The following is a 56,528-nucleotide window of genomic DNA, read 5'->3' as shown; positions in this document are numbered from 1 at the left end:
AAGAATTTTACAACAGAATCTTGAGCAAGCATGGAGTACCCCAAAAGGCAATTGCTGCACTTGCTCGAAAACTTGCTGCTTTACTTTGGAAACTCAGTATTCCAACTAAGGCAGTATAACGGATCGCGAGGGGCTTTTGGTTGCTTTGACAACGAAATAAAAATGGCGATCCTAAATTGATTTGGTACCGAATCGGTACTTGGTGCCGCTGAGCACGAATAAGAAAAGGAATATCAATTAATTGCACCGCAAGGTGAGGGATGAATGCGGCCTACGAAAACATAAAATCAGAATTAGCGGGGTGCTTGACAACGTGCCGCATAAGAAAAAGTCCCGCTCCATGACATGAAGCGGGACTTTTTCATCGATAATGCCGCACAAAACATTACTACAGCCGCCTCAGTCAATCTGTATGCTGTTGCCATTTTAATTCAGATAAAAAATATTAAGCATCAATATGCTGTAATAGCGGTAAAAAATTAATATCTATTTATTTTTAAGCTCTACAGACGATTATTCAGCTTTACGTTAATAAAAAGCTTTTATATCTTATAGAGATAAATCATTATCCTTAAAAAGGCGCATCCATAAAGGCATCATATCTACGGAGAGAATATGAAAATAAAAGACTGGCTGGAGAATACATTTAATACCATCAAAAAAAAAATAAATACGGTTAGAGAAGTCCAGCCCGGAAATTTCCTTAAAATGGCTAACGAAATTACAGAACTCGCTGAAGCCTGCACTCATATCTGCCATCCGGAAAGTGAAGTCCTTATCCAGATTGAGCGGGTTAAAATAGAAATGGCTCAGCTGATAGAACTGACATCAAAACCCGAATTTAAAAGACTTTCTATACAAAGGCGACTTGAACTTAAAGAAAGCCTGATTCAATCACGTGAGCAGATACTCAACTCTATACAGACGGCCCCTGCCCCGACAAGATTTCTACAATAGAATTGTCTTTTCATTTTTGTTTATTCCTCAAATTTTATCCTAATCTGTATAGTTTTAAAAAATATCTGACAGCAAAACAATTTCAGTTATTGCTGTCATTTTATTTTGAAAAACAGACCAGATATTTTTCGTTTCACTGCAATACAATATGATACTTTAAAAATAAGTATTGCCCCCAACATGCAATTTCTAACTTGAATACGGCATAAAATTTGCTTATTTCCTGACAGAATATTGTCATGTCAAAAATCAGACTTCTGGATAACTTCAACCGGAAATTTCAAAAATGAAAAAAATTATTATCCTGCTTGCATTGTTTCTGGTTTCCTGCACCCATTTTGAGCCCCAACTAGCGACTCAATCAATATATTATGAAGACAGTGCAGTGGAACTATCCAGACTAATGGTTTACACTCGTCCGCAAAAACCGCACTACAAACCACTTTCAGCTCTTTTCTATCCGTATCATGTAACACAGGGTATCCCCAACGGCAGATTCTGGGGTCAACAGATCGGAAAGCTGGTCTGGGAAAACTGGACCGGACTGCAACTTTTTCCTTCAATGGTCTATGATGACAATCTAGCCTACAGAGGGCTTGAAGATGCTCTTTTTACAGCCCGCAACAGAGGTTATGACCTTCTTATTGTCGGCTTCGTTCCATATCTGTACCTCGGTCACACAGTAGACAGCTCTGCTTTGACAATTCAGGTAAAAATATACGAAACACAGCATGGACAGATGCTTTGCTCCTTTGAGCAATCCGGCAGAATAGATAAAAGAATGGATGATGATTTTATAGTTTTCAAACGCACGCATCGTATGCCGGATTCCGCACTTTACAGCATAACTCAGGCTATTTCCGGCAACATGGCTGTTCCGCTGACATCGTGGGCTTTATTCGAGTCCTCTTCTGCCGGTATGACATCCGCATTGACAGCAGCAATGCAGAAAGCCGAGCAGGAGCAGAAAGAGCAGGTCCTTTCATATCAGCAGCAGGAAGAACCGCAACCTAAAGAATTTAAAACACTTGAAAGCGAGAATACCGTTCTCAAACCTGCAGCTCTGCCGCAACCTGAAAAGCAGCCTTCAATCAACCTCGCTATTCAATTTGATAAGAGTGAATCTACAATAGATCCAAAATCTCTTCCTATTTTAAATGAGTTGGGTAAAGCTCTTAACGGGCAAAAATTAAAAGATAAAAAGGTAACTATCACTGGTCATACAGATAGTGATGCCTCTAAAGAATTTAACATGAAGTTGAGTAAGGACCGCGCGGAAGCAGTCAAAAAATATCTTATCGATAACTTTATGATATCGCCGGACCGACTGATTACCCGTGGTGTAGGCTCAACACAGCCGCTGGTACCTGATACATCGGAATACAATAAGCAATTCAACCGCAGGGTTCAAATCACATTATCGTCATAAAAAAAGTGCCGGATCAGCTTCATGATCCGGCACTTTTCAAATCATACCCCACCTGTTAAGGATGTTTTTACCTGAAGCTATGTTTTATGCGGCATTGACATCCCTGCAACAAGTCATATCCTAAGGCTCTGGCTAAAATTTCATGGGGGTTTCGGCTTTCCCCCGAAGTCCATTTATGATACCTCCAAAGTCCACGTTAACCTGCGGGTTAAAATGGACACGGATGAATCAACCGGATTTATTCCGGACTGAATTAATACAATTGCAAACCGGCAACCTGGCCTTTCAAATTTTTTAAACGTTTGAAAAGGCTAGCGAGGAATTTTAAATGATAGGTATTTCAAAACTTTACTGTGATGCAGTCGAATCTTCTGATGTTCTGCGTTATGGCCGTGATTCTGGAAAACTGCCCTCTCACCTGCTGCAGTTCTCTGAAGATAAAAAACCTGTTGTAGTCTGGAACATGACACGCAGATGTAATCTGAAGTGTGTGCATTGTTATGCTCAGGCTGTCGACCCTGACGGAGTTGATGAAATTTCAACACCTCAGGCAAAAACACTTATAGACGACCTTGCACAATTCGGCGCTCCGGTAATGCTCTTCTCCGGTGGAGAACCGCTCGTACGCAAAGACCTCGTGGAACTGGCCCATTATGCTGTCGGTAAAGGTATGAGAGCCGTTATATCAACTAACGGAACTCTGATTACCAAAGAAAAAGCAAAGGAACTTAAAGAAGTAGGACTGTCTTATGTTGGTATCTCCCTTGATGGCGGAGAAGAAACACACGACAAATTCCGCGGAGTTCCCGGTGCTTTTAAAAAAGCCCTTGAAGGCGTTGAAAACTGTAAGGCCGAAGGACTCAAAGTAGGTCTGCGCTTTACAATCAACAAACGCAACTGGGTTGAAGTACCTACCATTTTTCAGATCCTCAAAGATATGGAAGTTCCCCGTGTCTGTTTCTACCACCTTGTCTATTCGGGCCGCGGCTCAGAACTGATTAAGGAAGATCTGGACCATGCAGAAACCCGCAAAGTGGTCAACCTCATCATGGATGAAACAAGAGCCCTTTTCGATGCAGGACATCCCAAAGAAGTTCTTACTGTTGACAACCATGCTGACGGCCCTCTCGTTTATCTGCGCCTGCTTAAAGAAGACCCCAAACGTGCGGAAGAAGTTCTCAAACTTCTACAGTTCAATGAAGGCAACAACTCCGGTCGTGGAATAGGCTGTATTTCATGGGACGGACAGGTTCACGCAGACCAGTTCTGGCGTAACCATACCTTCGGCAATGTTCTCGAACGTCCTTTCTCTGAAATCTGGACTGATGAGAATATTGAGCTGCTGCACAAACTTAAAGATAAAAAACAGTATGTCGGCGGACGCTGCGCCAAGTGTCGCTATCTCAAGATATGCGGCGGTAACTTCCGTGCCCGCGCGGAAGCCTACTATGATGATATCTGGGCTCAGGACCCGGCATGCTACCTGACAGATGAAGAAATCCGCAAGGAAGACTAAGCTTGAAATAAAAACCCCGGCGGAAAAATTCGCCGGGGTTTAATTTTATAACAATAAATCTACCCCCCATACGGAGGCTGCAATGACTTATGACTTTTTCAGAGGACGCAGACTCAGGCGTACCGCCTCCATCCGTGACCTTTTCAGAGAAAATACGATTACCGCTAATGACTTGATGATGCTTTATTTTGTAGCGGAAAATGATGATCCAGAATTTAAAGCTCCAATCAAGTCTATGCCCGGACAGTATCAGCTCAGCCTGAACCAGCTTGAAAAAACTGTTGGCGAAGCTGTTAAGAACGGTCTCAAAAGTCTTATGCTCTTCGGCATTCCGGCTGAAAAAGACCCTGTCGGTTCTCAGGCATACGCTAAAGACGGTATAGTCCAGCAGGCCGTAAAAAGATTAAAGGATAAATGGCCGGACCTTGTAGTAACCACCGATGTCTGCCTGTGTGAATATACTTCGCACGGACATTGCGGTCTCATTAAAGACGGTTTTGTTGATAACGACTCAACACTGGAGCTGCTGGCACAAACAGCCATCTCCCACGTTGAGGCCGGAGCCGATATGGTTGCCCCCTCCGACATGATGGACGGACGTGTTCAGGCTATCAGACAGGGTCTTGACCAGAACGGATTCATCAATACGCCGATAATGTCTTATGCTGTGAAGTACGCTTCCGCATACTACGGACCTTTCCGTGATGCAGCTGAAGGTGCTCCCAAATTCGGAGACCGTAAAACATACCAGATGGATATTGCCAATTCCCGTGAGGGACTTCGTGAAGCAACCGCTGATATGATTGAAGGTGCCGACATCCTGATGGTTAAACCAGCCGGTCCCTATCTTGATATGGTACGTTCACTGCGCGACTCTTTCGATCTGCCCATTGCTGCGTATCAGGTCAGCGGAGAGTACTCTATCATCAAAGCCGCCGGATTAAACGGCTGGATAGACGAGCAGGCTGTTGCAATGGAATCTCTTATCGGCATTAAAAGAGCCGGTGCAGATCTCATTATGAGCTATTTTACCGAAGACGTTCTTAAATTACTTGGATAATATATGAGTGAAAACAAACATCCACACGGTCACCCCGGCGCAAAGCATCCGGGCGGAGGACATCCCGGTGCTCACCCCGGTGTTCACCCCATCCCTCAGAAAAATGCTGACGGTTCCCCTCCGCTACGTCTGATAGCATGGGAAATAACCCGTTCATGTAACCTTGCATGCAAGCATTGCAGGGCTGAAGCACACCCGGAACCCTACCCGGGAGAACTTTCCACAGCAGAAGCTAAAGCACTTATCGATACCTTTCCTGAGACAGGAAATCCGATCATCATCTTCACCGGTGGTGAGCCGCTTATGCGTGATGATGTCTTTGAACTGGTTGAATACGCAAAGTCCAAAGACCTGCGCTGTGTAATGGCTCCCAACGGAACACTGCTGACTGCTGAAAATTCAGTACGTCTTAAAGAAGTCGGCATTGAACGCTGCTCAATTTCAATTGATGCAGCCATTCCCGAACAGCATGACACTTTCCGTGGAGAAAAAGGCGCATTTGAAAAAGCAATGCGCGGAATACAGTATCTTAAAGATGCAGGAATCGAGTTCCAGATCAATACCACTGTAACCCGTAACAACCTGCACATGTTCAAAGATATCTTCCATCTTGCCAAGGATATCGGTGCCTCGGCATGGCACATATTCCTTCTTGTACCGACAGGAAGAGCTGCTGAACTGGGAACAGAAATAATCTCGGCAGATGAATATGAAGAAGTGCTCAACTGGTTCTACGATTTCCAGAAAACTACTGACATGCAGTTGAAAGCTACATGTGCTCCACACTACCACCGTATTTTGCGCCAGAGAGCTAAAGAAGAGGGAATCCCGGTCAACTTCGAGAACTTCGGTCTTGATGCTGTCAGCAGAGGATGCCTTGGTGGTATAGGCTTCTGTTTCATTTCACATACCGGTCAGGTCCAGCCCTGCGGTTATCTGGAGCTTGATTGCGGTAATGTCAGGGAAATACCTTTCCCCAAAATATGGAGCAGCTCACCGCAATTTCTCAACCTCCGTAACCCGGAAGTTTATGATGGCAAGTGCGGCTACTGTGAGTATGAAAAAGTTTGTGGTGGCTGTCGCGCCCGTGCGGCAACAATGGAAGGCGGATATCTGAAACAGGAACCGCTCTGCTCTTATACTCCCAAGAAAAAACCGCGCGTAAAAAATCAGGAGGATTAATGGATTCAGTTGATAAAACCATTCTGGACGTAATCCAATCCGGTTTTCCTATTACCGGCAGACCATACGCCGAAATCGGACGCATTGCCGGTATAAGCGAAGATGAAGCACTGTCCAGAGTCAATAAACTCCGGGAAGACGGTGTAATAAGAAGGATAGGAGCTAACTTCGGCTCACGCGAACTGGGCTGGCGTTCAACATTGTGCGCTGCAAAAGTTCCTGAAGATAAGCTGGATGATTTTGTTGCTGAAGTTAATAAGCATTCGGGTGTAACCCATAACTATCTTCGTGAAAACGAGTTTAACATCTGGTTTACATTTATTGGTCCTGAATGGGATGAAGTTGAAAAAACACTGCAATCCATAACTGATAAGACCGGTATTGAAATCCTGAACATGCCGGCCAGCAAAATGTTAAAAATAAAAGTCGATTTCAATATGGAAAGCGACCAGAGAGAGAAAAACTGATGACTCAGAAAAAAACCATCATTTCTCCGTCATTACTTTCATGCGACTTCAGCAGACTTGCCGATGAGCTTAAAGCACTTGAAGAAGCAGGACTGGAATGGGCTCATCTTGATGTCATGGATGGAATGTTCGTCCCTAATATAACCTTCGGACCTCCGGTAATAAAATCTATGCGCAAAGAGTCGAATCTCTTTTTCGACTGCCACCTTATGATTGAACAGCCGGAGAGGTATATTCAGGAATTTGTTGATGCCGGAGCAGACCTCATCTGCGTTCATGCCGAAGCCACAAATCATCTTGAAAGAGTTGTTTCGGCAATTGCGGATGCAGGTGTTAAACCTGCTGTTGCCCTGAACCCGGCAACACCTCTGGACGAAATTAAATACCTTATCCCGCAGTTATATATGGTACTCATAATGAGTGTTAACCCGGGATTCGGCGGACAGAAATATATTCCATTCTGCACTGAAAAAATCAGCGAGCTGAAATCAATGATTACAGCTCAGAAAGCTGAAACACTCATTCAGGTAGATGGCGGCGTTACCATGGAAAACTGTAGAGAGCTGGTTGAAGCCGGAGCTGATGTTCTGGTTTCAGGTTCTGCTTTTTTCAAGTTTCCCCCTTACGCTGAAAGATATAAAAAATTCATTGAGACCTGTAACGGTTAGCTTTTAAGCTGTTACTCAACAGGACTTAAGCACTGTAAAATAAAAGCCCCGTGCTGTTCAAACAGCACGGGGCTTTTTCTGCTTTTAAAAAATATTTTCTAGATGAAAATAAAAATCTGAATAAGTCCGATAATAAATCCAAGCACTCCACCAAAAATTTCAATAAATCTGAATTCTTTTTTCATTATGGAAAAAAGAATATTTTCCAGCTGTTCCATTGAAAAATTCTCAACTTTTTTCTGAACCAGACACTTGAAGTCCAGTGAATTTTCAAGTTGGGATGATGTGGTCTGAATAAGTTTGGGGAGCATTTCATCAAGTTCTGTTGAGAGCATACCACGAATGGTCTTCATGGTATCATCATTCAGAAACATACTGACCATAGGATGCAGCGTTGTGACCTTTTCTTTGAAAAAGACATCAAGATAATCAAGAACAACCACCTTGTGCTTTTCTATAAAAGATGGATCACAGATGACACTCTTGATATCTTCATGAGATATAAGTTCCTTTTCAATCATTCGGCCAAGGCTCTCGGCAAGCTCATTCTGACGCTTGGGGAAAATGCCCTGAATGACAAACGGCCAGACTTTTATCGGCTTATGCGGATGAAATAACATCTTAACAGCAAGATAGTTGGTAACCCATCCGATAAGAGCACAGATAATAGGAGAAAGAAGAAGCTTAAAAGTCATTTATAGTATATCCTCAACTACATTATTTTCTATTTCACAGTTCCCCTGCAAAACAGGGAGCATATATTTGACCAAATTGAAAAAAAGAGCAAGATGAATTAATGTAGATTAAAATAATAATAAACATATACTATACGGACATATTTACTTATAATAATAAGTATTTTGCTTTTTTTTATTTTCTAACCAAAATAGTTTTGCTTTTGGCTCTTTTAATGTAAGGTCTCTCACACATTTTTACCTAGTCAGCTAATAAAGCTAAACCGTCTGTATGGCAGACAAGCATAAGCCTGACGGAGCTAATCACTTTGAAAAAAAATCAAAATACAATCAAAAAGCAGAATATGCTTACCGGGGAAGATTGTACTCAAATACACTATAAACATCTTTTTATAAGTGCAGCTTCAGCTATTGTTGTGTTGAACGAGGACGGTAGAGTACGCGAAGTAAATGATGCATTCACCCATATCACCGGCTACCATTCAAAAGAAATAGTTGCCCGACCATTGGCACCAATACTTGCTTCCGAAGATGAAGAAAGTTTGCTCGCAATTTCAGAACTTTTCAGTAATCCAGGAGTATGTTCCAGATTCAAGCACCCTTTCAAGTGTAAAGACGGCCGAACAATCTGGATAGAACTTACTGTCAGCTCCTGTATAGAAAGTTCAAAATGCCGCTTAACAATCTGCATTTTCAATGACATCACCTACGATTACGAACAATTTCTCCTAAAAGAAAAAAGAATAAGCGAACTTCAGGAAGTAAAAGAACTACAGGAAGAGAACTCCGCACAGCTTGCGGTGCTTCTGCACGAGCTTGATGAAAAAAATGCGGAACTTGAAACGGAGATTAAAGAAAGGGAAAAGGCTGAAAGACTTTTAAAAGAGAGTGAAGAACGCTTTAAAAGCCTCAGCGTGACCGATCAGCTGACGGGCCTTTACAACAGAAGACAGCTGCATGATGTTTTTGAAAATGAAATAAGCCGCAGCAAACGCTATAATCGGCCTCTGAGCATCATTCTGATGGATGTAGACGACTTCAAAAAGTTTAATGATACCTACGGTCATCTCGCCGGCGATTCTGTTTTAAACCGGCTTGGCCAGATTATCCAGTCCAGCATCAGAGAAACTGATAAAGGATTCCGCTACGGCGGGGAAGAATTTCTGGTGGTTCTCCCTGAAACAAGCGGAACGGATGCGATAATAACCGCAAAACGCATCATGCAGACGATGGAGGAAGAAAAATTCCACCCGAATGCAAACACTACAGTTATCAAAACCTTGAGCGTTGGAATAGCTGAATATATTCCTGAAGAATTTTCGAACAACTTCCTTAAACGTGCTGATGACAACATGTATCATGCCAAAATAAACGGCAAAAATAGAATATCATATCAGCATAATATCATTAGTTAGGCTTTTCCTCACTAACGGCTTTAAGACCAACCAGATCGGCTTCAAGCTTGCTGAAGATATTTTTTATCCCCGAGCTCATTCCCTCCACAAGCTCAGCACTATCCTTTGATTTCAGCTTTATTTTTTCACTGAACGTCCTTGAATATATAATAGGGGTATTTTCATCCTGATTATCTACGAGGAAAAATTGTATTTCCACAACTGCTGCGGGAACATTTCCATGATAATCCCCGTACAGTGAATTCACCAGCCCTTCCAGAACAAGACCTCCGGAAGAAAGGCTTGATGGGGAAACTACATTTTTAAATATACCGGAATCAGAAAACCAGCGGCGCAGGTCGTTAGTCAGCATTTCTGTCGGCGGAACAAAAAATAAATTATAGTAGTCGGCTTCATAGATTGATTTATCCTTACGGTAAACCAGCTCTCTGTCCTGATATTGCGGTGAAATCTGGAACCTGCGAACAACAAGGGTTTCTGTACCGTTGGTATGGCTGTCTTTATTCCTTTCTACAGACATAACAAAATACTTACGATCCAAAGCCGGCCTGTCGAATTTCACGCATCCGGCAGCTATCGCCCCGATAATCAGAAAAGATATGACAATTTTTATACTGATTTTCATTTTATAATCCTCAACATACTAGTTGGAGTTACTTTTCTTCGGAGGATTTCCAAAAAGAACCCCAGAAGGATACTGACGGGCTTCCCCGCTTAGCTCACGCAGATTCTCAACAAGACGGCGAATATTTTCCAGAATTGCTTCGATGTTGCCTTCCTGCCCGGCCATGACAAGATTGATTCTGCTTATGGTCGACTCAAAACGGACCGCAGCGGCCTTAATTTTTTCCGAGGCTTCACTGACATTACTCATAGTCTCAGAAAGATTATTCATGGTACTCTGCCCTTTTGGAGTCTTCATGAAATCTTCAACCCTGCCTGAGACATTCTTCATGCTTCTGGCTGTCGCTTTAAGATCTTTTACAGCCACAACCATATCTTTTGAGCTGTTATCAAGAACATAGCGCAAATTATGCAGTGCTGCCGAAGCATCAGGCAGTATTGTTTCAGCTTCCGGTGCCGCAAGCAGCTTGTTCATTCTGGTTAACAGAATTTCAGCCTGATGCAGTGAGCCTGTCAGATTTTTGCTTATTCCACCGGTATCTGAATTATTGAGAAAATGACTCAGACTCCGTGCAACCTTACGTACATCTTCAATGGCTTCAGCTATTTTAGCATTATTTAAATCTGTGAGAGTGTCACCGACAGATTCTACAGCCGCCTCTACCCGGCTCAGCATACTCGGAGCTGAAGGAATATAAATATATTTCGGTTCCCAATCTATTTTTAGTGGTGGATTTTTATCCGGATCGACATAATCTATCTCCAGAAAAAGCTGACCGGTTAATCCTAAAGAAACAGCCCGGGCTCTCAAACCGTGAGCCACCTCATTTTTAATGCCCTTGAAAACATCCCTTTCTTCCTGAGTATCAAACATACTGTGATCAAGGTCGCCGCGAACATAAACATATCTCAATGAGCTTTTGTCATAAGAAACATAGTTATCCGTAACAAAGCCTATTTCACTTACAGAACCGATTTTAACACCACGAAATTTTATGGGAGATCCAATTTCCAGACCGTTGACGGATTCATTCAGATATGTCTCCATATATATGGGCTGCCTGAAAATCTTACCAGCACCGAGTATGGCAAGGCTGGACAGCAGCAGGACTGTTCCGATCAGTATAAAAAGTCCCAGTCTGAAAGGGTTTGTTTTTCGACTCATATAAGCTCCATTTTAATCAGGACAGGCACTCTGGTCACTCTCCTGAGATATCACGCTGAAAAAAACTTTTTACAATCGGATGGTCAGATTTCTCTCTGAGCTCTCTGGGATCACCCTCGGCAATTATGCCTTTGGTACTTTTATCAAGCATTATGACCCGGTCAGCTATTGAGAAAATTGAAGCAAGTTCATGGGTAACAATAACAAAAGTTACCCCGAGAGACCGTGAAAGACTTCTGATCAGCTCATCAAGTTCAGCTGAAGTTATGGGATCAAGACCTGCAGAAGGCTCATCCAGAAAAAGGATTTTAGGGTCAAGGGCCATAGCTCTGGCTATTGCGCCGCGCTTAAGCATACCACCGGAAAGCTCAGAAGGCATTTTATCAGCAGATCCTTCAAGACCGACCAGTGCAAGTTTGGTACGGGCCACAAAGTTCATTGCTTCAAGGGGCATTGAAGTGAATTCCTCAAGTGGAAGGCAGACATTTTCAAGCAGGCTCATGGAGCCGAAAAGTGCGCCCATCTGATACATCACCCCGATGCGCTGTAAAATATCAAGACGTTTATTTCCGGTTGCAGAACCTATATCGTCACCATCCACAAGGATTTTACCCCCGGCAGGATGATAAAGACCTATCATGTGCTTTAACACGGTGCTTTTCCCGCAACCTGATCCACCGAGAATAATAAATATCTCGCCGCTCCTGACATCAAAAGAAATATTATCTATAACGACAGAATCACCATAAGCACAGGTAAGGTTGGTGACTTTTATCAATGAGTCGGGACTATTCATACTTTATATTCCCGCCAGATAGAACAGTACGGCAAAAAGACCATCCGACACTGCGATGAGGATAATTCCGCTGACAACTGCGCTGGTGGTGGAATCACCAACCGCGCTGGCCCCGCTTCTAGTTACAAGCCCTCTCTGACATCCTATCCCGGCGACCAGAAAGCTGAAAACAACTCCTTTGACCATGCCGCCGATAAAATCAGTCCAGCCGACATTGGCAAAAACCCGGCCGCAATAGGTAGAAAGTGGATAATCCATCGAGAGCATGACGATTGCGCCGCCGACAAGACTCATGAAATTAAAAAAAAGAGTAAGCAGCGGAGCCATGGAAACAGCTGAAAGCACTCTCGGCAGCACAAGAAATCGAACCGGATTCAGCCCCATAGTAGATAAGGCATCCAATTCTTCGTTCACTTTCATCGTGCCTATTTCAGCGGCAAAAGCAGACCCGGTCCTGCCGGCAATGAGAATGGCGGTAACCATTGGTCCAAGTTCCCTGAACATAACCAACCCGAGCATATTCGGGACAAAAATTTCTCCGCCAAAATTCTTGAGGGTTATGGCTGACTGAAATGACATTATCAGGCCCATTAAAAAACCGATCAGCAGTATAATAGGCAGACCGTCAGCACCAACCTTTTCACAGCCAAGCCAGAAGTCCTTCCAGCGAAATCCTCTGCGGCTGAATATTACTTCTTTAAGAGCCAGCATGCATGATCCGATAAATTCTATCTGATCATAAAGATCGCACCCGAATTCATGGGCAGTTACTCCAAGTGCGGAAATCCAACGTGCAAGTCCCTTTTTCTTTTTAACGCCTGAACCATGGAGACCATTTTCATCAGGCTTTAAAATTTCCAGAAAGCTGGCGTATTCAGATTTGAGATTTTCTATATCGACACTTCTTTTTTGCTCAGCTGCTCTTTTGCGAAGCATGAGCAGAAGTGCTGCACCGCTTCCATCCATGTAATTCACGGAAGAACAGTCAATAACTACCGGACCTGCACCGGAAGAAACGGTTTCAGCAGCTTTAAGCCATATTCTGCCGACGCCATCAGCATCCATCCTTCCGGATAAAAAAATTTTATTGCCTTCCGTTTTTAAAGCGGAATCACCTTCAATCATAATATGTTCCAGGTAGTTGATTAAATATATTTATGTATAGCCTTATTACGATCAATCCGTAAAGAAAAGCGAGGACTCATTTTAATAAAAATCAGGCTTCGCAATTTACAGAAGCTGTTCCGATTTAAAAAAATAAAAATATTATCAGCCGAAAAAATCCCTCAAAACTTTGCAGATTTAATTAATTAAAAGGTATCCGACCAGTCGATATTAAAATTATTAACCTTGAATAAATTATAAAAAGGTTGAGCAAAACATATATTCTGTGCTAAATATAACAACATTATATTATATTCAACACACATTAACTCAAAACAGCCTATCTGATTGTGATTTTTTACACAAAGTATAATCAATTATATTTCTAAATTAATAACACCAAAATCTCCCCCATAATGAATAGAGGAATTTTTATGAAACTTAGTTCAAAAATTCTGCTCCCGCAGATCATCGTCACTATCATCTTAGGTTGTGTCAGTATTTTTATACTGAATTCATCATTTAATTCACTGAAGAAAATGCATGTAAAATCAATTGTAAACACAGCATTTTCAACAGTTTCAAATAAAATTTCAGATTCAACAAAATCAGCACAAAGAACAGCAGCGATTTTTGCAGGAAGCCCTGAAGTCAAAAAGGCCTTTGAAATGGCCAACAGCGGAAATATTGATGACGAAAGATCTTCCGAATCTCAACAGGCAAGAGAATACCTGCGCCAGACTCTTGCCCCTGAACTTAAAAATTTTTCGGAAATCAGCGGAGCAAAACTCCGTCTCCATTTCCACCTTTCAAACGGCAGAAGCCTTGTCCGCCTGTGGCGAAAAAAACAGGCTAAAAGAAATGGCCAATGGGTTGATATTTCGGACGACCTGTCCGGATTCAGAAATACTGTTCTGGATGTTAACAGGAGAAAATCACCGGTTGGAGGCATAGAGCTTGGACGGGGAGGATTTGCGATAAGAGGACTTGTCCCTGTTAAAGATGAAAACGGTAACACTCTGGGTTCTGCCGAGGTACTGCACAGTTTTTCGCCGATCCTAAGCAGTGTTGAAGATGCCGGAATCTACGCAATGCTTTTCATGAACAAAGAAATGCTGAGCACTGCAACCTCCCTAAAGGATCAATCAAAATATCCGGTTGTCGGACAAAATTATATCCTTGTAAGCGGGACACAGCATTCAAAATACCTTGATAGAATAACCCAAAAAATTCTGGATGGCAGCCGGGAAGACAAAGTTATTATTGAAGGCAAGGATTCAGCTCTCGCTACAATGCCGATTCTGGATTACCGGGGAAAGCAGATCGGAATCCTAGCCGGATATATAGACCTCAAAAAAATGGCCGACCTGTCTGACACCACTAATCTGGCCTTGTTCGGCTGCGTTGCCCTGATGATTTTCATACCACTTTGTATAGTCTATATCGCCCTGCGAAAAATGGCTATAAATCCTGTAAATCTTATTACCCGCAAAATCAGAGATATCAACGAAGACCGTGCGGACCTCGACAGCAAAATCAGCATCAAATACCGGGACGAAATAGGTGGAATGACCACAGCGTTCAACGATCTTCTGGATAAATTATCACACATGATTCATGAAATGCAGATATATGTTGATGTAGTGAATGCTGTTCCTGATCCTATATTTGTGGTGGATAAAGATTATAACATAAAATTCGCCAACAAAAGCGTTGCTGAATTTGCTGGACTGGAAGAAGCAATGGTCCACAAATCAACCTGCCGCAATATATTTAAAACCGAATTATGCTCCACTGAAAAATGCCCCATAGAAAAATGCCGCAAAAGTGGACACCGGGAGATGACTGAAACAATCAGGTTGAAGGACAGCAATGGTAATGAACTTCACATCCAGCCGGTAGCCAATGTTTTAAAAGATTCTAAAGGTAATATCAGCGGTTATCTGGAAGTTGCCAGAGTGGTGACAGATCTCGTTTTAAAGGAAGATAACATAAACCGGCAGCTTGAAAGAATAAACGAAGTAAATCAATCAACCAGAAAAGCTTCGTCAGACATATTCAACAGCTCTGCTAAACTTGAAAACGAAATCAACTCCGTAAATGATTCCGTAGCTTCGCAGCAGAGACTTATTTCTGAGACTGTCACCGCTTTCAGCCAGATGAATGCAAGTGTGCTTGATGTTGCTGAAAATGCTTCAAAAGCTTCCGATAAATCACTTGAAACCAAAGACAAGGCCGAAGAAGGGGCTGAGATTGTCCTTAAGGCAACAGACGCTATTAATTCAGTTAAGTCACAAACGGAATCACTGGCTGAAATTATGATTCAGCTGGAGGATAAATCCACAAATATAGGCTCTGTTCTAGGGGTAATTAATGATATTGCCGACCAGACCAATCTGCTGGCACTGAATGCGGCAATTGAAGCAGCACGGGCTGGTGAAGCAGGACGAGGTTTTGCAGTTGTTGCAGATGAAGTCCGCAAGCTTGCAGAAAAAACAGTTGAAGCAACAAGAGAAGTAGAAGTTGTTATTGACGGAATTCAGACTCAGGCAAAAGAATCCAAGAAGATGACGGAAGAAGCCGGTGTGCTGGCAGTTAAAGCAGCTGACTTTGCAAATAAATCAGGTTCATCCTTAAGAGATATTGTTTCAATGGCTCAGGACTCGGCAATGAGTGTCAGCAATATTGCCACAGCCTCTGAAGAACAATCCGCAAGTTCGGAAGAAATAAACAGGGCAATGGAAGAGGTTAATGATCTGGCCGGAAAAGTGTCAGAGAGAGTAAATATGACGGTGGAATCACTTAACGAGCTTGTCCATCTTGCTGAAGATCTGGATAAGATTTCCAACAAAGAATAAAAAATAAGGGCCGCGGATTTACCACGGCCCTTATTTTTTTTACAAGCAGCAAAAATTATCAGAACACCGGAATATAAAATTCCCTCAAGAGTTCTGCTGATTGAGTTGTATTTTTATCATTTTCAGAAAATTACCTACAATTTTAGCAGCAACCCCAAAAAGATAATTCAAGCATCGCGAGTCATAATGCTGGTTATGAATATACTCCTGAAACCGATTTACTCTCTTCAAATAGCTATTTTTCTATGTTGGATTGTTCATGAAAGAAATATGAGACTTAATAAAAAAAGGGAGGCCTAAGCCTCCCCAGATTATAACAGTTAATATTTGTTTTAAGAAATCCAGTCATCATCTTCGGCAATAGGAGCAAAACCACGGCGTATGGTATTCTCGCAGACGATACGCGGATCCATAAACTGGAGCAGATAATCTGGTCCACCAGATTTTGAACCAACACCGGACATTTTAAATCCACCGAATGAGTGCCTTTCAACCAAAGCACCGACACTTACTTTATTAAGGTAAAGGTTACCGACCCTGAATTCCCTTGCACCTTTTTCAAGATGCTTGGGACTACGGGAGTAGATTGAACCGGTTAGTCCGAACTTTGTGGAATTAGCTATATCGAGAGCTTCATCGAAATCCTTTGCCCGCATAACAGCCAGCACAGGACCGAATATTTCTTCCTGAGCAATGCGCTGCTCTTTGGTGATATTCTCAACAATGGTCATGGGAACATAGCAGCCTTTTGCTTTAAGCTCGTCTGAGACCTCGCGCTTAACCAAAATTCTGCCTTCCTGTTCCGCAATATCAATATAACTTAGAACATTTTTCTGAGCGGCCTTATCGACAACCGGTCCCATATAGTTATCAGGATTATCTGCTGGTCCGAGTTTAACCGACTTGGCAGCTTCAGTCAGACGATGAACAAAACGATCGTAAATGGAATCCAGCACAATTACACGCGAGCATGCGGAACATTTCTGGCCCTGATATCCGAATGCGGAATAAAGAACTCCGAGTACGGCTTCATCAAGATCAGCATCATCATCGATAATGATGGCGTTTTTACCACCCATTTCAGCGATGACCTTTTTGCACTGCTCCTGACCGGGATGAACCTTTGCTGCCCTCTCCTGTATGCGCAGTCCCACTTCCATGGAACCGGTGAATGCGATTACCGAGATATCAGGACTGTCCACAAGGTGGTCACCCATCACCGAACCACGTCCGGGGATATAGTTGAAGACTCCGTCCGGAATTCCTGCGGCCTTGAACATTTCAACCAGACCGTAACCTATGCAGGAAGAAAGTCCGGAAGGTTTATATACAACCGGGCATCCGCAGACAATGGCGGCTGAAACCATACCGACGCTGATGGCAAACGGGAAGTTCCACGGGGCTATAACTGCGGCAACTCCTTTACCCTGATAAAAATACTGACTCAATTCGCCAGGAGCATTTCCCATACGTCTGGGATCGCCAAGGCGAATCATTTCACGGGCATAATATTCCATGAAGTCGATCGCTTCAGCTACGTCACCGTGAGCCTGCGACCACTGCTTGCCGACTTCAACAACCTGCAAGGCTGAAAGTTCATAAATATTTTCCTTGCAGTATCTGGCGGCATCAAGCAGCACCTGCGCCCTTTCGCGCGGGGAGACATCACGCCACTTGAGGTAGGCATCCTTTGCTCCTGCTATGGCCTGATCAACTTCCGGGATACCGGCCTGACAAACAGTTCCAATAATTTCTGCTGTATCAGCCGGATTATAGGAATCAATTGTATCTTCAGTGGTTACTTCTTTACCGTTGATATAAAGGGGGTACTTTTTGCCAATATTTCCACGAACGGATTCAATGGCCTCGACAAAAGCATCCCTCTCGGACTTGATTGTGAAATCGACCGGGGGGAAATTATTGAAGGGTTCAAGCTCCCCGTTAATTCCCCTGTAACGGGGACGGGTATCAGGCTTAGGCTCAGGACTTTCGGAAATTTCCCTTTCAAGAGTTTTTGCAGGATTTTCCAGAAGGATTTCAATATCCGCTTCATCAGCAAAAGTCTGCTTGAGGAAAGATTCGTTAGCTGTATTTTCAAGAAGGCGTCTGACCAGATAAGCCATGCCCGGAATCAAATCACCATACGGGCAATAGAGGCGCACTCTTTTGGCAACTTTGAGCAGACCTTTACGAACCGGCTCAGCCATTCCGTACAGCACCTGAAATTCATAGCGATCTTCAGGCACACCCATTTCAATAGCCATTTCCATAATAGCGGAAATAGTACGGATGTTATGAGAAGCGCAGGCATAATGGCAGATATCATGATTCTCAAGAATCATTTTTGCAATCTGCTCATAGGCCAGATCGGATTCAGGTTTGCGGGTATGGACGGGGACAGGCCAGTCATTCTGTTTTGCGATAACTGTTTCCGAATCCCAGTATGCACCCTTAACAAGACGGATTGAGATCGGCAGATTAACTTCGCGAGCCCATTCTATCATGCCGGCGACATCATCAGCGGTGCTTTTGAGATATGCCTGAAAGACTATGCCTATGTACTCATATTCAGGATATTTTTTACGCAACCGTTTATACAGTTCTATGGTAGCTTCTTTATATTCAAGGGCTTCCATATCAATGCACATGAAACCATTCATGTCCATAATCTTCTTATAAACAGGTTCGATGCTGTCCACCATTCCCTGAACAGTATCTTCAAATGCAACAGGTTTTGCCTGAGAATAGAAAGCAGAAGGTTTGACCGCTACATTGACTTTTGGAGCATTGCCCCAGTCAAGGTCACCGGAAGCATCAAGAGCAGACCACTTGTCACACTCTTTGTGGATAGCCTCAAGCACTTCCATATAGCCGTCTCTGTAAGCTGAAGCTTCTTCAGCACTGACCGTAGCTTCGCCGAGAAGGTCAAGCACGAAGGCAAAACCGTCTTTACGGAGTTTACGGATTCCTTTTACCGCTTCACTCGCTTTCTGGCCGATAATGAACTGGCGAGCCATTCCTTCAATATTGGAACGGATTGTCTTGTTCAGTACTTTGGCTACAAGGCCGCCCCCGATACCGGTTTTACTGGCTCCCCATTTAAGGACATCGGGAATATTCTCGCTGCCGTCTCCTGCAAAATATTCTTCGATATGCCTTGATAAGGATTCTGAAGTATTGAGGTAAGGCAGAACATCAACAAAACGAAACATCTGGACTTTAAAGTCTTCGTTCTGCATAGCCCAATCCATAACTTTACCAGTCCACCAGCCCTTATTGAAAATAGATGGGGACTCACCTGAAATGGATTTAAAAAATTCTTTACCGCGTTCAATGATTCTGGGGTCCAGCGTTGAAATGTCAACAGTCATACAGCTGTCTGTCCTCCTGTCTGTTTAACAGGTGTTAAATCTGCGCCTTCCCCCTGATTTTCCATTCACACAGCGGTTATTCAACCGTTTCAGTTATAGAAACACGGGGTCGGAGCGAATTTTCCACCTGCGTATTTGATGTTAGACAACCTCTCAGGCATCATCGGCCTCCTCAAGATCAAGAGGAATAGCGCGAGATTCCTTTATGGTATTAAGCACGATAGTTGAGTTGGTATCCCTTACCGACTCTATTCTTCCGATCCGGCCAAGCATCTGGGCCAGTCCTTCCGTATCCTGACACCTGACTTTGATCAGATAACTGTCCTTTCCGGCACAGTAATGTACTTCCAGCACTCCGGGGATTTTGGACAACTCGGCTCCTGTTCCGGTTGCACCCACTCCCTCAATCACATCCACGTAGATAAATGCGGTAAGAGACTGTCCAATAGCTTTGGGATCGACTATCCCCTCATATCCAACCAGTACTTTACGGCGTTCCAGCTTGCGAACTCTCTCAAGAACAGCCGAAGGTGCCATACCTATCTTACGGGCGATATCAGCATTGGAGACTCTACCGTTATCCTGAAGAATCATCAGGATTTTTTTATCTGTTTCGTCGATTTTTCTTTTACTCATTGTCATTGAGAATAAAATTCCATTTTTTTAAGATTGTCAAGCCTATTAGTTGTTTTTTTCTTATTTAAAAGACTTTTGTTCAGTTAAACAACATAAAGCGCGAATAAAAGACTTTAGAAGTCTGCCAGAACCAAATTATGTGTTTGCAATTTATTCCTGCCAACAATCAATCAGATTTTTTTGGAAAACAGGATTCCTTGAGAGCAAAATCCACTTGAAGGATAGCCCCTCAGAATGTGTTTAACTTTTCCGATTAATATAACAATGTCAGTTTCAGAGACAGAATGCAGCCCCAAAAAATCGCTGCCGGATTAGAAATAAGGATTATGAATCAGAGGAATAAATCTTATACAGGCTAGCATGCTTAAAGGCAAACCATCAATATAATCGTTTTAACAATTATTCTTTAAAAATACATTTTTGCAGATTAAAATACACATTAATTGTACAAAAAGCATAATTAACGGATAATTTTCGCTGAATCCATTTTAACACTTGATTTTAAAAAGACACTGTCCCATATTTCCTGCTTCCTTTTATAACTTAAAACCGCTGACAGAAAATAATTGTCTGTGTCTAAATGCCACCCTGGCATAATTTGAACCTGTCCTTTTGAGCAACTTGAACAACCTACCCTTCATAAAAATTTTAAGAGTTTCAAAATGTCTGCTGGATTTCTTCTTTATTTCAAACTTATCGGCTCTGTTTTATTCTGGGGCGGGACATGGATAGCAGGTAAAATACTTGCAGGTCACCTCTCCCCGTACAATGCAGGTTTTCTGCGCTTCTTTTTTGCATCTTTTTTCATGTTTTTCATGGTCAAAAAATTTACAGGCCATTACCCGCGCATAACCAAAAAACAATTCTTTCCCGTGGTTATTTTAGGGGCAACCGGTGTTTTTCTCTACAACATCCTCTTTTTCACCGGGCTTGAAACGGTAGAGGCCGGAAGAGCTTCACTTATTATAGCAGGAACTCCAACGGTAATTGCCATCAGCTCCGCATTATTGTTTAAAGAAAAATTTACTTTTCCCAAAATTCTGGGATTCATAATTTCTCTAACCGGAGTCGCTCTGGTCATCGCCAGAGGCAATCCTCTGGATATTCTGCATCAGGGTATGACCAATGGTGATCTGTGCATACTTGGATGCGTTGTAACCTGGGCCGCTTATTCAATTGCCGGTAAAAAAACCGTAGATATAGTATCCCCGGTTGAGGCGGTGGCATGGTCCTGCTTTATAGGAACAGTGATGCTGCTCCCGTTTGCAATCAGCCATGATCTCTTTTCTCAGGCCGCGTCAGCCGGATTAATAGACTGGGCAAGCCTTCTCTATCTGGCCATAATGGGAACAGGACTGGCTTTCAGCTGGTATTATGAAGCCCTTCAGGTTATCGGAGCTTCAAAAACAGGTATTTTTATCAACCTCGTACCTGTAACCGCAGTTGTGCTGGGATATTTTTGTTTCGGAGAGCTTATGGGCCCCACAGTCATTGCCGGAGGAGCACTGGTTATCGGCGGGGTATGGATAACAAATAGAAACTAATTCAACATGCCTGCAAAATAAAATTTCAGCAAAGTCTGACATTTTTAATGTTATTCAGATATCATCAATAATCCCCGGTAAGTTTACGAAAGTCATTAAACTTGCCGGGGACAGAATCAGAGTATATGAGGATACCCATGATGCAATATGATGATTACGAATATGATGATTCCGAGCAGGACAGCACTCCCAGCAGATCCCAGAAAAAAAGGGAAATGACTGCTCTGCAGAAAGCTGCCGAAAAAATAGTCAAACTGGGGCCTGAGCTTGTCAAAAAATCAGGACTGCCTGAAAAATTTGTCGATGCAGTCCTTGAGACCCAGAAGATAAAAAAGCACGAGGCTCGCAGAAGGCAGATTCAATATCTGGGCAAACTCATGCGTGAGATTGATTCAGAACCAATCCTGCGTTTTATTGAAAACGTTGAACTTGGTAATAAAGATGATGCTAAAAAATTTCAGCAGCTTGAAAAATGGCGTGATGCTCTGGTTGCAGGCGAATTTGAATTAATCAATGAACTTGCCGAAAAATTCCCTTCCATCGACAGGCAGCGCATTCTGCAACTTGCCAGAAATGCCGGGAAAGAAATTGCAGCAGGTAAACCGCCAAAATCGTCCCGCGCTCTTTTCAAGGCTTTGAGGGAACTTGAAGAAACAAACGCTTGACGATTTCATGCCGATGCTTAACTTCACTTTCAAGTGAATCGACTAAGAACAGACTTTTTTACAAGGAGACAGAAAGTGACTTATACTTACAAGGGTGTAGAGCTTGAAGAAAGGACCTGCCCCCATTGCAACAAACCGCTGGAGCCATGGGTTGCCCCGCCTGAAACCGGCTGGGGAGTTATTGTTGTCTGCAACAACAATGAATGCCCTTTCTTTGTAGGTTCCGATAGTGAAATCATCAATAAAAGGGATGATTCAAACCTCGGATGCAGATATGCTGAAAATCCGGACAACAATTATACACCGTTCAATCTGCTTGCATGGTGCGTTTAATAAAAATTCTTAATTTTATTTGAGAATTCAAACCGCTTTCCTTAACCGAAAGCGGTTTTTTTTATTTTCAAAAACTACCCCCATCTTCAACAGTTACCTTTTTATTCAGTAAAAGGCTTTTCCAAACGAAATAATATTCTCAGGGCTTTAAAATTCGAAAAAAGGAAAATCTTTACTTGAAAATACGAATTCATTGACAACAATTCAAGCTGAATTTAATCCTATCAGAATATACTGAGCTGCTGAGAAGACGGCTTCGACCCATTTTTATCTGAACACTATATTCCACATAAGCCGCACCCGAATTTGTTCCCCTGACTTTTGAAGCAGGCACAATTCAATTTTATTAAACAATGTTACCGGGTAAATTACGGTTTGCAATTTAAGCCGTTTTCAGCCTGTTTTTATTGGAGATTGGAGATGCCCCTTCAGGAGTCAAAATACATAGCTGTATTCGCTCTGATTATTGCGGTCTCATTATGGGCCAGTACCTTTGTTGTTCTGAAAATGGCGCTGGTTGTTTTCGACCCCAATGTAATAATATTCGGAAGAATGTTTGTGGCCAGCATCTGCTTTTTATTCCTCATCCCAAGATTTAAAAAAACGCCCATACGCAGACAGGATATAAAATGGCTGTTACTCATGGCCTTTTGCGAACCCTGTATGTATTTTGTATTTGAAAGTCATGCGATGATTTATACCTCAGCCTCACAGGCAGGGATGATTGTTGCCATGCTTCCGCTCATGATGGCTGTCTCGGCAAAATTTTTGCTGGGGGAAGATGTCAGGCCGATGACTATTTTCGGTTTCTGCATTGCCGTGGCCGGCGGGGTGTGGCTTTCTATAGGTGCCGGGTCAACAGAATCTTCACCTGATCCTATGCTGGGAAATTTTCTTGAATTTTTGGCTATGTGCTGTGCTGTCGGCTACATGACTATTCTAAAAAAAATGACTTCGCGGTATTCCTCTGTGCTCATAACTGCGATTCAGGCTTTTGCAGGTACGATATTCTACCTTCCGCTGCTGGCACTGCCGTCAACAAAGTTCCCTGAAAATTTTGAACTCATGCCGACTCTGTCTATTGTCTATCTGGGAATATTCATAACCATCGGCGCATACGGATTATATAATTTCGGAATGAGCAGACTCCCGGCCAACCAGACAACAGCCTTCGTTAACCTGATTCCCGTCATTACAATATTTCTGGGCTGGCTTATTCTTGGGGAAACTTTTTCAATTCAGGAATTCATGGCTGCCGGACTGGTCATGCTCGGAGTCTTTATCAGTCAGGACAGAGGCCGGAAAAAACGTAATCCCCCGACCTCTGAAAAAAATCAGGATTTAATGAATACGGGAAGTTCAGGAAGTTTAACCCCGTCCATCAAAGCTGCTTCGCCAAGCAGTCTGGACACGGCTTCTTCTCCTTCTGAACCAACATCCACGCTGTAGTCGGTAACAAAAGTTTTTATATGCTGGCGGATGACATTATCGTCCATCTCCTGAGCATTCTTCTTGATATAGTCCCATGGAATAGAAGGATCTGAGTGAGCTATCTCTATACTTTCCCGGATTCCATTATTAATCTTTGCTGCAACCTCGGGGCCTAGACTTCTTTTGATAGCTATTGATCCGAGCGGGATGGGCAGGCCGCAATAACCTTCCCACCAGCTGCCAAGATCAGCCAGTTTAAAAAGGCCATAGTCGCCAAAGGTAAAACGCCCTTCATGTATAACAACACCTGCGTCCACACTGCCGTTTTTAACAGCCGGCATAATCTGGTCAAAGACAAGTTCAACTGTTTCGACTTCAATCCCCGCATTTCGGCACATAAGCCTGAAAAGCAGATTAGCCGTGGTATGACGACCGGGTATAGCCACTTTTTTCCCATCAAGGGCTTCAATTTCCAGCTCACTTCTGCCCAGCAGCAGCGGTCCAACTCCGCGGCCCAAAGCTCCTCCGGCCCGGAGCAGAACATAATCGTCCATAATATGAGCAGCCGCATGAGCGGAAACCTTGCAGATATCCATGGTTCCATTACGGGCCCAGCCATTCAGAACTTCAACATCGGCAAGTCTGATATTGAATTTATAGGGAGAGAGGTCTACAAGACCTGTTGCAAGAGCGTAAAAAATGTAAGTGTCATTCGGGCAAGGTGAATAGCTCAACTGAAAAACTGTATCCATAAAAAAACTGCCTCTCTTTTAATGACTTCAAAAGTCAGATTATAATTAACACTGTATAATACAGTTGGAAGAATCCGGGCTGTTTCTTTTAGTCCGGCATAACATTAAGGCTGCTTATGCCTTTTTATCTCTGCTGCCTTCACCCGATTTTTAAATCTTAAATGGATAGGCAGGGATTAAACAAGTTGAAGATTTAGCGTTTTTTAGTCTTTTAAAGAACGAAAATCCAGTGTTGACACTCTAGGCATACGACTTTTATTCACGGCTGAACAAAGGTGAACAAATGATATCCAAAAACTATTTCAAATCTCTGGGACTTGCTGAAATTCTGGAAAAGGTGACCGCTTCTGAGCGTCTTTCCATTGATGACGGCAGAAAACTGTTTGAGTGTCCCGATATTACAGCTGTCGGAGCTTTGGCTTCAATGGTCCGGCACAGGCTTCACAGCGATAAAACCTACTATGTTTTAAACCGTCATATAAACTACACTAATATCTGTGTTAACGGTTGTAAATTCTGTGCATACGCAAGAGAACGCGGAGAAGAAGGAGCTTTTATCTTCACCAAGGAACAAATCCTTGAAAAGCTCAGATCCGCTCCGGTCAAACCCCGTGAAACACATATAGTCGGTGGCTGCCACCCTGATCTTCCCCTTTCCTTTTTTGAGGAAACCCTGACAGCTATCAGCGAAGAATTTCCCGAAGCCCCCATAAAAGCATTCACTGCTGTTGAAATTGCCCACTTCGCAAAGTTGGAAGGTATTTCAACTCTTGAAGTTTTGAAAAGACTTCAAAAATGCGGTCTGGTTATGATGCCGGGTGGTGGCGCTGAAATTTTTGCAGAAGAAACCAGAAATAAAATATGCCCGAAAAAAATCAGTGCAGCTGAATGGCTCAAAGTTCATAGCGAAGCCCACAGCCTTGGAATTACAACAAACTGCACCATGCTTTTCGGCCACATTGAATCAATAGATGAAAGGCTTGATCATCTGGACAGATTAAGAAAGCAGCAGGATGCCAGCAAAGGCTTCACATGCTTCATTCCTCTGCCTTTCCTCACCGAGAACAGCAAACTTGAAATTGAAGATCCGCTGACCGGTCTTGATGAACTTAGAACAATAGCCATAAGCAGACTTATGCTGGACAACATTCCCCATATCAAAGCCTACTGGGTTATGCTCACAGTAAAACAGGCTCAGGTTGCACTTCAGTTCGGGGCTGATGATTTTGACGGAACTGTGGTTGAGGAAAAAATAGGTCACATGGCTGGAGTCAACTCCGAGCAGGCCCTGACCCGAAAAGAGCTTGAAGAAATGATAAGAGGATGTGGTTTTACACCTGTGGAGCGCGATCCCCGCTTCAACCTCATTTCCTGATCAAAATTCAAAGGAATTTTAATATGAACCTTACTCAAAGCCCGGCAAGCATCCATGAAATTGGAGCTAAAATAGAAGCAGGTCAAAGAATTAATTTTGAAGAAGCCACAGAATTGCTGGAAAAGGCTGACCTCTTTGATCTTGGCCGTATGGCCCACAGTGTTCGGCTTAAAAAGCACCCGGAACCATATGTGACTTATGTAGTTGATCGTAATATCAACTATTCAAACATCTGTGTGTGCGGATGCCGTTTTTGCGCTTTTTTTAAAGCCCCGGATCAGGATGGCGGATTCATCCTCACACGGGAAGAGCTTGGACAAAAAATTCAGGAAACTATTGATCTGGGAGGAACCCAGATTCTCATGCAGGGCGGACACCATCCTGACCTGCGTCTTGAATTTTATGAAGACATGCTCCGCTTTATAAAAGATAACTACAAAATACATATACACGCATTTTCTCCGCCCGAGATTGTCCATTTCAGTGGAATAGAAAATATTTCTATAAAGGAAGTCATTGAACGCCTTATGAAGGCCGGCCTTGATTCCATTCCCGGCGGCGGAGCTGAAATTCTTGTGGACGAAGTGCGCTCCAAAATTGCTCCGCGGAAATGTCCTGCAGGACAGTGGCTGGAAGTAATGGAGACAGCGCATAATCTTGGCCTGAGAACAACTGCTACAATGATGTTCGGTCATATCGAAACTCAGGCAGACCGTTTACAGCATCTATTTGCTTTAAGGGAAGTTCAGGATCGTACCGGTGGATTTACAGCTTTTATCCCCTGGACATTCCAGCCTGACCATACAAATATTCCTGATGCCCGTAAGGTCACCAGTGTGGAATATTTACGCATGCTGGCTGTTTCCCGCCTTGTGCTGGATAATTTTGATAATCTTCAGGTCTCATGGGTTACCATGGGCCCAAAAATATCTCAGCTGGCACTCTACTTCGGCGGAAATGATTTCGGTTCAACTATGATTGAAGAAAATGTAGTTAAAGCAGCCGGAATATCTTTCAGATTATCCGAGGATCAAATTCATAGATTAATTACTAAAGCCGGCTTTAAACCAATGCGCAGATTAATGGATTACAGCTATGCGGAAAAGGATGACTAATGGCTGAGAAGATAAGAGTTGGAAGAATAAGTTACCTTAATGTCCTGCCGATATATTATCCTCTTGAATCAGAGATTATGGGGCATAATTTTGAGTTCTTTTACGGACCTCCTGCACATCTTAATAAAATGATGTCTGAGGGTCTTCTGGATATAGCTTCGACATCATCTGTAGAATACCTTCGCCACAGTGAGCAGTATCATCTGCTGCCCGATCTGGCCATTGGAAGCTGCGGACCGGTTCAATCAGTTATTCTGCTCAGCCGTTGTCCAGTTGAAGAACTTTCCGGTAAAAAGATACTGGCCAGTGCCCAGTCGCATACATCAGCAGTTCTCTTAAGACTCCTGCTCTCTAAATATATACCGGTTAATCCATTTTACGAAACGGGTAACGCCACCGCTGTACTTAATTCAGGTGAACGCCCGAACGCAATTCTGGCCATAGGTGATGAAGCCTTAAATCTGAGGCATCACGAAGATTATCCTTATCTTTTAGACCTTGGCGAAGCATGGCGTGAATGGACAACCCTTCCATTTATTTTCGGAGTATGGATAATCCAGAAAGAAAGTGCAGCAAGAAAGCCTGATGAAATGCGTGAAGCTGTCAAAAAATTGATTGAAGCTAAAAAATGGGGTCAGCGAAATATACTTAAAATGGCTGAACTTACGGCTGAAAACAGTTTAATGGATGCTGAGGAGACTAATTCTTATTACAAGGGTCTGGTTTATGACCTCGAAGATAAAGAAATTATGGGTCTTAAAACATTTGGTAATCATCTTGTCGATGTTGGCGAATTAAGCCAGATGCCAAAACTTGATTTCTTCAAAATTTAAAACTCCCCATTCTATATAATGACCAAAAAAAATCCCGAACCTAGGTTCGGGATTTTTTTGTTGTGCTGACTTTTAATCAGAAAGCTTATCTTCAAAAGAATGCTGACGGATATGGTCGATGAAATATCTGACAGCCGGGAAAAACTTACGCCCCTTAAGATGGGCTAAAAAGAAACTGCGATCAAGATTAAGTGGTAAACTTGTCATATGCACAAGTTCTCCAGACTCAATATACGGAGCGGCTGCAAGTTTGGAGGTAACACTGATGCCCAGTCCGGCTTTAACACACTGAACAACGGCCTGAGTGCTTTCCACCCATACAGTGACATTCAAATCACGAATGCTTGCACCAAGCTCGGCAAGAGCAGCTTCAAAAGCTTTACGAGTGCCGGAACCACCCTCACGCATAACCCAGGGTAATTCTGCCAATTGCTGGATATCTTCAAAAGAACGGTAATTACTTACCAGAACCGGAGGAGCAACGACGACAAGTTCATCTCTCATTACCGGAACATATTCTATATTAGGAATATCAAGTCGTGCTCCAACTACACCCAGAATCAATTTACCTGATACAACCTGATCTAAAATATTTTCTGTATCACCAACAGTCAGATGAGCTCTGACATCAGGATATTTTTTGCAGAACTCGTATAAAATTTCCGGCAGAAGATAATGAGAAGGAATAGTGCTGCCACCAATGTTCAGGTCGCCGACAACTTTATCACGCAAAAGATTGATTTCAGATTGAGCCTTATTGATCAGATCATAAATATCACGGGCATTTTTATATAAAACTTCGCCCGCTTGAGTAGGCATAATAGCCCTGCCCAATCTATCGAAAAGCTGAACTCCAAGTTCTTCTTCAAGAGTAGAAATATGTGCGCTAATAGTAGGCTGAGATAAGTAAAGGTCCTTGCCGGCTTTGGAAAAACTTCTTAATTCATAGACCTTACAAAAAGCTTCGAGTCTTCGTAAATCCATTTTAAATTTCTCTTATAGATTTTATCTATACCAGTATAGACAAAAAAGGGTGGACTAAAAGCCCACCCTTTTAGGATATGCTATTTTATGCTTCCTGAGCTTCAGTCACAGGAGCTTCAGCAGTCTCAGTACGCTTGGTAAGTTCGATTATGCACATAGGAGCGCAATCACCCTTACGGGGTTCTGAGAGTTTAATAATACGGGTGTAACCACCACCGCCATTAAAGCGGGGACCGATTTCGTCAAAAAGCTTTTTGACAAGGCTATGACTTTCGAGAGTCTTGTATGCAAGACGTCTGGAATGAAGATCATTACGAAGAGCGAGAGTAATAAGCTTTTCAGCAGATTTTCTGAGCTCTTTTGCCTTCGGTTCAGTGGTACGGATATGTTCATAAGTCAACAGGGAACGAACCATGTTACGCAACATAGCCTTTCTATGTGAATTAGTCCTGTTAAACTTTCTTCCGGACTTGTTATGCCTCATTTTTCTCTTTCCTCTTCAGCCATTCCTGATGCTTTTTATCGAAGTCTTCCAAGACCATTCCAAACTTCAGGTCCATGCTGTCCAGCACTCTGCGAATTTCGTCGAGAGATTTGCGGCCAAAGTTCTTGGTCTTGAGCATTGCCTGCTCAGAACGCTGAACAAGCTCTCCGACAATTCTTATATTAGCGGCCTTGAGGCAGTTGGTCGCGCGAACGGACAACTCAAGTTCATCAATACTTTTGAAGAGATTCGGGTTGAGATCAAGGTCACTTTCCTTGGACTCTTCCTGTTCTGAACCTACTTCATCAAAATTGATAAATACAGTGAGCTGATCTTTGAGAATCTTTGCACTGTAAGCCACTGCATCTTCAGGTGATACGGAACCATCGGTAAAGACTTCAAGAATGAGCTTATCGTAGTTGGTCATCTGGCCGACACGAGCCTGCTCCACACTGTAAGCAACCTTACGAATGGGAGAGAAGCTGGAGTCGAGCTGAATCAGACCAATATCGTTAGAAAGTCCCTCATGCATTTCAGCAGGGACGTATCCCTTGCCCATGCGTATTTCAAGTGTCAGCTTAAACTCCATTTCTTCCGAAAGTGTTGCAATAAGCTGGTCCTTGTTCAGGACTTTAACGTTTTGGTTTTCCTGGATATCAGCTGCGGTGACGGCCCCCTGCTTGTTCACAGAGAGTGTGAGAAACTGAGGTTCATCAGTCGTCATAGCGAACCTGATCTGCTTGATATTCAGTACGACTTCGGTGACGTCTTGCATGACGCCTTCAATAGTGGTGAATTCGTGTTGAACACCTTCAATCCTGACAGCTACAGCGGCAGCACCCTGCATCGAGGAAAGAAGCACTCTGCGCAAAGCGTTACCAATGGTTGTAGCAAATCCACGTTCAAGAGGTTCACATACGAATTTACCGTAAAGAACGTTAGACTTAGGATCGCGTACCAGCTGTTCAGGTTTTACCAGCTCGGACCAGTTGCGTGAATTGATGAGCTTGTCACCGTCTTGAATAAGCATGCACTGTTACCTTTTATTTAGAATACAGCTCGACGATAAGCTGTTCGTTTATGGGGAACTGAATGTCTTCCCTGGTCGGCATAGCTTTAACTTCGCCCTTGAAAGCCGCGCCATCTGCTACAAGCCATTCGGGGCAACCGCGACGAGCGATTACTTCCTGTGCTTCAGTGATAACGGGGATTTTGCGAGCTTCTTCGCGAACTTCAATTACGTCGCCGGGGCTTACCTGCATGGAAGGAACGTTTACACGTATTCCATTGAGCATGAAAATGCCGTGACGGACAAGCTGACGAGCCTGATCGCGTGAGTTTGCGAAACCGAGCCTGTAAATTGTGTTATCAAGACGGCACTCAAGCATTGCGAGCAAGTTGGTACCGGTAACACCTTTCATAGAGTCAGCACGCTGGAAGTATGCACGGAACTGTCCTTCGAGAACACCATACATACGACGAACTTTCTGCTTCTCACGAAGCTGAACAGCGTAATCGCTAAGTTTCTTTCTGGCACGTCCAGCCATACCGGGGGCATAGGGACGACGATCATAAGAACATTTATCAGTATAGCAGCGATCTCCCTTAAGGAAAAGCTTTTCGCCTTCCCTGCGGCAGAGTCTGCATTTTGCTTTAGTATATCTGGCCAAGGTTATTCCTCCTCCGCAACTAAACGCGGCGACGTTTCGGCGGACGACAGCCGTTGTGCGGGATAGGTGTGATGTCGCGAATGAAGTTGACTTTCATGCCAACGTTACTGATGGCGCGCATTGCAGCTTCACGACCGGAACCAGGGCCTTTTACGAAAATACCAACGGTACGCATACCTTGGTCCTGAGCCTTCTTAGCTGCTGTTTCGGCAGCAATCTGAGCAGCGAAGGGTGTGGATTTTCTTGAACCCTTGAACCCAGCGCCACCAGATGTGGCCCAACTTACAACGTTACCTTTCAGATCAGTGAAGGTAATTATAGTATTATTGAAAGTAGACTGTACGTGAGCAAGCCCAACAGGTACATTCTTCTTTTCTCTTTTTTTGCCCGAACGGCGGGGTTTAGCCATACCATTCTCTCCAGATGAGTTATATTTCAATCGGCAGTAAAGACCGGCTAAGCCGGATTACAGACTGCAGATCGCGGTTTACTTTCTTTTTCTGCTCATCACAGAACGACGAGGACCTTTACGAGTCCTTGCGTTGGTGTGTGACCTCTGACCACGACAGGGAAGGCCTCTGCGATGACGAAGACCGCGGTAAGCACCGATATCCATAAGACGCTTAATGGAAGCGTTCTGATCACGGCGAAGGTCACCTTCAACCTTGTAGTTGTCTTCAATTTCCTGTCTAATTGTGTTGACCTGTTCACCACTAAGCTCAGAGGAATTGATTGTCCAATCTATTCCAACGGTATCAAGAATCTTGAGAGCGGTGGTACGGCCGATGCCGTAAATATAAGTCAAAGCAATATCCAAACGCTTGTTGTTAGGCAGGTCTACTCCAGCGATGCGTGCCACAGTTATACCTCTCTATCCTTGACGCTGTTTGTGTCTGGGATCTTCGCAGATAACACGCAGAACACCTTTGCGTCTGATTACTTTGCACTTGGGACAAATCTTTTTAACAGATGGTCTTACTTTCATGACCGTCTCCAAATAATGCAGTTAAATAATGATGAATCAACCGGGAGCTAGCCGGTTGCAGCCTATGAAGGCCCAACTGCCCGGCTAAAAAGGCAGTTGAAAACTTTCCATGCCAGTCTTTCTTTCGTTGCCGCGAAATTTGAACGAGTGTTTATACAAGAGTTTTTTTTAAAGTGCAAGCTCTTATAAAACAAAAAATATTTATGAGATGCTCAGAATGTCAGCACCGTCACTTGTAACAGCAACAGTATGTTCAAAATGAGCAGCAAGTTTGCGGTCTTTGGTTACTGCCGTCCAATTGTCAGGCAGCACTTCAACTTCATAAGAGCCCTGAGTAACCATAGGCTCAATGGCAAGAGCCATACCGGTGCGTAAAGTCACACCAGGCAGACCTGCCGGAACAAAATTAGGTATTTCAGGCTTTTCGTGCAAGTTACGACCGATGCCATGACCGACATATCTTCTTACAATACCAAAACCAAAGGATTCAGCATAGTCCTGAATGGCTTTTGATACATCATAAAGATTATTACCGGCTTTAACCTGTTCTATTCCTTTCATTAAAGAATCACGGGTGACGTCAAGGAGCTGCTGGGTTTCAGGAGCGACCTTTCCAACAGGATAAGTTCTCGCTGAATCGCCATTGAAGCCTTTATAAACAACGCCCATGTCAATACTGACAATGTCACCTTCATTCAAGATTCTTTTTTCAGAAGGAAAACCATGTACAATCTCTTCATTTACTGAACAGCAAAGAGCAAATGGAAATCCTTGATATCCTTTAAAACCAGGTTGTACCCCGAAATCTTCACATGCTTTAACAGCAACATTTTCAAGGTCCATAGTCGAAATGCCGGGCTTAATAGTTTCGCCCAGCATATCAAGGATTACAGAAACAAGACGATTGGCCTCACGCATGAGGCCAATCTCTTTATCATTTTTGAGGTAAATTCCTCTATATTTTTTCAAGGCTAGTGCCTTCCCTTAAGTTTGCTTCCCTTACCCATTAATCCTTCATACTGACGGGAAATCAGATAGGACTCAATCTTGCCCATGAAGTCCATGGCGACTCCTACCACAATCAAAAGCGCAGTACCACCAAAATAAAACGGTACATTAAACTGTTTGATAAGCAGGATAGGGATAACGCAAATCGCGGCGACATAAAATGCACCCCAAAGAGTAATTCTGGTCAAGACCTTGTCAATATACTCTCTGGTTTTTACACCGGGGCGTATTCCTGGGATAAAACCGCCCTGCTTCTGAATATTTTCTGAAATTCCTTTAGGATCAAACATGATCGCTGTGTAGAAATAACAGAAGAAAATAATCAGTGCGATAAAAACTATATTATAAATTATGGAGTCAGGAGTAAAGTAAGACGATACCTTTTTAAGCCACTCAACATTAGAAAAAGTGGCCAATGTAGCAGGAAACATCAGAATACTGGATGCAAAAATGGGAGGAATAACACCTGCGGTGTTGATTCTAAGAGGCAGATGTGTTGTCTGGCCCCCAAACATTTTTCGTCCCATCATACGCTTGGCGTAATGAATTGGTATTCTGCGCTGTCCCCTTTCCATATAAACGATGAAAGCAAGAATAGCGATCATCACCGCTGCGACAAGAAGCAAAATGAAAAGTGAGATTTCACCAGCTTTCATGAGTCTTACGGTATTGAAAATTGCTGAAGGCAACTTAGCGACAATACCTGCGAAAATGATCATAGAGATACCGTTTCCGATACCGCGGTCGGTCATTTGTTCACCGAGCCACATAAGGAAAATGGTACCTGCAGTCAAAGTCAATATGGTTATGCCGCGAAATGCCCAACCTGCATGCAGGACAACAGAAGCACCTGTAGGGCTGGACATACTTTCCAAACCTACAGCTATTCCGAATCCCTGCACTAAAGTAATAAGGACAGTTCCGTAGCGGGTGTACTGGGTGATTTTCTTGCGTCCCTGCGCACCTTCTTCATTGCTTAGTCTTTTAAGCTCAGGACTTACAACAGTGAGAAGTTGAATAATGATTGACGCAGAGATATAGGGCATGATGCCCAGCGCGAAAATGGACAGGTTACGCAACCCGCCGCCTGAAAACATGTCAAAAAGGCCGAAGAGCGTGTTAGACACGCTCTCAAAAAAATCGGCCAATGCTGAACTGTCTACTCCCGGAACCGGGATATGAATCCCGATCCGGTAGACAGCCAGAAGAAGAAAAGTCCAAAGGAGCTTTTTCTTCAGTTCAGGCAGACGGGCAATATTATCTACTCCAGACAATGCCACAATTATCCTTCCAGAGCTTTAGCCGTACCACCGGCCTTGGTGATTTTATCGGTTGCGGATGCACTGAAACGATGAGCTTCAATGGTTACCGCTGCGTTTACTTCACCCATACCGAGAACCTTAACGAGTGCGCCTCTTTTACAAAGGCCGCGTTCGTAAATCTCATCAATGGAAATCTCGGTTTTACCTTCGAAGGCTTCAACAATCATTCCAACATTAAGAGCAACATACTCTTCGCGGAAAGGATTCTTGAATCCACGCTTAGGAAGACGACGGGCAATAGGCATCTGACCACCTTCAAAGTAGGCGGGAACACCACCACCGGAGCGGGCGTTCTGACCTTTATGTCCACGGCCGGCTGTTTTACCCCAGCCGGAGCCGCTGCCGCGACCTATGCGTTTACGGTTTTTGCGTTCCTCGGGGAACGGATATAATTCATGCAGCCTCATGATTCAGTTACCTCCACAAGGTGCTCTACCTTTTTGATCATACCGCGAACTGCCGGTGTGTCTTCAAAGGATTTCTCCTGTCTGATTTTATGCAGACCGAGAGCAGCGATTGTTTTCCTCTGAGAGGGATTATGACCGTATCTGCTGCGTACGAGTTTAACTTTAAGCACTATGGTCCCCCTCCTACTTTCTGGGAGTCACAACTGTCTTTCCACGGAGCTGGGAAACTTCATCAGCACTGCGGAGGGATGCGAGTCCGGCCACAGTGGCGCGAAGTACGTTGTGAGGGTTGTTGGTACCGATAGCCTTGGTAAGAATATCGTGAACGCCGATTACTTCCATTACAGCACGCACAGGACCACCGGCGATAATTCCGGTACCTTTAGATGCGGGCTTCAACATGACGCGTCCGGCTCCGAAACGGCCAAGTACTTCGTAAGGAAGAGTTCCGTCAAGAAGAGGTACACTGATCATACTTTTTCTTGCAGCTTCAGAAGCTTTACGAATAGCTTCGGGAACTTCATTTGCCTTACCAAGTCCATAACCGACTTGTCCTTTACCGTCGCCTACGACAACGAGAGCACTGAAGGAAAACCTTCTACCGCCTTTAACAACTTTTGCTACTCTATTGAGGTAAACGATTTTTTCAATCAGACCCAGTTCATTCTGTTCCATGGATAATCCCATTAGCTTAGAATTTCAGGCCACCCTCACGAGCGGCGTCTGCAAGGGCCTTGACCCTGCCGTGATAGATATATCCGTTACGGTCAAAGACTACCTTTTCTACGTTAAGGCCTTTGGCCTTTTCAGCTATATCTTTACCTACGGCGATTGCTCCGTCGCAAGTGAGCTTAACATCTTTGAGGGATGCTGTAGAAGAAGCGGTAATAGTCTTTCCAAGCACGTCATCTACAAGCTGAGCGTAAATGTGCTTGTTGGAACGGAAAACGACGAGACGCGGACGATCTCCAGTACCACTGATTTTTTTGCGGATACGGATTTTTTTGCGGCGTCTGGCCTGGTCTTTAGTCATTTTCATGGCTCTATCCTATTTCTTACCGGACTTACCGGCTTTACGTCTGATCTGTTCGTCGACGTACTTGATACCCTTACCCTTATAAGGTTCGGGCGGACGTACCCTGCGCATGGTCGCGGCGACTTCACCTACGAGCTGCTTGTCAACGCCGCTGATAGACAGTTTACCACCATCTACCTTGGCATCAATGCCATCAGGCAGAGGGAAGTTCACAGGATGGGAGAAACCGACGTTCAGAACGACGTTTTTTCCCTGGACAGATATTTTATATCCAACACCTATGGCCTCAAGTGACTTAGTAAATCCCTTTGTAACACCTTCAATGCAGTTAGCAAGAAGGGTACGGCGGAGACCGTGCTGAGCACGTTCCTGACGGGTATCACCAGTACGGCCAACCTCGACAACTCCATCAGCCACTGTGTAAGTGACCATTGAGTTGACGGGAGTGGAGATAGACCCCAGAGGGCCTTTAACGGTTACGTTATCAGCACCGACTTTAACTTCCACTCCTGAAGGTATTTGTATGGCTTTATTTCCAATTCTGGACATTTTTAAAACCTCACTACCAAATTTCGCACAAGAGCTCACCGCCGACATTTTCAGCCTTAGCTTTAATGCCGTCAAGAACGCCCTTGGAAGTGGAAAGGATGCAGATACCGAGTCCGTTGAGGACACTAGGTATTTCGTCAACACCAACAAATTTACGGCGTCCGGGAGTGCTGATTTTCTTCATGCCGTTAATGAGCGGCTTGCCATCAGCATATTTCAAAGTGCAGAGGATTTCACCGTTATCTTCAGCGATATCAGTGATGAATCCGTCTTCTTTAAGAATCCCGGCGATAGCCATTTTTATTTTAGAACCCGGAATGCGTACTTCTTTGTGGGAAGCATTCTGTGCATTACGAATGCGGGTCAGCATATCGGCGATTGGATCGACAACAGGCATTTTAAAACTCCTTGATTACCAGCTGGCTTTACGCACGCCGGGCAGTTCACCCGCAAGGGCTTTTTCTCTAAAGCAGATACGGCAAAGACCGTATTTTCTAAGAAAAGCCTTGGGACGTCCGCAGATGGGGCATCTGTTATATGCGCGAACCTTAAATTTAGGTTTGCGTGAAGCCTTGACCTTTAACGCTGTCCTGGCCACAACGACTCCTCCTTATTTCTTGAAGGGCATTCCAAGAAGCTCGAGGAGCATCTTGCCTTCTTTATCTGTTTTAGCGGAGGTGACTATTGTCACGTTCAGCCCTTTAGGCACTTCAACTTCGTCTACGGTGATTTCAGGGAATATGGTAATATCCTTGATACCGAGAGTGAAGTTACCGCGTCCGTCAAAGCCCTTGTCCGGGATGCCGCGAAAGTCGCGAACACGCGGGAGAGCAAAGCTCATAAGCTTGTCAAGGAAGTCCCACATGAAATCTCTGTGAAGAGAAACACGGCTGCCTACAGGCATACCTTCACGCAGTTTGAATGCTGCGATGGACTTCTTTGCACGAGTGACGACTGCTTTCTGACCTGCTATTGCAGTCAGTTCAGCTACAACGCCGTCTATGAGCTTTGCGTTCTGGCTAGCTTCGCCGAACCCGATATTGAGGGAAACCGACTTTATGCAAGGGATTTCCATCGAGCTCTTGTACCCGAATTCCTTCTGAAGGGCCGGGCTGACCTTGTCCGTATATATTTTTTCGAGACGTGTCATCGCAAAACCCTAGTCGATGATTTCGTTACATTTTTTACAAAAACGGATATTCTTTCCGTCTTCGGTCTCACGAACTCCAACGCGGGTTGCTTTTGTGCACGAAGGGCACACAACCTGAATGTTGGAGATATGGAGAGGGGCTTCTTTCTCAACGATACCGCCGGGCTGATTTGCATAGGGATTCGGCTTTGTGTGCCGTGAAACCATGTTCACCTGCTCCACCAGGACTACGTCCTTCTTGCGGTTTATCTTGAGAACCTTGCCGATCTTCCCCTTATCCTTGCCGGCGATGACCATGACTTTGTCATCAACATGTATTTTGTTCATGCCGTTTAACCTACTATTGATAAGGTTTTAAAGAACCTCTGGTGCCAGAGAAACGATTTTCATGAAGCTTTTAAGCCTCAGTTCTCTAGCTACGGGACCGAAAATACGAGTCCCTACAGGTTCTAAAGAGTTATTCAGAAGAACGGCAGAGTTATTGTCGAACTTGATGTAAGTGCCGTCGGGACGTCCAATTTCTTTAGTGGTACGTACAACAACAGCTTTCATCACGGCGCCCTTCTTCACTTTGGAATGGGGCATCGCTTCCTTGACGGAAACTACTATAATGTCTCCGACTGTGGCATAGCGCCTCTTGGAACCACCAAGTACCTTGATACAAGATACTTTTTTGGCACCAGAGTTGTCGGCCACGTCGAGGTTGGATTCTACCTGAATCATGGCTATACCCCTTTAAACTGCTTTTTCCAGTATTTTATCCAGATGCCACCTTTTCCGACGGCTCAGGGGGCGGAATTCGACAATCTGCACCTTATCGCCGATCTTGCAGTCATTGGCAGGATCGTGAGCCATAAACTTAGTACGGCGACGGATGTATTTCTTGTACAGGGGATGCTTGACCAGAGTCTCAACGAGAACGACAATTGTCTTGTCGGCCTTGTCGCTGACAACTTTGCCGATCAGCATACGCCTGTTTCCATTTATATTAAGCTCTGCCATGGCTTATGCTCCCAGTTGCTTTTCGCGCTGAATGGTCTGGATTCTTGCGATGCTTTTTTTAACAACGCAAATCCTCTGAGTGTTTTCAAGCTGCGCAGTTGCGTGCTGAAAACGGAGATTGAAAAGCTCTTTTCTGAATTCATCAAGCTTTTCACTCAGCTGCGTGGTATCAAGTTCACGAAGTTCTGATGCTTTCATTTACAAAGCCTCCTTAACCACTATCTGAGTTTTAACAGACAGCTTATGAGAAGCACGAGTCAAAGCTTCTTTGGCAAGAGCGAGATCAACGCCCTTAACTTCGTAGAGGATGCGACCGGGTTTAATCGGGGCAACCCAACCTACAGGAGCACCTTTACCTTTACCCTGTCTGACTTCAGCAGGTTTAGCAGTAATGGGCATATCAGGGAAAACCCTGATGAAAACCTGACCGCCACGCTTGATGTGTCTCATGATGGCGATACGAGCAGCTTCAATCTGGTTGCTGCTCAGTTTTCCGTGCTCAAGAGCCTTGATAGCGATATCACCAAAAGCAATGGTTGAACCACGAAGAGCTTTACCCTTCAGGCGACCTTTTTGCCTTTTACGGAATTTAACTTTTTTCGGTGCGAGCATTACTGTTCCACCTCATGATCAAGAATTTCGCCTTTGAAAATCCAGACCTTAACGCCGATAACACCATAAGTGGTGCTGGCGCGTGCTACACCGTAATCGATGTCTGCACGAAGAGTCTGAAGAGGAACACGACCTTCGCGGTACCATTCGGTACGTGCGATTTCTGCTCCGGCAAGACGTCCGCCGCAGGAAACCTTAATGCCTTCTGCGCCGAATTTCATTGCGAGACCGACAGTGCGCTTCATGGCACGACGGAATGCAACACGGCGTTCCAGCTGCTGAGCGATGCTTTCTGCTACGAGCTGAGCATCGGTTTCAGGACGACGAATCTCACTTACTTCAAGGGAGAATTCTTTGTCGAATTTTTTGCGAAGTTCGTCGCGAAGCTTTTCAATCTCTACACCCTTACGTCCGATAACAATACCGGGACGTGCAGTGTGTACGATCAGACGGATCTTACCACCGGCGCGTTCGATTTCAATCTTAGCAACGCCTGCATGGAAGATTTTCTTTTTGACGTACTTACGAATTTTATCATCTTCAAAGACAAAAGCCGGATAGTCTTTACTCGAGTACCACCTTGAAACCCAGTTCTTGGTGTAACCGAGTCTAAAACCATATGGATGTACTTTCTGACCCATGACACTACCCTACATTTCTTTTACTACGACGGTTATATGGCTCGTACGTTTACGTATTCTGTAAGCACGACCCATAGCCCTGGGCTGAATTCTCTTCCATGTAGGACCTTCGTTAATAATAACGTTGTCTACGAGAAGAGCGTCAACATCCACTCCGGGCATCTGCTCTGCATTGGATACGGCAGAATAAAGCACTTTGTTGAGCATTTCAGCGCCCTTTTTAGGGGTGAACTTTAAGATGTTCATCGCTTCCTCAACAGGCTTCCCTTTGATGTTTTCCGCTACCAAACGTACCTTCCTTGCGGAGATACGCATATATTTTGCAACAGCTTTAGCTTCCATTGCTTAGCACCTTCTAGCGTTTGGCCTTGCTTTTTTTGTCTGCTACGTGACCATAATAGGTACGAGTCGGGGAAAATTCACCCAGCTTGTGTCCTACCATGTTCTCAGTAACAAAGACAGGAATAAACTTACGGCCATTATGTACTGCGAAGGTCAGTCCTACCATTTCAGGAATGATAGTGGAACGGCGTGACCAGGTCTGGATAACTTTACGGTCTCCGGAATCCTGAGCCTTGACGACCTTTTTCAGCAGATGATCATCGATAAACGGGCCTTTTTTCAGTGATCTTGGCATTACAGTCTCCTACTTCTGCCCGCGGCGTTTAACAATGAGCTTGGAAGAAGGTTTCTTCTTTTTGCGGGTCTTGTATCCCTTCGCAGGCATACCCCACGGAGAGACAGGGTGCCTACCACCGGCGCTACGACCTTCACCACCGCCAAGCGGATGATCGATCGGGTTCATAGCAACACCTCTGACTTTAGGTCTACGACCGAGCCAGCGGTTACGTCCAGCTTTACCGATGGTAATATTTTCATGGTGGATGTTTCCAACCTGTCCAACGGTAGCACAGCAGGTTGCGAGAACCTTGCGTACTTCGCCTGAGGGCATACGCAAAAGGGCATATTTGCCTTCTTTAGCGACCAGCTGGGCGTATGTACCGGCTGCACGGCAGAACTGTCCGCCATTGCCGGGATGCAATTCAATATTGTGAATGATCGTACCAACAGGGATGTTCTTGAGAACAAGAGCATTACCGGGCTTGATATCAGCTCCTTCACCAGAAAGGATCTTGTCGCCTACATTGAGGCCGACAGGAGCAAGGATATAACGCTTTTCACCATCTGCGTAATTAAGCAGTGCGATGCGTGCGCTTCTGTTGGGATCATATTCTATAGCTGAAACAGTAGCGGGGATATCAAGCTTATTACGCTTGAAGTCAACAAAACGATAAAGACGCTTGTTGCCGCCGCCACGACGACGGGATGTTACCCGGCCGTTGCTGTTCCTACCTGCCTTTTTAGTCAAGCCCTTTGAAAGAGCTTTTTCCGGTGCAGACTTTGAAATCTCCTCAAAAGTGGAGACGGTCTGGAACCGGCGACCTGCAGAAGTCGGTTTCAGTTTACGAATAGCCATCTCTTACACTCCCTCGAAGAATTCAATTTTATCTCCGGACTGCAATTTGACATAAGCCTTTTTGTAGCCGGATACTTTGCCGACAACGCGGCCGTACTTCTTGCGAAGAGCGGACTGCTTACGCACAATGCGGACTGCCTCGACTTTAACATCAAAAGCAGCTTCAACAGCTTTTTTGACTTCAGTCTTATTGGCATCGGGAAGCACGTAAAAGGCGATCTGGTTAGATGCCTCTTTGATGTCGGTGGCCTTTTCCGAAATGACCGGTTTGATAAGAATCTGAGTATAGTCCATGACTATTTCAACCTCTCCTGCAGATCCTGTGCTGCATTTTCAACGATCACAAGCTGACGATGGCTGAGAATGTCATAAACATTCAGCTGGTCGGCAGAGATCATTTTGATGCCAGGAATATTCCTCGCAGAAAGGAGGAGTTTATTATCAGCATCCTTGACAATAATCAAGGCCTTCTTGAGACCGAGAGCGTCTACGACTTCTGCGAAGAGCTTGGTCTTAGCTTCTGGAAGGTCGATACCTTTCAAAACCATAAGGCTTTCGTCATTGAGTCTGGATGTAAGGGCCATCTTGAGTGCAAGACGACGAACCTTCTTATTTACCTTGAAGGAGTAGTCACGGGGCTGTGGACCGAATACGATTCCACCGCCGCGCCACAGAGGAGAACGGGTTGATCCTGAACGAGCACGACCAGTTCCTTTCTGACGCCATGGCTTGGCACCGCCGCCTCTTTTCAAGCTACGATTTTTTGTAGCATGAGTGCCGCTTCTTTTTGAAGCGAGCTGAGCACGGACTACCAGGTGCATGATCTCGGGCTTAACGGGAACCTCGAAGATTTCCGAAGCGAGATCCATGCTCCCTACTTCCTTTTTCGTTTGATCATATATAGTAATGGTAGCCATTTTATTTCCCTCTAGCTGGTCTTGCGAATCATCACCAGTCCGTTCTTCGGTCCGGGAACCTGTCCCTTAACCACGAGAACATTCTCGTCTGCACGAACATCGACAATTTCAATATTGGAAATGGTGACTCGCTCATTGCCCATCTGACCGGGCATTTTTTTGCCCTTGAAGACCTTACCGGGGAATGTGGCGTGGCCGATTGAACCAGGAGAACGATGGATTTTTTCAGCACCGTGAGATGCACGTGAACCTTTAAAGTTCCAACGCTTCATAACACCCTGAAAGCCTTTACCTTTGGAGGTACCGGTAACTTTTACCTTGTCTCCTGCGGCAAAAACATCAACAGTGATTTCCTGGCCAAGTTCATATTCAGAAACAGAGTCAAGGGGAAATTCACGCAGTTGGCGGAAGAATCCCTTGCCAGCCTTTTCCTGATGGCCTTTGGCGGGCTTATTAACTTTACGCTCTGGTATAGCATCAAAACCGATCTGGACGGCGTTGTAGCCTTCCTTCTCTTCGGTTTTAATCTGCATTACAGGGCAGGGTCCGGCTTCAATAACTGTAACAGGAACAATAGTTCCGTCATCAGCGAAGATACGGGTCATGCCGAGTTTTTTACCGAGTATACCGATTGTTTTAGACATTAGACCCTCCCTAGAGCTTAATTTCGACGTCAACGCCGGCGGGAAGGCTGAGCTTTCCAAGGGCGTCTACGGTCTGCTGGGTGGGTTCAAGGATATCAAGCAAACGCTTGTGAGTCCTCTGCTCAAACTGCTCACGGGACTTTTTATCAACGTGAACGGAACGCTGAATAGTTGTCCTATGGATGTGAGTAGGGAGCGGAATGGGACCGGCGATAGCTGCACCAGTATTGCGGGCAGTATCCACAATTTCGGTCACAGCTTTATCAAGGATACGATAGTCGTAAGCCTTGAGCTTGATTCTGATACGATCACTAGTCATCGAAACCATAACGAATAACTCCTAACTAAATTCGGAGACGGCCGTGCAACGTACAAAGATGTGAGGTTATCTTTTAGGCCTGGTATGGTCGTTCAGCCAGCATAGCCGAACCTTATACCTGGTCTCCGTGGTTTCATGTCGAAAGGCAAAAAAATAGCCTCCCGAACACTATGGGGTCCGGGAGGCTTACCTTTAATAATCGAGGTATGTCAAGAAGAATTGTTGATTAAATAATAATTCTTCTAATTTTTCTTAATGAGTTCTTCTGCAATTGAGTTCGGAACAGGCTCGTAATGGTCGAACTGCATTGTAAAAGTTGCGCGTCCCTGAGTCTTGGAACGAAGGTCGGTTGCGTAACCGAACATTTCGCTAAGAGGAACATCAGCCTTTACAACCTGAGCGTTAGCTCTTGAGTCCATGCTGCCTACTCTGCCGCGACGACCGTTAAGGTCACCCATTACATCACCGAGATACTCTTCGGGAGTAACAACTTCTACTGCCATGACAGGCTCAAGAAGCTGAGGACTAGCCTTTTTAACAGCATCTTTAAGAGCCATTGAACCGGCAATGTAGAATGCCTGCTCAGAGGAGTCAACTTCGTGGTAAGAACCAAATGTAAGAGTAGCTTTGATACCAACGAGCTGGTAACCGGCAATAACACCATTTTTCATAGCGTCGCCGATACCACGTTCAACGGCAGGAATGTATTCCTTGGGAATTACGCCACCCTTGATTTCATCAGCAAATTCAAATTCTTCTTCACTGGGCTCAATTGAGATAACAACGTGACCATACTGACCACGACCACCGGACTGCTTAGCGTATTTAAGATCTGTATCAACTTTCTTGGTGATAGATTCACGGTAAGCAACGCGGGGAGCACCAACATTAGCGTTAACATTGAACTCACGAAGCAGACGATCAACAATGATTTCCAGATGGAGCTCGCCCATACCGGCAATAAGAGTCTGACCTGTTTCTTCATCAGTTTTAACACGGAATGAAGGGTCTTCTTTAGCAAGCTTAACGAGACTCTGGCTGAGCAGATCACGGTCGGCTTTTGTCTTAGGCTCAATGGCAACTTCGATAACCGGATCAGGAATATCAAGTGACTCAAGAACAACAGGTGATTTGAGTTCACAAAGAGTGTCACCGGTTGAAACAGTCTTAAGACCAACTGCTGCAACGATGTCACCAGCGTATGCTTCCTTGATTTCCTCACGCTTATCAGCATGCATTTTAAGCAGACGACCAATTCTTTCCTTTTTACCTGTAGCTCCGTTCATTACAGTGTCACCACTGATAATCTTACCGGAATAGATACGCAGGAAGGTAAGATGACCTACAAAGGGGTCAGTCATCAACTTGAATGCGAGTGCGCCAAGAGGTTTGTCATCATCACAAGGACATTTAACTTCTTCGTCGTTATCAGGATTGATACCAACAATAGCTTTAACATCCATGGGAGAAGGCAGAAAATCAACAACTGCATCAAGAAGGGGCTGAACACCTTTGTTCTTGAAAGCGGTTCCGCAAAGAACCGGGCAGATTGTCAGATTATTGGTTGCAGTACGAATACCTTCTGTAATTTCTTCAACGGTAATTTCTTCACCGCCGAGATACTTATCAAGAAGTTCTTCGTTTTCTTCTGCAATGGCTTCAATGAGTTCGAGGTGCATGGCTTCATACTGTTCCTGGAACTCAGCCGGAATATCAACTTTTTCGTATTCCTTTCCTGTTACATCAGTGTCGTAGATGAAGGCTTTACCTGTAACCAGGTCAACAACACCTTCAAATTCGTCTTCAGCTCCGATAGGAATCTGAAGAGCAACAGGCTTTGCGCCAAGACGGTCACGGATCATATCCACGCAACGGAAGAAGTCCGCACCGATACGGTCCATTTTGTTGACGAAGGCTATACGGGGAACTTTATACCTGTCAGCCTGGCGCCATACTGTTTCGGACTGAGGTTCAACACCTGAAACAGCGTCGAATACAGCAACTGCACCGTCAAGAACACGAAGAGCACGCTCAACTTCCATGGTGAAGTCAACGTGGCCGGGTGTATCAATGATGTTGATACGGTGTTCACGCCAAAAGCAGGTTGTAGCAGCACTTGTAATTGTAATACCGCGTTCCTGCTCCTGAACCATCCAGTCCATGGTGGCTTCACCATCATGAACTTCACCGATTTTGTGAGATACACCAGTATAATATAAGATACGCTCAGTGGTAGTAGTTTTACCCGCATCAATGTGGGCCATAATACCAATGTTGCGCTGTTTTTCTCTGGGGACCGATCTAGGCACTGTAAACTCCGATTACCACCGATAGTGGGCGAATGCTTTGTTGGCGTCTGCCATACGATGGGTATCTTCCTTTTTCTTAACGGCGCCGCCGCGTTTGTTGAACGCGTCAAGAAGTTCACCGCTAAGGCGGGCAACCATGCCCTTTTCACCTCTAGTACGAGCGTAGTTGATGACCCACCTGATAGCGAGTGAAGTCTGACGCTCGGGACGAACTTCAACCGGAACCTGATAAGTAGCACCACCAACACGGCGTGACTTTACTTCTACCTGAGGCTTTACGTTTTCAACTGCCTTTTCGAAAGCTTTAATTGGATCTTCCTGAGTTTTTTCAGCCAGAAATTCCAGAGCTTCATAAAAAATTGCTTCGGAAGTACTCTTTTTACCGCTGTACATGAGTCTGTTCATGAACTTGGTAGCGAGCTGACTTCCATATACCGGATCCGGAAGAACCGGTCTTTTGGGTATTGGACCTTTACGAGGCATATCTATACTCCTTCTTAAATGCTATTTAGGACGCTTTGCGCCGTACTTGGAACGGCCCTTACGACGATCTGCAACACCGGCAGTATCGAGAGAACCGCGGACAATGTGATAACGAACACCAGGTAAGTCCTTTACACGACCACCGCGGATCAGAACAACTGAGTGTTCCTGAAGGTTATGGCCTTCACCGCCGATGTATGCAGTAACTTCGATGCTGTTAGTCAGACGCACACGAGCGACCTTACGCAGAGCGGAGTTAGGTTTCTTAGGGGTTGTGGTGTATACTCTTGTGCATACTCCACGACGCTGGGGGCAAGCCTGAAGCGCAGGAGTCTTCTTGCGCTTGATCTGCTGCTCACGCCCTTTTCTTATAAGCTGATTTATGGTTGGCATGAACCCTCCAAATTTTTATCGTTTTGCAAAGAACGACGCAGTTAGACTAAATTTTGAGAATTTGTCAAGTAACAAATTTCAAAACAGTCCTTATATGTGACAGGCGGGAGACGTTTTACATCTCCCCCTGTGCTAAAATTCTGTGTCGTTTGCGCTATTACATCATTCGTTAACCAGCAGTGGTTCTTCTTGAAGTTCTTCAAGGAACTTGTCATCGCGCTCGGGCTGATCCGGTACGATGATGCCGGTTTTTGCATATGCACGGAAACCTGTTCCTGCCGGAATAAGTCGTCCGACAATAACATTTTCTTTAAGTCCTCTGAGGTAGTCCTTTTTACCGCTAAGTGAAGATTCTGTAAGAACCTTAGTGGTTTCCTGGAAGGAAGCCGCGGAAATAAAGGATTCAGTGGACAATGAAGCCTGAGTGATACCAAGAACGAGAGTCTGTGCAACTGCAGGTTTAAGTCCCTTGGCACTGGCTTCAGCATTTGTTTCCGCGAAGCGTTGCTTGTCCACCTGTTCGCCAACAAGGAAGTGAGTCTCACCGGGATCAACGATGGAAACCTTCTTGAGCATCTGACGGACAATTACTTCTATATGCTTGTCGTTGATACCAACGCCCTGGAAACGGTAAACATCCTGAATTTCTTCCACGAGGAAACGGGCAAGGTATTTTTCACCCTTAACTCTTAGGATATCGTGAAGTTCAGGCAGACCTTCTGTCAACAGATCACCGCACTCAACGAAGTCTCCTTCCTGAGCGGTAATGTGACGACCTTTCGGTATAAGGTACTCTTTAGTGTCACCGAATTCCGGGGTAACAATGATTTTGCGCTTGCCTTTGGATTCGGGTCCATAGGAGACCACACCGTCGATCTCCGTTATGATTCCAAGTTCCTTCGGTTTGCGCACTTCAAACAGCTCAGCAACTCGGGGAAGACCACCAACAATGTCCTTGGTCTTCGAAGTTTCGCGGAGCTTACGTGCGATAACGTCACCGGCATTAACGCTGTTACCGTCTCTAACCATCAGAATAGCTCCGACAGGAAGGGGATAAATCGCTTTGAGTGCCGTACCAGGCCGCATCAAAGGTTCACCGTCTTCACCGCAAATGGAGATAGAAGGTTTAAAGTTGGTACTGCGATATTCAGTAATAGTGAACGTAGTCTGGTTTGTAGCTTCGTCAACACGTTCCTGATAGGTCTTGCCTTCGACTAAGTCGGTAAACTTGACCGTACCGGTTACGTCAGTGATGAAGGGCTCTGCGAGGGGATCCCATTCTGCAATGGTAGTTCCCTTTGTTACAGCCTGCCCGTCATCGAGGTACAGTTTTGCGCCGGAGGGAAGAACATATTTTTCACGTTCTCTACCCTGCTCGTCCACAATTCCGACCTGGCAACTCTTACCCAATACCATCAGGTGACCGTCGGAGTTGCGCACAGTGCGCATACGGCTCAGCACAATTGTTCCAGTGTGCTGTGCCTCTAAGGATGACTGCTCGATTTCGCGGCTTGCAGTACCACCAATATGGAAGGTACGCATGGTCAGCTGGGTTCCGGGTTCACCGATGGACTGTGCAGCAATAATACCGACAGTCTCCCCAACGTTGACCAGATGACCGCGAGCGAGATCACGTCCATAACAGCAGGCACAAACACCATGTTTACTACGGCAGCTCAATGGTGAGCGGATAGTCATGGAGTTTATACCATTCTGATCGATGAGTTCAGCATATTTTTCATCGATAAGTGTATTTTCAGGTACGATTACCTCGCCAGTGTCTTCTTTGACAATGGCATGCATGGTAACACGACCGAGAACTCTGTCAGCGAGTTTTTCCTTGATTTCGCCACCCTTGATGTAGTGGGTAATTTCAAGACCGTCTACGGTTCCGCAATCATACTCACTGACGGTTACATCCTGAACAACGTCAACAAGACGACGTGTAAGATAACCGGAGTTTGCAGTTTTAAGCGCGGTATCCGCAAGACCTTTACGAGCACCGTGAGTAGAAATGAAGTACTGAAGAACCGACAGACCTTCACGGAAAGATGAAGTAATCGGAGTTTCAATAATTTCACCTGAAGGCTTGGCCATCAGACCACGCATACCCGCGAGCTGACGCATCTGGTCCTGGTTACCTCTTGATCCTGAATGAGCCATCATGAAGATAGAGTTAAAACTGGTGTTAATCTCTTTCTTACCGGTCTTAGGATCAACAAGAATATCCTGTGAAATTTCTTTGGTCATTTCAGATGAGATATCATTGGTGACTTTGGTCCAGACGTCGACAACCTTATTGTACTTTTCAGTACGGGTAATAATACCTTCACGGTACTGTGCTTCAATATCTTCAACCTCATTTTGAGCATCCTCAAGAAGCTGTGCTTTCTTGCTTGGAATATTGAGGTCTTTAACACCGATGGTAACACCGGCGCGAGTGGAATATTCATAACCAAGGTCTTTAAGCTTGTCACAAAGAATAACTGAAGCTTTAGTTCCTGCAGTACGGTAGGCTGTAGCAACCAGCTTGGCGATATTCTTTTTGGTCATAACCTTGTTGACATGCTCGAAACCGAGTTCCGGAGGAAGAAGTTCGCCAACGATAACACGCCCGCAGGTAGTATCAACGAGTTCTCCGCCGATACGAACTTTAATACGAGCATGAAGGTGGACAACACCTGCATCGTTTGCTGCGATAACTTCCCAGGGAGCGGTAAAGACCATTCCTTCACCCTGAACAAAAGAACGCTCAACAGTCAGGTAGTACAAACCGAGAACAATATCCTGACTCGGGTTGATAATTGGCTGACCGTTCGCAGGTGAAAGGATGTTGTTGGTACTCATCATCAGAACACGGCATTCTATCTGAGCTTCCACTGAAAGCGGAACATGAACTGCCATCTGGTCACCATCGAAGTCAGCGTTGTAGGCCGAGCAGACGAGGGGGTGCAGCTGAAGAGCCTTACCTTCGATCAGAATAGGTTCAAAGGACTGAATACCGAGCCTGTGCAGTGTAGGAGCACGGTTGAGCATGATAGGATACTCGCGAACAACATTATCGAGAATATCCCATACGACTAAATCTTCACGCTCGACCATTTTTTTAGCGCTTTTGATTGTTGTGGCAATCTCACGACGCTCAAGCTCTGCATAGATAAATGGTTTGAAAAGCTCCAGAGCCATTTTCTTGGGCAGACCGCACTGATGAAGTTTCAGTTTCGGTCCACAGGTAATAACGGAACGACCAGAATAGTCGACACGTTTACCAAGAAGGTTCTGACGGAAACGTCCCTGCTTACCCTTGATCATATCAGAGAGTGATTTCAGGGGACGACCGTTAGTTCCGGTGATAGCTCTGCCGCGACGACCGTTGTCGAAAAGTGCGTCAACAGATTCCTGGAGCATTCTTTTTTCGTTCCTGATAATAATATCAGGAGCACCCAGCTCCATAAGTCTTTTAAGTCTGTTGTTTCTGTTGATAACCCTACGGTAGAGATCGTTAAGATCGGAAGTTGCGAAACGACCGCCATCAAGAGGGACCAAAGGACGCAATTCAGGCGGGATAACCGGAATAACTTCCATAATCATCCATTCGCATTTATTGCCTGAATCGATAAAAGCTTCAACAATTTTAAGACGTTTGGTAAGCTTTTTCTTTTTGGTCTGTGAACGGGTTGAAATAGATTCCTCACGCAGCTCATGCCTGAGGGTTTCCATATCAATTGCTTCAAGCAATGTACGGATAGTTTCAGCACCCATTCCAACTTTTATGGCATCTTCGCCGTAATGATCTACAACCTGAAAATACTGATCCTCGGAAATAATCTGGTGCATCTTGAGAGGTGTTTCACCAGGATCGAGAACAATATATGAATCAAAATAAAGAACCTTTTCAAGATCGGACATTGTTATATCAAGCAGAGTACCGATCTTGGAAGGTAATGTTTTAAGAAACCAGATGTGTGCAACAGGAGCAGCAAGCTCAATATGGCCCATGCGTTCACGGCGGACTTTTGAAGCAATAACTTCAACTCCGCACTTCTCACAAACAATGCCACGATGCTTCATGCGTTTATACTTACCGCAGTTGCACTCATAGTCTTTAACAGGACCGAAAATTTTGGCGCAGAAAAGACCGTCCCTTTCAGGTTTGAAGGTCCTGTAGTTGATGGTCTCGGGCTTTTTCACCTCACCGAAAGACCATTCCCTGATCGTTTCGGGCGCTGCGATTGAAATCTGAAGTCCTTTCAGACCCTGGTCAGGAGTGGCTCCGCCAGGCGCTCCGCGCATAGTGAACAGTTCATCCAGACTCATGTATGTACCTCACACTTGATAAGGTTATAAGATCGCGGGGCATTGCGCCCCGCGTTCATTACTTATTGGATGCTTCATCCTTCTCGTCTGTATCACGGAGAAGACGTACATCAAGACCGAGAGACATAAGCTCTTTAACGAGAACGTTAAAGGACTCAGGCAGTCCTGCTTCGAGGAAGTTATCCCCTTTGACAATCTTTTCATACATCTTGACACGTCCGGTGACGTCATCAGATTTGACTGTCAGGAATTCCTGCAACAGATAAGCGGCACCGTAAGCTTCAAGTGCCCAGACTTCCATTTCTCCAAGACGCTGACCACCGAACTGAGCTTTACCTCCAAGAGGCTGCTGAGTGACCAGTGAGTAAGGACCGGTTGAACGGGCATGTATTTTCTCATCAACAAGGTGATGAAGTTTGAGATAATACATAATCCCTACAGTAACCCTGTTTGCAAAAGGATCACCGGTTCTTCCGTCATAGAGCTGAACTTTACCATCATCAGGCAGTCCTGCTCTTTCAAGAAGTCCCCATATCTCTTCTTCAGAAGCACCATCGAAAACAGGTGTCTTGGTAATGATTCCATCGCGGGAACTGCGGATGGCATCTACAAGTTCATCATCATCAAGGCTGTCGATCAGCTCGGTGATATCATCACAATCGAAAATGCGCTTGATATCATCTCTGAGCACCTGAGTTGCCGCACCTTCATCAAGCATACGGGCAAATCTGTGACCAATTTCAAAAGCAGCCCATCCGAGATGAACTTCCATAATCTGGCCGATGTTCATACGAGAAGGAACACCAAGCGGATTCAGAACGATATCCATGGGAGTTCCGTCTGCGAAGAACGGCATATCCTGTTCAGGCAGAATGTTGGAAACAACACCCTTGTTACCGTGACGACCGGCCATTTTATCACCTACGGAAAGTTTACGCTTAACAGCTATGTAAACTTTAACCATTTTGATGACACCCGGAGGCAGATCATCGCCTTCGGTAACCTTCTCACGTTTTACATCGTATATGCTTTTGATAACCTTGATCTGCTTGTCATATTCGGCAAGCAGCATTTTCACGGCTTCATTAGTATCTTTGTCGGTAAAAAGTCCGCCAAGTTTCTTAAGCGGTACATCAGCAAGCATTTCTTCAGTCAGAGTATGTCCTGCTTCTGCAATGACTTCACCCTTTCTGCGACCCATAAGAGTCTGTGAAATCTGCTTGTTGGCGGCGACAGCAGCAACCTTTACTCTGACCTTTTTGGTCAGTGCGCTGATATGCTTGCCTTCTTTCATATCAAGTTTGGCAAGTTCATAATCTTCAATTGCTTTAGTTCTGTCGTCCTTTTCACCAGAACGGCGGTTAAAGACTTTTACGTCAACGATAGTACCTTCGATTCCCGGTGGAACCTTGAGGGAAGTATTTTTAACGTCACGAGCCTTATCGCCGAATATAGCTCTGAGGAGTTTTTCCTCAGGAGTCAGCTGAGTTTCACCCTTAGGAGTGATTTTGCCGACCAGTATATCGTCAGCTGAAATCTTGGCACCGAGGCGGATGATACCGCATTCGTCAAGATTGCTGAGCATATCCTCGCTGACATTAGGTATGTCGCGGGTTATTTCTTCGGGTCCGAGTTTGGTGTCTCTAGCCACCAATTCGAATTCTTCAATATGAATTGAAGTATAGATATCTTCTTTAACAACTCTTTCTGAAATCAGAATGGAGTCCTCAAAGTTATATCCGCACCATGGCATGAAAGCTACGAGCAGGTTTTTACCAAGCGCAAGCTCACCATCCTTGATACCGGGACCATCTGCCAGAACATCACCCTTTTTAACTCTGGTGCCTGCACCAAGAGTCGGGCGCTGTCCGTAACAGGAGTTCTGGTTGGACTTATGCCATTTCTGAAGCTGATAATGTCTTACGCCACCGGTCTGAGGATAAATATCTCCATCGTAAGTTACAATGAGACGTTCGGCATCAACAAAATCAATAACACCATCGGCTTCAGCAAGGAGACAACTACCTGAATCCTGAGCAACGTTTGCTTCCATACCAGTACCAACCAGAGCCTGGGTGGTTTTGAGCAATGGAACAGCCTGACGTTGCATGTTTGATCCCATAAGTGCGCGGTTAGCGTCATCGTGTTCGAGGAACGGAATCAAAGCAGCGGAGACAGATACAGTCTGACTCGGACTGATATCCATGAGTGTAACTTCTTCAGCAGGCCACATGGAAACATCACCATTAAGGCGGGATGTTACAAGCGGATTGCTGAATTTATTTCCAGCATCAACAGGAGCGTTTGCCTGAGCAACAACATGTCCTGCTTCCTTGGTTGCATCGAAATACTGAATTTCATCAGTCAGAGTAGATTCTTTAATAACTCTGTAAGGTGTTTCGATAAAACCGAAGTCGTTTACTTTAGCATAGGTTGTCAGCGAAACAATCAGACCGATGTTCGGTCCTTCAGGTGTTTCAATAGGACAAATTCTACCATAGTGGGAAACATGAACGTCACGGACTTCAAATCCTGCACGTTCACGAGTAAGACCACCGGGTCCAAGTGCTGACAGTCTGCGTTTATGAGTTACTTCGGAAAGCGGGTTGGTCTGGTCCATAAACTGGGAAAGCTGAGAAGTTCCGAAGAACTCTTTAAGCACAGCTGCTACCGGTTTAGGATTGATCAGATCATGCGGCATGAGAGTCGCAACTTCCTGAAGGCTCATTCTTTCCTTGATTGCACGTTCCATGCGGACAAGACCGATACGGTACTGGTTTTCCACCAGTTCACCAACCGGACGAACACGCCTGTTTCCAAGGTGGTCAATATCATCAGCAGGACCATGTGAATCCTTGAGTCTGCTCAGAAGAAGAACAGCCTGAAGAATATCTTCATTGGTCAGTGTGCGCAGTTCAAGGGGAGTTTCAACGCCAAGTCTGGCATTGAGTTTATAGCGTCCGACACTTGAAAGGTCGTAGTAATCAGAGCTCCTGAAAAGATTCTCGAAAAAGTTTGCAGCAATTTCGGGAGTCGGAGGAGAGCTGGGACGCAATCTGCGATATATTTCAATCTGAGCGGATTCAACATCAGTGCTCTTATCAAGCACAAGTGTATCACGTATAGCTGAAGAAACTTCACTACCCTGAGTATGGAGAATCTTAAGATCCTTTATTCCAAGCTCAAGAATACGCTCAAGTATATTTTCGGTAATTTCATCAGAAGCTTCAGCGAGAACTTCACCTGTATCAGGATCAGTAATGTCACATGAAGCAAACTGGCCTACGAGACTTTTAGGATCTACATCTATATATTCGACACCGCCGCGAACAAGTTTGCGCCAACCGAATTTGGTTATGGGCTTATCGCGTTTGATGACAACAGTTCCGTCATCAAGTGTCAGATCAACGTATGCGGTTTCCTTGCGAAAATGGTTTTCAACCACTTTACGGCGCACTATATGGCGGTCGATCTGATATTCTTCGATATCGTAGAAGTAATCAAGAATGTCCTGCTTGCTAAGGCCCATAGCCTTAAGCAATACAGTTGCAGGCATTTTACGGCGTCTATCAATACGCACATAAAGGATATCCTTGTGGTCGTAGTCGAAATCGAGCCACGAACCGCGCATAGGAATAATCCTGCAGCTATACAGAACTTTTTTACTTGAGTGTGTCTTACCGGAATCATGTTCAAAAATGATACCCGGAGAACGCTGTAACTGGTTAACTATGACACGTTCGGTACCATTGACAATAAAAGTGCCCTGCTCACTCATAAGAGGAACTGTACCGAAATAAATGTCCTGTTCTTTGATGTCTCGAACAGTTCTGCTTTCAGACTCTTCATCAACATCAAAGACTACGAGACGAACCTTGATGCGTATCGGGGCTTCATAGGTGAGACCCTTGGAGATGCACTCCTCGATATCATATTTAGGTTCGCCGATCTCGTAGCTGACATACTCAAGACTTGCGGTCTTATTAAAATCTTCGATGGGAAAGACCGAGCGGAATACACCTTCAAGTCCTACATCAGCCCTGCTAGCAGGAGCTACGTCTTGCTGAAGAAATTTAAGGTAGGAGTCTACCTGCAGTTCAAGCAGGTGGGGAATCGGAAGAGTAACACTGATCTTTCCAAAAGTTTTTCTGAGCTGACCCATCGTATCCTCATCAAGTGAGAAGGTTAGGGTTGGGAAGAAGCAGTTTGACGTCAAACTGACTTTACAGTCTACACGTCAAAATGGACAAGATAAACAGGAATCGGCAGAAATTATGCCGTAATATGAAATTTTTCTTGCCTGCTTAGCATAAGCGCTGTGCTCATGGGGCCTTGAGTCGATCTAGACTTAATAATTTATTTGATTATTTTGTCAATATAAGAACAGCGAGAAGAGCGCAGCCCCTTATTCAGGGGCTTGCGCTCCTCCTACTAAGCATTTATCAGTGCGATATTACTTAAGTTCTGCTTCTGCACCGGCTTCCTGAAGCTGTTTCAATGCTTCTTCTGCTTCTTCTTTAGCAACTGCTTCTTTGATAGCTGCGGGAGCTTCATCAACTTTAGCTTTTGCTTCTTTAAGTCCCAGACCGGTGATTGCGCGTACTGCTTTAATAACAGCAATCTTGTTGCCGCCAGCACCCTTCAAGATAACATCGAATTCAGTCTTTTCTTCAGCTGCTGCTCCGCCGTCTGCTGCGGGAGCTGCTGCTACTGCTGCAACAGGAGCTGCAGCGGAAACGCCGAATTTTTCTTCAAGTTCTTTGATGAACTCAGAGAGTTCGAGAACAGTCATATTAGAAATGAATTCTACTACTTGATCTTTAGTGATATCTGCCATGAGATTTTTCCTCCAGGGAATACTTTGATTGCCTAAACTGGCTTAAGCTGCTTCTTTCTGGTCCTTAACAGCTGTAAGGACATTAAGAAGACCACGAGGTACGTTAGCGAGCAAGCTAACAAAATTGGTGGGCACAGCATTCATTGTGCCAAGAGCCTTGCCGAGGAGTTCTTCCTTACTCGGAAGTTTCGAGAGGGCTGTAACTCCTTCAGTGTCAAGATATTTACCCTCAAGGCTAGCGAAACGTACAGAGAACTTATCGTTGCTCTTTGCGAATTCGCTGACTGTTTTTGCTGCGGCTACAGGATCGTCGTAGCCAAGTGCAACAGCACAGGTTTCCTTGAATTTATCGGCCAGTTCACTGTGATCAGTGCTATCAAAAGCCAACCGGGCCAGGGTGTTCTTGACTACTTGGTAATCGACACCGTTTTTACGAAGGTTGTCACGAAGAATTGTAATGTCTTCTACAGTAACACCTTTGAAATCGGTAACGATGGCAATGCTCGCCCTACCAGCCTTTTCTTTAAGCTGCTCAATAATCTGGGCTTTTTCTTGCCTGTTCACCTTAACACTCCTAATGATTTGACCCGGAAAGCAAGTCAAAGTATTTGTCTCGACAGGAAATTAAGAGGACAATCCTCACCTGTTTTCTTCAACTCTACTTCCCGTGTATTTATACATCAAAACCGCCGTTAGGCGGCATATGATGATTTAGGACTCTACAAATTTCCTTGCTGCAACAGGATCAACTCTAAAACCGGGGCCCATAGTGGTAGCTACAGCAACACTCTGCATGTAAGTACCTTTTGCACCGGAAGGTTTCAATCTGTTTACAGTATCAAGAAGGGATCTAAAGTTTTCAATGAGCTTTTCAGCACCAAAGGAAACTTTACCAATGGGTGCATGAAGAACACCGGCTTTATCAACCCTGAATTCTACACGACCTGCTTTGAGTTCGTTTACAGCACCGGCTACATCCATGGTGACTGTA

62 protein-coding genes (1 of these 62 only partly in view) are annotated in these 56,528 nt (G+C 44.6%); 16 read left to right on the top strand and 46 right to left on the bottom strand.

The window, feature by feature from the left end:
* Positions 1-615: 615 nt before the first annotated feature.
* The 7 genes from G496_RS0110365 to rpe all read left to right on the top strand — a co-directional run bounded on the left by G496_RS0110365 (position 616) and on the right by rpe (position 7,279).
* On the top strand, positions 616-957 hold the full coding sequence (locus G496_RS0110365) for a hypothetical protein (protein ID WP_051294973.1): 342 nt from the start codon (positions 616-618) through the stop codon (positions 955-957).
* Positions 958-1,243: 286 nt separating this feature from the next.
* The gene (locus G496_RS0110360; RefSeq protein ID WP_027179233.1) at positions 1,244-2,386 is read left to right on the top strand and encodes an OmpA family protein; all 1,143 of its coding nucleotides are present in this window, start codon (positions 1,244-1,246) and stop codon (positions 2,384-2,386) included.
* Positions 2,387-2,714: 328 nt separating this feature from the next.
* Positions 2,715-3,902 carry a 12,18-didecarboxysiroheme deacetylase gene (gene ahbC / locus G496_RS0110355; protein ID WP_027179232.1) on the top strand — a complete coding sequence of 396 codons (1,188 nt, stop codon included), beginning with the start codon at positions 2,715-2,717 and terminating at the stop codon, positions 3,900-3,902.
* Positions 3,903-3,984: 82 nt separating this feature from the next.
* Positions 3,985-4,962, top strand: coding sequence for a porphobilinogen synthase (gene hemB / locus G496_RS0110350; RefSeq protein WP_027179231.1), 978 nt, complete (start codon positions 3,985-3,987; stop codon positions 4,960-4,962).
* A gap of 3 nt (positions 4,963-4,965) precedes the next feature.
* Positions 4,966-6,144 carry a heme b synthase gene (gene ahbD, locus G496_RS0110345; RefSeq protein ID WP_027179230.1) on the top strand — a complete coding sequence of 393 codons (1,179 nt, stop codon included), beginning with the start codon at positions 4,966-4,968 and terminating at the stop codon, positions 6,142-6,144.
* Positions 6,144-6,611, top strand: coding sequence for a siroheme decarboxylase subunit alpha (gene ahbA / locus G496_RS0110340; RefSeq protein ID WP_027179229.1), 468 nt, complete (start codon positions 6,144-6,146; stop codon positions 6,609-6,611). Before ahbD ends, ahbA begins: the two co-directional genes overlap by 1 nt.
* Positions 6,611-7,279 (top strand): ribulose-phosphate 3-epimerase, encoded by a 669-nt coding sequence (gene rpe / locus G496_RS0110335; RefSeq protein ID WP_027179228.1) that lies wholly within the window; start codon positions 6,611-6,613, stop codon positions 7,277-7,279. Before ahbA ends, rpe begins: the two co-directional genes overlap by 1 nt.
* Before the next feature lie 98 nt (positions 7,280-7,377).
* Here the strand turns inward: rpe and G496_RS0110330 are convergent, their stop codons facing one another.
* Positions 7,378-7,974 (bottom strand): DUF445 domain-containing protein, encoded by a 597-nt coding sequence (locus tag G496_RS0110330; RefSeq protein WP_027179227.1) that lies wholly within the window; start codon positions 7,972-7,974, stop codon positions 7,378-7,380.
* A gap of 308 nt (positions 7,975-8,282) precedes the next feature.
* Here G496_RS0110330 and G496_RS0110325 point away from each other — a divergent pair, with 308 nt between their 5' ends.
* Positions 8,283-9,389: a sensor domain-containing diguanylate cyclase gene (locus G496_RS0110325; protein ID WP_245577897.1), complete on the top strand. Its 1,107-nt coding sequence runs from the start codon at positions 8,283-8,285 to the stop codon at positions 9,387-9,389.
* On the opposite strand, the gene G496_RS20570 is transcribed toward G496_RS0110325, so the two are convergent.
* From G496_RS20570 to G496_RS0110305, 4 genes are read right to left on the bottom strand one after another with little or no spacing between them, the layout of a single operon-like run.
* Positions 9,382-10,014 carry an ABC-type transport auxiliary lipoprotein family protein gene (locus G496_RS20570; protein WP_051294972.1) on the bottom strand — a complete coding sequence of 211 codons (633 nt, stop codon included), beginning with the start codon at positions 10,012-10,014 and terminating at the stop codon, positions 9,382-9,384. The two genes, G496_RS0110325 and G496_RS20570, sit on opposite strands and share 8 nt — an antisense overlap.
* An 18-nt stretch (positions 10,015-10,032) precedes the next feature.
* A complete protein-coding gene (locus G496_RS0110315) occupies positions 10,033-11,178 on the bottom strand; it encodes an MlaD family protein (RefSeq protein WP_027179225.1) in 1,146 nt (381 codons plus the stop codon).
* Positions 11,179-11,212: 34 nt separating this feature from the next.
* Complete coding sequence (locus G496_RS0110310; protein ID WP_027179224.1) at positions 11,213-11,974, bottom strand: ABC transporter ATP-binding protein; 762 nt, start codon at positions 11,972-11,974, stop codon at positions 11,213-11,215.
* A gap of 3 nt (positions 11,975-11,977) precedes the next feature.
* Positions 11,978-13,099 (bottom strand): ABC transporter permease, encoded by a 1,122-nt coding sequence (locus G496_RS0110305; protein WP_051294971.1) that lies wholly within the window; start codon positions 13,097-13,099, stop codon positions 11,978-11,980.
* A 413-nt stretch (positions 13,100-13,512) separates the two neighbouring features.
* On the opposite strand from G496_RS0110305, the gene G496_RS0110300 reads away from it, so the two are divergent.
* Positions 13,513-15,936 (top strand): methyl-accepting chemotaxis protein, encoded by a 2,424-nt coding sequence (locus G496_RS0110300; RefSeq protein ID WP_027179222.1) that lies wholly within the window; start codon positions 13,513-13,515, stop codon positions 15,934-15,936.
* Positions 15,937-16,268: 332 nt separating this feature from the next.
* Here G496_RS0110300 and pruA read toward each other — a convergent pair whose 3' ends face one another.
* On the bottom strand, positions 16,269-19,307 hold the full coding sequence (gene pruA / locus G496_RS0110290) for an L-glutamate gamma-semialdehyde dehydrogenase (RefSeq protein WP_027179221.1): 3,039 nt from the start codon (positions 19,305-19,307) through the stop codon (positions 16,269-16,271).
* Between the two features lie 153 nt (positions 19,308-19,460).
* Positions 19,461-19,943, bottom strand: a complete 483-nt coding sequence (locus tag G496_RS0110285) for an Lrp/AsnC family transcriptional regulator (protein WP_027179220.1) — start codon at positions 19,941-19,943, stop codon at positions 19,461-19,463.
* 662 nt (positions 19,944-20,605) lie between these two features.
* Between G496_RS0110285 and G496_RS0110280 the strand changes: the two genes are divergently transcribed.
* From G496_RS0110280 to G496_RS20890, 4 genes are all read left to right on the top strand, one after another.
* Complete coding sequence (locus G496_RS0110280) at positions 20,606-21,487, top strand: DMT family transporter (RefSeq protein ID WP_027179219.1); 882 nt, start codon at positions 20,606-20,608, stop codon at positions 21,485-21,487.
* A gap of 137 nt (positions 21,488-21,624) precedes the next feature.
* Positions 21,625-22,152, top strand: a complete 528-nt coding sequence (gene yjgA, locus G496_RS0110275; protein WP_027179218.1) for a ribosome biogenesis factor YjgA — start codon at positions 21,625-21,627, stop codon at positions 22,150-22,152.
* Between the two features lie 75 nt (positions 22,153-22,227).
* Positions 22,228-22,485: a hypothetical protein gene (locus G496_RS0110270; protein WP_027179217.1), complete on the top strand. Its 258-nt coding sequence runs from the start codon at positions 22,228-22,230 to the stop codon at positions 22,483-22,485.
* 420 nt (positions 22,486-22,905) lie between these two features.
* On the top strand, positions 22,906-23,934 hold the full coding sequence (locus G496_RS20890) for a DMT family transporter (protein WP_084407537.1): 1,029 nt from the start codon (positions 22,906-22,908) through the stop codon (positions 23,932-23,934).
* Here the strand turns inward: G496_RS20890 and G496_RS0110255 are convergent.
* Entirely contained in the window at positions 23,820-24,668 is an 849-nt protein-coding gene (locus G496_RS0110255; protein WP_027179215.1) for a 1,4-dihydroxy-6-naphtoate synthase, read from the bottom strand. The genes G496_RS20890 and G496_RS0110255 overlap by 115 nt on opposite strands.
* A 283-nt stretch (positions 24,669-24,951) precedes the next feature.
* On the opposite strand from G496_RS0110255, the gene mqnE reads away from it, so the two are divergent.
* From mqnE to G496_RS0110240, 3 genes are read left to right on the top strand one after another with little or no spacing between them, the layout of a single operon-like run.
* Positions 24,952-26,043, top strand: coding sequence for an aminofutalosine synthase MqnE (mqnE, locus tag G496_RS0110250; protein WP_027179214.1), 1,092 nt, complete (start codon positions 24,952-24,954; stop codon positions 26,041-26,043).
* A 23-nt stretch (positions 26,044-26,066) separates the two neighbouring features.
* Entirely contained in the window at positions 26,067-27,158 is a 1,092-nt protein-coding gene (mqnC, locus tag G496_RS0110245; RefSeq protein WP_034632990.1) for a cyclic dehypoxanthinyl futalosine synthase, read from the top strand.
* Entirely contained in the window at positions 27,158-27,991 is an 834-nt protein-coding gene (locus G496_RS0110240; RefSeq protein WP_027179212.1) for a menaquinone biosynthesis protein, read from the top strand. The genes mqnC and G496_RS0110240 overlap by 1 nt, the downstream gene beginning before the upstream one ends.
* 72 nt (positions 27,992-28,063) lie before the next feature.
* Here G496_RS0110240 and G496_RS0110235 read toward each other — a convergent pair whose 3' ends face one another.
* The 38 genes from G496_RS0110235 to rplA form a co-directional block, all read right to left on the bottom strand.
* The gene (locus G496_RS0110235) at positions 28,064-28,975 is read right to left on the bottom strand and encodes a selenium metabolism-associated LysR family transcriptional regulator (protein ID WP_027179211.1); all 912 of its coding nucleotides are present in this window, start codon (positions 28,973-28,975) and stop codon (positions 28,064-28,066) included.
* A gap of 85 nt (positions 28,976-29,060) precedes the next feature.
* A complete protein-coding gene (gene rplQ / locus G496_RS0110230) occupies positions 29,061-29,459 on the bottom strand; it encodes a 50S ribosomal protein L17 (protein ID WP_027179210.1) in 399 nt (132 codons plus the stop codon).
* Positions 29,449-30,489: a DNA-directed RNA polymerase subunit alpha gene (locus G496_RS0110225; protein ID WP_027179209.1), complete on the bottom strand. Its 1,041-nt coding sequence runs from the start codon at positions 30,487-30,489 to the stop codon at positions 29,449-29,451. Before G496_RS0110225 ends, rplQ begins: the two co-directional genes overlap by 11 nt.
* Positions 30,490-30,502: 13 nt before the next feature.
* Positions 30,503-31,129, bottom strand: coding sequence for a 30S ribosomal protein S4 (rpsD, locus tag G496_RS0110220; RefSeq protein WP_027179208.1), 627 nt, complete (start codon positions 31,127-31,129; stop codon positions 30,503-30,505).
* A 19-nt stretch (positions 31,130-31,148) separates the two neighbouring features.
* Entirely contained in the window at positions 31,149-31,538 is a 390-nt protein-coding gene (rpsK, locus tag G496_RS0110215) for a 30S ribosomal protein S11 (RefSeq protein WP_027179207.1), read from the bottom strand.
* A gap of 78 nt (positions 31,539-31,616) precedes the next feature.
* Positions 31,617-31,988: a 30S ribosomal protein S13 gene (gene rpsM, locus G496_RS0110210; RefSeq protein ID WP_027179206.1), complete on the bottom strand. Its 372-nt coding sequence runs from the start codon at positions 31,986-31,988 to the stop codon at positions 31,617-31,619.
* A gap of 12 nt (positions 31,989-32,000) precedes the next feature.
* Positions 32,001-32,114 carry a 50S ribosomal protein L36 gene (rpmJ, locus tag G496_RS0110205; protein WP_027179205.1) on the bottom strand — a complete coding sequence of 38 codons (114 nt, stop codon included), beginning with the start codon at positions 32,112-32,114 and terminating at the stop codon, positions 32,001-32,003.
* A 201-nt stretch (positions 32,115-32,315) separates the two neighbouring features.
* Entirely contained in the window at positions 32,316-33,083 is a 768-nt protein-coding gene (gene map / locus G496_RS0110200; protein WP_027179204.1) for a type I methionyl aminopeptidase, read from the bottom strand.
* 2 nt (positions 33,084-33,085) lie between these two features.
* Positions 33,086-34,402: a preprotein translocase subunit SecY gene (gene secY, locus G496_RS0110195; RefSeq protein WP_027179203.1), complete on the bottom strand. Its 1,317-nt coding sequence runs from the start codon at positions 34,400-34,402 to the stop codon at positions 33,086-33,088.
* Between the two features lie 2 nt (positions 34,403-34,404).
* Positions 34,405-34,851, bottom strand: coding sequence for a 50S ribosomal protein L15 (gene rplO / locus G496_RS0110190; protein WP_027179202.1), 447 nt, complete (start codon positions 34,849-34,851; stop codon positions 34,405-34,407).
* Positions 34,848-35,021, bottom strand: a complete 174-nt coding sequence (gene rpmD, locus G496_RS0110185) for a 50S ribosomal protein L30 (protein ID WP_027179201.1) — start codon at positions 35,019-35,021, stop codon at positions 34,848-34,850. The genes rplO and rpmD overlap by 4 nt, the downstream gene beginning before the upstream one ends.
* Positions 35,022-35,034: 13 nt before the next feature.
* The gene (rpsE, locus tag G496_RS0110180; protein ID WP_084407536.1) at positions 35,035-35,526 is read right to left on the bottom strand and encodes a 30S ribosomal protein S5; all 492 of its coding nucleotides are present in this window, start codon (positions 35,524-35,526) and stop codon (positions 35,035-35,037) included.
* A 16-nt stretch (positions 35,527-35,542) separates the two neighbouring features.
* Entirely contained in the window at positions 35,543-35,890 is a 348-nt protein-coding gene (gene rplR, locus G496_RS0110175; RefSeq protein ID WP_034632987.1) for a 50S ribosomal protein L18, read from the bottom strand.
* 9 nt (positions 35,891-35,899) lie between these two features.
* Complete coding sequence (gene rplF, locus G496_RS0110170; protein WP_027179198.1) at positions 35,900-36,436, bottom strand: 50S ribosomal protein L6; 537 nt, start codon at positions 36,434-36,436, stop codon at positions 35,900-35,902.
* Between the two features lie 13 nt (positions 36,437-36,449).
* On the bottom strand, positions 36,450-36,833 hold the full coding sequence (gene rpsH, locus G496_RS0110165) for a 30S ribosomal protein S8 (protein WP_027179197.1): 384 nt from the start codon (positions 36,831-36,833) through the stop codon (positions 36,450-36,452).
* Positions 36,834-36,848: 15 nt separating this feature from the next.
* Positions 36,849-37,034, bottom strand: a complete 186-nt coding sequence (locus tag G496_RS0110160; protein WP_027179196.1) for a type Z 30S ribosomal protein S14 — start codon at positions 37,032-37,034, stop codon at positions 36,849-36,851.
* A gap of 12 nt (positions 37,035-37,046) precedes the next feature.
* On the bottom strand, positions 37,047-37,586 hold the full coding sequence (gene rplE, locus G496_RS0110155; protein WP_027179195.1) for a 50S ribosomal protein L5: 540 nt from the start codon (positions 37,584-37,586) through the stop codon (positions 37,047-37,049).
* Between the two features lie 9 nt (positions 37,587-37,595).
* Positions 37,596-37,913, bottom strand: a complete 318-nt coding sequence (gene rplX / locus G496_RS0110150) for a 50S ribosomal protein L24 (protein WP_027179194.1) — start codon at positions 37,911-37,913, stop codon at positions 37,596-37,598.
* Between the two features lie 27 nt (positions 37,914-37,940).
* The gene (rplN, locus tag G496_RS0110145; RefSeq protein WP_027179193.1) at positions 37,941-38,309 is read right to left on the bottom strand and encodes a 50S ribosomal protein L14; all 369 of its coding nucleotides are present in this window, start codon (positions 38,307-38,309) and stop codon (positions 37,941-37,943) included.
* Between the two features lie 12 nt (positions 38,310-38,321).
* The gene (gene rpsQ, locus G496_RS0110140) at positions 38,322-38,588 is read right to left on the bottom strand and encodes a 30S ribosomal protein S17 (protein ID WP_027179192.1); all 267 of its coding nucleotides are present in this window, start codon (positions 38,586-38,588) and stop codon (positions 38,322-38,324) included.
* Positions 38,589-38,591: 3 nt separating this feature from the next.
* Positions 38,592-38,786, bottom strand: a complete 195-nt coding sequence (gene rpmC, locus G496_RS0110135) for a 50S ribosomal protein L29 (protein WP_027179191.1) — start codon at positions 38,784-38,786, stop codon at positions 38,592-38,594.
* A complete protein-coding gene (rplP, locus tag G496_RS0110130) occupies positions 38,787-39,200 on the bottom strand; it encodes a 50S ribosomal protein L16 (RefSeq protein ID WP_027179190.1) in 414 nt (137 codons plus the stop codon). It lies immediately after the preceding gene.
* Positions 39,200-39,841, bottom strand: coding sequence for a 30S ribosomal protein S3 (gene rpsC, locus G496_RS0110125; protein ID WP_027179189.1), 642 nt, complete (start codon positions 39,839-39,841; stop codon positions 39,200-39,202). The genes rplP and rpsC overlap by 1 nt, the downstream gene beginning before the upstream one ends.
* A gap of 9 nt (positions 39,842-39,850) precedes the next feature.
* Positions 39,851-40,183 carry a 50S ribosomal protein L22 gene (gene rplV, locus G496_RS0110120; RefSeq protein WP_027179188.1) on the bottom strand — a complete coding sequence of 111 codons (333 nt, stop codon included), beginning with the start codon at positions 40,181-40,183 and terminating at the stop codon, positions 39,851-39,853.
* Between the two features lie 13 nt (positions 40,184-40,196).
* Positions 40,197-40,478: a 30S ribosomal protein S19 gene (gene rpsS, locus G496_RS0110115; RefSeq protein ID WP_027179187.1), complete on the bottom strand. Its 282-nt coding sequence runs from the start codon at positions 40,476-40,478 to the stop codon at positions 40,197-40,199.
* 9 nt (positions 40,479-40,487) lie between these two features.
* On the bottom strand, positions 40,488-41,318 hold the full coding sequence (gene rplB, locus G496_RS0110110; protein WP_027179186.1) for a 50S ribosomal protein L2: 831 nt from the start codon (positions 41,316-41,318) through the stop codon (positions 40,488-40,490).
* Between the two features lie 3 nt (positions 41,319-41,321).
* A complete protein-coding gene (rplW, locus tag G496_RS0110105; protein ID WP_027179185.1) occupies positions 41,322-41,612 on the bottom strand; it encodes a 50S ribosomal protein L23 in 291 nt (96 codons plus the stop codon).
* A 2-nt stretch (positions 41,613-41,614) separates the two neighbouring features.
* A complete protein-coding gene (gene rplD, locus G496_RS0110100; protein WP_027179184.1) occupies positions 41,615-42,235 on the bottom strand; it encodes a 50S ribosomal protein L4 in 621 nt (206 codons plus the stop codon).
* An 11-nt stretch (positions 42,236-42,246) separates the two neighbouring features.
* Positions 42,247-42,879, bottom strand: coding sequence for a 50S ribosomal protein L3 (rplC, locus tag G496_RS0110095; RefSeq protein WP_027179183.1), 633 nt, complete (start codon positions 42,877-42,879; stop codon positions 42,247-42,249).
* Between the two features lie 10 nt (positions 42,880-42,889).
* Positions 42,890-43,207 (bottom strand): 30S ribosomal protein S10, encoded by a 318-nt coding sequence (rpsJ, locus tag G496_RS0110090; protein WP_027179182.1) that lies wholly within the window; start codon positions 43,205-43,207, stop codon positions 42,890-42,892.
* Positions 43,208-43,440: 233 nt separating this feature from the next.
* Positions 43,441-45,507 carry an elongation factor G gene (gene fusA, locus G496_RS0110085; RefSeq protein ID WP_027179181.1) on the bottom strand — a complete coding sequence of 689 codons (2,067 nt, stop codon included), beginning with the start codon at positions 45,505-45,507 and terminating at the stop codon, positions 43,441-43,443.
* A 12-nt stretch (positions 45,508-45,519) separates the two neighbouring features.
* Positions 45,520-45,990, bottom strand: coding sequence for a 30S ribosomal protein S7 (rpsG, locus tag G496_RS0110080; protein ID WP_027179180.1), 471 nt, complete (start codon positions 45,988-45,990; stop codon positions 45,520-45,522).
* 21 nt (positions 45,991-46,011) lie between these two features.
* A complete protein-coding gene (gene rpsL / locus G496_RS0110075; protein WP_027179179.1) occupies positions 46,012-46,383 on the bottom strand; it encodes a 30S ribosomal protein S12 in 372 nt (123 codons plus the stop codon).
* A 162-nt stretch (positions 46,384-46,545) separates the two neighbouring features.
* A complete protein-coding gene (gene rpoC / locus G496_RS0110070) occupies positions 46,546-50,676 on the bottom strand; it encodes a DNA-directed RNA polymerase subunit beta' (protein WP_425411672.1) in 4,131 nt (1,376 codons plus the stop codon).
* A gap of 82 nt (positions 50,677-50,758) precedes the next feature.
* The gene (gene rpoB, locus G496_RS0110065; RefSeq protein ID WP_027179177.1) at positions 50,759-54,862 is read right to left on the bottom strand and encodes a DNA-directed RNA polymerase subunit beta; all 4,104 of its coding nucleotides are present in this window, start codon (positions 54,860-54,862) and stop codon (positions 50,759-50,761) included.
* 291 nt (positions 54,863-55,153) lie between these two features.
* The gene (gene rplL / locus G496_RS0110060; RefSeq protein ID WP_027179176.1) at positions 55,154-55,537 is read right to left on the bottom strand and encodes a 50S ribosomal protein L7/L12; all 384 of its coding nucleotides are present in this window, start codon (positions 55,535-55,537) and stop codon (positions 55,154-55,156) included.
* Between the two features lie 42 nt (positions 55,538-55,579).
* Complete coding sequence (gene rplJ, locus G496_RS0110055) at positions 55,580-56,101, bottom strand: 50S ribosomal protein L10 (RefSeq protein ID WP_027179175.1); 522 nt, start codon at positions 56,099-56,101, stop codon at positions 55,580-55,582.
* A gap of 147 nt (positions 56,102-56,248) precedes the next feature.
* Positions 56,249-56,528, bottom strand: the 3' portion of a protein-coding gene (gene rplA, locus G496_RS0110050; protein WP_027179174.1) for a 50S ribosomal protein L1. The gene runs 425 nt beyond the window's last position; the window shows 280 of its 705 coding nt (coding positions 426-705); its start codon lies beyond the right edge, outside the window — the gene reads right to left on this strand; it ends in the stop codon at positions 56,249-56,251.

This window comes from Maridesulfovibrio bastinii DSM 16055 (assembly GCF_000429985.1).
Lineage (GTDB): Bacteria > Desulfobacterota > Desulfovibrionia > Desulfovibrionales > Desulfovibrionaceae > Maridesulfovibrio > Maridesulfovibrio bastinii.
Note: the sequence above shows the minus strand (reverse complement) of the source record. Positions and strands in the feature narration are given on the sequence as shown.

Excerpts from the sequence above, each read along its gene's own strand:
- G496_RS0110280 (WP_027179219.1), top strand. The coding sequence starts at position 20,606 with ATGTCTGCTGGATTTCTTCTTTATTTCAAACTTATCGGCTCTGTTTTA.
- G496_RS0110310 (WP_027179224.1), bottom strand. The coding sequence starts at position 11,974 with ATGAATAGTCCCGACTCATTGATAAAAGTCACCAACCTTACCTGTGCT.
- G496_RS0110285 (WP_027179220.1), bottom strand. The coding sequence starts at position 19,943 with ATGAGTAAAAGAAAAATCGACGAAACAGATAAAAAAATCCTGATGATT.
- rpsQ (WP_027179192.1), bottom strand. The coding sequence starts at position 38,588 with ATGGCAGAGCTTAATATAAATGGAAACAGGCGTATGCTGATCGGCAAA.
- yjgA (WP_027179218.1), top strand. The coding sequence starts at position 21,625 with ATGATGCAATATGATGATTACGAATATGATGATTCCGAGCAGGACAGC.
- rplQ (WP_027179210.1), bottom strand. The coding sequence starts at position 29,459 with ATGAGGCATAACAAGTCCGGAAGAAAGTTTAACAGGACTAATTCACAT.
- G496_RS0110255 (WP_027179215.1), bottom strand. The coding sequence starts at position 24,668 with ATGGATACAGTTTTTCAGTTGAGCTATTCACCTTGCCCGAATGACACT.
- rpsH (WP_027179197.1), bottom strand. The coding sequence starts at position 36,833 with ATGCCTGTTGTCGATCCAATCGCCGATATGCTGACCCGCATTCGTAAT.
- hemB (WP_027179231.1), top strand. The coding sequence starts at position 3,985 with ATGACTTATGACTTTTTCAGAGGACGCAGACTCAGGCGTACCGCCTCC.
- rplL (WP_027179176.1), bottom strand. The coding sequence starts at position 55,537 with ATGGCAGATATCACTAAAGATCAAGTAGTAGAATTCATTTCTAATATG.
- G496_RS0110360 (WP_027179233.1), top strand. The coding sequence starts at position 1,244 with ATGAAAAAAATTATTATCCTGCTTGCATTGTTTCTGGTTTCCTGCACC.
- rplW (WP_027179185.1), bottom strand. The coding sequence starts at position 41,612 with ATGGACTATACTCAGATTCTTATCAAACCGGTCATTTCGGAAAAGGCC.
- rpsL (WP_027179179.1), bottom strand. The coding sequence starts at position 46,383 with ATGCCAACCATAAATCAGCTTATAAGAAAAGGGCGTGAGCAGCAGATC.
- rplB (WP_027179186.1), bottom strand. The coding sequence starts at position 41,318 with ATGGCTATTCGTAAACTGAAACCGACTTCTGCAGGTCGCCGGTTCCAG.
- G496_RS0110225 (WP_027179209.1), bottom strand. The coding sequence starts at position 30,489 with ATGCTTATTCAAGACGGTGACAAGCTCATCAATTCACGCAACTGGTCC.
- ahbC (WP_027179232.1), top strand. The coding sequence starts at position 2,715 with ATGATAGGTATTTCAAAACTTTACTGTGATGCAGTCGAATCTTCTGAT.
- G496_RS0110240 (WP_027179212.1), top strand. The coding sequence starts at position 27,158 with ATGGCTGAGAAGATAAGAGTTGGAAGAATAAGTTACCTTAATGTCCTG.
- rpmC (WP_027179191.1), bottom strand. The coding sequence starts at position 38,786 with ATGAAAGCATCAGAACTTCGTGAACTTGATACCACGCAGCTGAGTGAA.
- G496_RS0110365 (WP_051294973.1), top strand. The coding sequence starts at position 616 with ATGAAAATAAAAGACTGGCTGGAGAATACATTTAATACCATCAAAAAA.
- rpsJ (WP_027179182.1), bottom strand. The coding sequence starts at position 43,207 with ATGGTTTCGATGACTAGTGATCGTATCAGAATCAAGCTCAAGGCTTAC.
- pruA (WP_027179221.1), bottom strand. The coding sequence starts at position 19,307 with ATGACTGTTGACATTTCAACGCTGGACCCCAGAATCATTGAACGCGGT.
- mqnE (WP_027179214.1), top strand. The coding sequence starts at position 24,952 with ATGATATCCAAAAACTATTTCAAATCTCTGGGACTTGCTGAAATTCTG.
- G496_RS0110315 (WP_027179225.1), bottom strand. The coding sequence starts at position 11,178 with ATGAGTCGAAAAACAAACCCTTTCAGACTGGGACTTTTTATACTGATC.
- ahbD (WP_027179230.1), top strand. The coding sequence starts at position 4,966 with ATGAGTGAAAACAAACATCCACACGGTCACCCCGGCGCAAAGCATCCG.
- rplF (WP_027179198.1), bottom strand. The coding sequence starts at position 36,436 with ATGTCCAGAATTGGAAATAAAGCCATACAAATACCTTCAGGAGTGGAA.
- rplD (WP_027179184.1), bottom strand. The coding sequence starts at position 42,235 with ATGGCTACCATTACTATATATGATCAAACGAAAAAGGAAGTAGGGAGC.
- rpoB (WP_027179177.1), bottom strand. The coding sequence starts at position 54,862 with ATGGGTCAGCTCAGAAAAACTTTTGGAAAGATCAGTGTTACTCTTCCG.
- ahbA (WP_027179229.1), top strand. The coding sequence starts at position 6,144 with ATGGATTCAGTTGATAAAACCATTCTGGACGTAATCCAATCCGGTTTT.
- rpsK (WP_027179207.1), bottom strand. The coding sequence starts at position 31,538 with ATGGCTAAACCCCGCCGTTCGGGCAAAAAAAGAGAAAAGAAGAATGTA.
- rpsG (WP_027179180.1), bottom strand. The coding sequence starts at position 45,990 with ATGCCTCGTAAAGGTCCAATACCCAAAAGACCGGTTCTTCCGGATCCG.
- rpsE (WP_084407536.1), bottom strand. The coding sequence starts at position 35,526 with ATGGAACAGAATGAACTGGGTCTGATTGAAAAAATCGTTTACCTCAAT.
- G496_RS0110330 (WP_027179227.1), bottom strand. The coding sequence starts at position 7,974 with ATGACTTTTAAGCTTCTTCTTTCTCCTATTATCTGTGCTCTTATCGGA.
- rpsC (WP_027179189.1), bottom strand. The coding sequence starts at position 39,841 with ATGGGTCAGAAAGTACATCCATATGGTTTTAGACTCGGTTACACCAAG.
- rpsS (WP_027179187.1), bottom strand. The coding sequence starts at position 40,478 with ATGCCAAGATCACTGAAAAAAGGCCCGTTTATCGATGATCATCTGCTG.
- rplO (WP_027179202.1), bottom strand. The coding sequence starts at position 34,851 with ATGAGGCTGCATGAATTATATCCGTTCCCCGAGGAACGCAAAAACCGT.
- G496_RS0110305 (WP_051294971.1), bottom strand. The coding sequence starts at position 13,099 with ATGATTGAAGGTGATTCCGCTTTAAAAACGGAAGGCAATAAAATTTTT.
- rpe (WP_027179228.1), top strand. The coding sequence starts at position 6,611 with ATGACTCAGAAAAAAACCATCATTTCTCCGTCATTACTTTCATGCGAC.
- rpmJ (WP_027179205.1), bottom strand. The coding sequence starts at position 32,114 with ATGAAAGTAAGACCATCTGTTAAAAAGATTTGTCCCAAGTGCAAAGTA.
- rplV (WP_027179188.1), bottom strand. The coding sequence starts at position 40,183 with ATGGAAGCTAAAGCTGTTGCAAAATATATGCGTATCTCCGCAAGGAAG.
- rplN (WP_027179193.1), bottom strand. The coding sequence starts at position 38,309 with ATGATTCAGGTAGAATCCAACCTCGACGTGGCCGACAACTCTGGTGCC.
- rplC (WP_027179183.1), bottom strand. The coding sequence starts at position 42,879 with ATGTCTAAAACAATCGGTATACTCGGTAAAAAACTCGGCATGACCCGT.
- rplP (WP_027179190.1), bottom strand. The coding sequence starts at position 39,200 with ATGCTCGCACCGAAAAAAGTTAAATTCCGTAAAAGGCAAAAAGGTCGC.
- rplX (WP_027179194.1), bottom strand. The coding sequence starts at position 37,913 with ATGAACAAAATACATGTTGATGACAAAGTCATGGTCATCGCCGGCAAG.
- mqnC (WP_034632990.1), top strand. The coding sequence starts at position 26,067 with ATGAACCTTACTCAAAGCCCGGCAAGCATCCATGAAATTGGAGCTAAA.
- rplE (WP_027179195.1), bottom strand. The coding sequence starts at position 37,586 with ATGACACGTCTCGAAAAAATATATACGGACAAGGTCAGCCCGGCCCTT.
- rpoC (WP_425411672.1), bottom strand. The coding sequence starts at position 50,676 with ATGCGCGGAGCGCCTGGCGGAGCCACTCCTGACCAGGGTCTGAAAGGA.
- G496_RS20570 (WP_051294972.1), bottom strand. The coding sequence starts at position 10,014 with ATGAAAATCAGTATAAAAATTGTCATATCTTTTCTGATTATCGGGGCG.
- rplR (WP_034632987.1), bottom strand. The coding sequence starts at position 35,890 with ATGAAAATGACTAAAGACCAGGCCAGACGCCGCAAAAAAATCCGTATC.
- G496_RS20890 (WP_084407537.1), top strand. The coding sequence starts at position 22,906 with ATGCCCCTTCAGGAGTCAAAATACATAGCTGTATTCGCTCTGATTATT.
- G496_RS0110300 (WP_027179222.1), top strand. The coding sequence starts at position 13,513 with ATGAAACTTAGTTCAAAAATTCTGCTCCCGCAGATCATCGTCACTATC.
- G496_RS0110235 (WP_027179211.1), bottom strand. The coding sequence starts at position 28,975 with ATGGATTTACGAAGACTCGAAGCTTTTTGTAAGGTCTATGAATTAAGA.